The 57671-nt window shown below is 47.5% G+C and carries 51 protein-coding genes and 6 tRNA genes; 24 read left to right on the forward strand and 33 right to left on the reverse strand.

Annotated features, from left to right (window positions below):
- Positions 1 to 146: 146 nt before the first annotated feature.
- The 7 genes from nadB to LEUMU_RS0110765 all read left to right on the forward strand — a co-directional run bounded on the left by nadB (position 147) and on the right by LEUMU_RS0110765 (position 8010).
- Complete coding sequence (gene nadB / locus LEUMU_RS0110735) at positions 147 to 1760, forward strand: L-aspartate oxidase (RefSeq protein ID WP_022952290.1); 1614 nt, start codon at positions 147 to 149, stop codon at positions 1758 to 1760.
- Between the two features lie 95 nt (positions 1761 to 1855).
- Positions 1856 to 3223, forward strand: a complete 1368-nt coding sequence (gene purB / locus LEUMU_RS0110740; RefSeq protein ID WP_022952291.1) for an adenylosuccinate lyase — start codon at positions 1856 to 1858, stop codon at positions 3221 to 3223.
- 8 nt (positions 3224 to 3231) lie between these two features.
- On the forward strand, positions 3232 to 4422 hold the full coding sequence (locus LEUMU_RS25645) for a cupin domain-containing protein (protein WP_022952292.1): 1191 nt from the start codon (positions 3232 to 3234) through the stop codon (positions 4420 to 4422).
- 41 nt (positions 4423 to 4463) lie between these two features.
- Positions 4464 to 4994, forward strand: a complete 531-nt coding sequence (locus LEUMU_RS0110750; protein WP_157474309.1) for a DUF1287 domain-containing protein — start codon at positions 4464 to 4466, stop codon at positions 4992 to 4994.
- Between the two features lie 352 nt (positions 4995 to 5346).
- Positions 5347 to 5643 (forward strand): hypothetical protein, encoded by a 297-nt coding sequence (locus tag LEUMU_RS0110755; RefSeq protein WP_022952294.1) that lies wholly within the window; start codon positions 5347 to 5349, stop codon positions 5641 to 5643.
- Between the two features lie 150 nt (positions 5644 to 5793).
- Positions 5794 to 6477, forward strand: coding sequence for a response regulator transcription factor (locus LEUMU_RS0110760; RefSeq protein WP_022952295.1), 684 nt, complete (start codon positions 5794 to 5796; stop codon positions 6475 to 6477).
- Positions 6478 to 6489: 12 nt separating this feature from the next.
- Positions 6490 to 8010, forward strand: coding sequence for an ATP-binding protein (locus LEUMU_RS0110765; RefSeq protein WP_051156018.1), 1521 nt, complete (start codon positions 6490 to 6492; stop codon positions 8008 to 8010).
- A 202-nt stretch (positions 8011 to 8212) separates the two neighbouring features.
- Here LEUMU_RS0110765 and LEUMU_RS0110770 read toward each other — a convergent pair.
- The 5 genes from LEUMU_RS0110770 to LEUMU_RS0110795 all read right to left on the reverse strand — a co-directional run bounded on the left by LEUMU_RS0110770 (position 8213) and on the right by LEUMU_RS0110795 (position 8950).
- Positions 8213 to 8287 (reverse strand) — tRNA-Glu (locus LEUMU_RS0110770).
- Between the two features lie 30 nt (positions 8288 to 8317).
- Positions 8318 to 8392: transfer RNA gene (locus LEUMU_RS0110775), tRNA-Glu, on the reverse strand.
- Positions 8393 to 8421: 29 nt separating this feature from the next.
- A tRNA-Glu gene (locus LEUMU_RS0110780) sits at positions 8422 to 8497 on the reverse strand.
- Positions 8498 to 8542: 45 nt separating this feature from the next.
- Positions 8543 to 8617 (reverse strand) — tRNA-Glu (locus tag LEUMU_RS0110785).
- A gap of 257 nt (positions 8618 to 8874) precedes the next feature.
- A tRNA-Ala gene (locus LEUMU_RS0110795) sits at positions 8875 to 8950 on the reverse strand.
- A 340-nt stretch (positions 8951 to 9290) separates the two neighbouring features.
- Here LEUMU_RS0110795 and LEUMU_RS29305 point away from each other — a divergent pair.
- Together LEUMU_RS29305 and LEUMU_RS25650 are read left to right on the forward strand one after the other, a co-directional pair.
- On the forward strand, positions 9291 to 11888 hold the full coding sequence (locus tag LEUMU_RS29305; RefSeq protein ID WP_084708084.1) for a sugar-binding protein: 2598 nt from the start codon (positions 9291 to 9293) through the stop codon (positions 11886 to 11888).
- A gap of 109 nt (positions 11889 to 11997) precedes the next feature.
- The gene (locus LEUMU_RS25650; protein WP_157474311.1) at positions 11998 to 13692 is read left to right on the forward strand and encodes a hypothetical protein; all 1695 of its coding nucleotides are present in this window, start codon (positions 11998 to 12000) and stop codon (positions 13690 to 13692) included.
- Positions 13693 to 13713: 21 nt separating this feature from the next.
- On the opposite strand, the gene aroE is transcribed toward LEUMU_RS25650, so the two are convergent.
- The 7 genes from aroE to LEUMU_RS25660 all read right to left on the reverse strand — a co-directional run bounded on the left by aroE (position 13714) and on the right by LEUMU_RS25660 (position 23100).
- Entirely contained in the window at positions 13714 to 14550 is an 837-nt protein-coding gene (gene aroE, locus LEUMU_RS0110810) for a shikimate dehydrogenase (RefSeq protein WP_022952299.1), read from the reverse strand.
- 3 nt (positions 14551 to 14553) lie between these two features.
- A complete protein-coding gene (hemB, locus tag LEUMU_RS0110815) occupies positions 14554 to 15561 on the reverse strand; it encodes a porphobilinogen synthase (protein WP_022952300.1) in 1008 nt (335 codons plus the stop codon).
- Between the two features lie 83 nt (positions 15562 to 15644).
- The gene (locus tag LEUMU_RS0110820; RefSeq protein ID WP_022952301.1) at positions 15645 to 16775 is read right to left on the reverse strand and encodes a glycosyltransferase; all 1131 of its coding nucleotides are present in this window, start codon (positions 16773 to 16775) and stop codon (positions 15645 to 15647) included.
- 5 nt (positions 16776 to 16780) lie between these two features.
- The gene (locus tag LEUMU_RS0110825) at positions 16781 to 17959 is read right to left on the reverse strand and encodes a GNAT family N-acetyltransferase (RefSeq protein WP_022952302.1); all 1179 of its coding nucleotides are present in this window, start codon (positions 17957 to 17959) and stop codon (positions 16781 to 16783) included.
- Positions 17956 to 19611, reverse strand: a complete 1656-nt coding sequence (locus LEUMU_RS28010; protein WP_022952303.1) for a glucosamine inositolphosphorylceramide transferase family protein — start codon at positions 19609 to 19611, stop codon at positions 17956 to 17958. The genes LEUMU_RS0110825 and LEUMU_RS28010 overlap by 4 nt, the downstream gene beginning before the upstream one ends.
- An 82-nt stretch (positions 19612 to 19693) precedes the next feature.
- A complete protein-coding gene (locus tag LEUMU_RS0110835; protein WP_022952304.1) occupies positions 19694 to 21337 on the reverse strand; it encodes an EAL domain-containing protein in 1644 nt (547 codons plus the stop codon).
- Positions 21338 to 21417: 80 nt separating this feature from the next.
- Positions 21418 to 23100, reverse strand: a complete 1683-nt coding sequence (locus LEUMU_RS25660; protein ID WP_022952305.1) for a hypothetical protein — start codon at positions 23098 to 23100, stop codon at positions 21418 to 21420.
- Positions 23101 to 23283: 183 nt separating this feature from the next.
- Here LEUMU_RS25660 and efp point away from each other — a divergent pair, with 183 nt between their 5' ends.
- The 5 genes from efp (at position 23284) to secF (ending at position 28130) form a co-directional block, all read left to right on the forward strand.
- On the forward strand, positions 23284 to 23853 hold the full coding sequence (efp, locus tag LEUMU_RS0110845; protein WP_022952306.1) for an elongation factor P: 570 nt from the start codon (positions 23284 to 23286) through the stop codon (positions 23851 to 23853).
- A gap of 8 nt (positions 23854 to 23861) precedes the next feature.
- On the forward strand, positions 23862 to 24818 hold the full coding sequence (gene epmA / locus LEUMU_RS0110850; protein ID WP_022952307.1) for an EF-P lysine aminoacylase EpmA: 957 nt from the start codon (positions 23862 to 23864) through the stop codon (positions 24816 to 24818).
- Between the two features lie 100 nt (positions 24819 to 24918).
- Positions 24919 to 25248: a preprotein translocase subunit YajC gene (gene yajC / locus LEUMU_RS0110855; protein WP_022952308.1), complete on the forward strand. Its 330-nt coding sequence runs from the start codon at positions 24919 to 24921 to the stop codon at positions 25246 to 25248.
- A 66-nt stretch (positions 25249 to 25314) separates the two neighbouring features.
- Positions 25315 to 27189 carry a protein translocase subunit SecD gene (gene secD, locus LEUMU_RS0110860; RefSeq protein WP_022952309.1) on the forward strand — a complete coding sequence of 625 codons (1875 nt, stop codon included), beginning with the start codon at positions 25315 to 25317 and terminating at the stop codon, positions 27187 to 27189.
- Positions 27190 to 27191: 2 nt separating this feature from the next.
- The gene (gene secF / locus LEUMU_RS0110865; protein WP_022952310.1) at positions 27192 to 28130 is read left to right on the forward strand and encodes a protein translocase subunit SecF; all 939 of its coding nucleotides are present in this window, start codon (positions 27192 to 27194) and stop codon (positions 28128 to 28130) included.
- 92 nt (positions 28131 to 28222) lie between these two features.
- Here the strand turns inward: secF and LEUMU_RS0110870 are convergent, their stop codons facing one another.
- The 13 genes from LEUMU_RS0110870 to LEUMU_RS0110930 all read right to left on the reverse strand — a co-directional run bounded on the left by LEUMU_RS0110870 (position 28223) and on the right by LEUMU_RS0110930 (position 38378).
- A complete protein-coding gene (locus LEUMU_RS0110870; protein WP_022952311.1) occupies positions 28223 to 28873 on the reverse strand; it encodes a response regulator in 651 nt (216 codons plus the stop codon).
- Between the two features lie 4 nt (positions 28874 to 28877).
- The gene (locus LEUMU_RS25665) at positions 28878 to 30461 is read right to left on the reverse strand and encodes a GAF domain-containing sensor histidine kinase (protein WP_022952312.1); all 1584 of its coding nucleotides are present in this window, start codon (positions 30459 to 30461) and stop codon (positions 28878 to 28880) included.
- 3 nt (positions 30462 to 30464) lie between these two features.
- Positions 30465 to 30800, reverse strand: a complete 336-nt coding sequence (locus LEUMU_RS25670; protein ID WP_022952313.1) for an iron-sulfur cluster biosynthesis family protein — start codon at positions 30798 to 30800, stop codon at positions 30465 to 30467.
- A gap of 186 nt (positions 30801 to 30986) precedes the next feature.
- Positions 30987 to 32192, reverse strand: a complete 1206-nt coding sequence (nrfD, locus tag LEUMU_RS0110885) for an NrfD/PsrC family molybdoenzyme membrane anchor subunit (protein ID WP_022952314.1) — start codon at positions 32190 to 32192, stop codon at positions 30987 to 30989.
- 1 nt (position 32193) lies between these two features.
- Positions 32194 to 33021, reverse strand: a complete 828-nt coding sequence (gene dsrO, locus LEUMU_RS0110890) for a sulfate reduction electron transfer complex DsrMKJOP subunit DsrO (protein ID WP_022952315.1) — start codon at positions 33019 to 33021, stop codon at positions 32194 to 32196.
- Positions 33018 to 33425 carry a sulfur reduction protein DsrJ gene (locus tag LEUMU_RS25675; RefSeq protein ID WP_157474313.1) on the reverse strand — a complete coding sequence of 136 codons (408 nt, stop codon included), beginning with the start codon at positions 33423 to 33425 and terminating at the stop codon, positions 33018 to 33020. The genes dsrO and LEUMU_RS25675 overlap by 4 nt, the downstream gene beginning before the upstream one ends.
- Before the next feature lie 40 nt (positions 33426 to 33465).
- On the reverse strand, positions 33466 to 35016 hold the full coding sequence (gene dsrK, locus LEUMU_RS0110900) for a sulfate reduction electron transfer complex DsrMKJOP subunit DsrK (protein ID WP_022952317.1): 1551 nt from the start codon (positions 35014 to 35016) through the stop codon (positions 33466 to 33468).
- 83 nt (positions 35017 to 35099) lie between these two features.
- Positions 35100 to 35840, reverse strand: coding sequence for a respiratory nitrate reductase subunit gamma (locus LEUMU_RS0110905; RefSeq protein ID WP_022952318.1), 741 nt, complete (start codon positions 35838 to 35840; stop codon positions 35100 to 35102).
- A 22-nt stretch (positions 35841 to 35862) separates the two neighbouring features.
- Entirely contained in the window at positions 35863 to 36195 is a 333-nt protein-coding gene (locus LEUMU_RS0110910) for a TusE/DsrC/DsvC family sulfur relay protein (RefSeq protein WP_022952319.1), read from the reverse strand.
- Positions 36196 to 36242: 47 nt separating this feature from the next.
- Positions 36243 to 36551, reverse strand: a complete 309-nt coding sequence (gene tusB, locus LEUMU_RS0110915; RefSeq protein WP_022952320.1) for a sulfurtransferase complex subunit TusB — start codon at positions 36549 to 36551, stop codon at positions 36243 to 36245.
- A gap of 9 nt (positions 36552 to 36560) precedes the next feature.
- On the reverse strand, positions 36561 to 36965 hold the full coding sequence (gene tusC / locus LEUMU_RS0110920; RefSeq protein WP_022952321.1) for a sulfurtransferase complex subunit TusC: 405 nt from the start codon (positions 36963 to 36965) through the stop codon (positions 36561 to 36563).
- Between the two features lie 10 nt (positions 36966 to 36975).
- Complete coding sequence (gene tusD, locus LEUMU_RS0110925; protein ID WP_022952322.1) at positions 36976 to 37368, reverse strand: sulfurtransferase complex subunit TusD; 393 nt, start codon at positions 37366 to 37368, stop codon at positions 36976 to 36978.
- 104 nt (positions 37369 to 37472) lie between these two features.
- Positions 37473 to 38378 (reverse strand): LysR family transcriptional regulator, encoded by a 906-nt coding sequence (locus LEUMU_RS0110930; RefSeq protein ID WP_022952323.1) that lies wholly within the window; start codon positions 38376 to 38378, stop codon positions 37473 to 37475.
- A 116-nt stretch (positions 38379 to 38494) separates the two neighbouring features.
- Here LEUMU_RS0110930 and LEUMU_RS0110935 point away from each other — a divergent pair, with 116 nt between their 5' ends.
- The 3 genes from LEUMU_RS0110935 to LEUMU_RS0110945 all read left to right on the forward strand — a co-directional run bounded on the left by LEUMU_RS0110935 (position 38495) and on the right by LEUMU_RS0110945 (position 40509).
- Positions 38495 to 38797, forward strand: coding sequence for a DUF1330 domain-containing protein (locus LEUMU_RS0110935; RefSeq protein WP_022952324.1), 303 nt, complete (start codon positions 38495 to 38497; stop codon positions 38795 to 38797).
- A 47-nt stretch (positions 38798 to 38844) separates the two neighbouring features.
- Entirely contained in the window at positions 38845 to 39645 is an 801-nt protein-coding gene (locus LEUMU_RS0110940; protein ID WP_022952325.1) for an SDR family NAD(P)-dependent oxidoreductase, read from the forward strand.
- Positions 39646 to 39858: 213 nt separating this feature from the next.
- The gene (locus LEUMU_RS0110945) at positions 39859 to 40509 is read left to right on the forward strand and encodes a class I SAM-dependent methyltransferase (RefSeq protein ID WP_022952326.1); all 651 of its coding nucleotides are present in this window, start codon (positions 39859 to 39861) and stop codon (positions 40507 to 40509) included.
- Positions 40510 to 40589: 80 nt separating this feature from the next.
- Here the strand turns inward: LEUMU_RS0110945 and LEUMU_RS0110950 are convergent, their stop codons facing one another.
- Positions 40590 to 41240, reverse strand: coding sequence for an HAD family hydrolase (locus LEUMU_RS0110950; RefSeq protein ID WP_022952327.1), 651 nt, complete (start codon positions 41238 to 41240; stop codon positions 40590 to 40592).
- A gap of 115 nt (positions 41241 to 41355) precedes the next feature.
- A complete protein-coding gene (locus tag LEUMU_RS25680; protein ID WP_022952328.1) occupies positions 41356 to 41877 on the reverse strand; it encodes an META domain-containing protein in 522 nt (173 codons plus the stop codon).
- 357 nt (positions 41878 to 42234) lie between these two features.
- Here LEUMU_RS25680 and LEUMU_RS0110960 point away from each other — a divergent pair, with 357 nt between their 5' ends.
- Entirely contained in the window at positions 42235 to 42720 is a 486-nt protein-coding gene (locus LEUMU_RS0110960; protein WP_022952329.1) for a TlpA family protein disulfide reductase, read from the forward strand.
- A 126-nt stretch (positions 42721 to 42846) separates the two neighbouring features.
- Here LEUMU_RS0110960 and LEUMU_RS0110965 read toward each other — a convergent pair whose 3' ends face one another.
- Positions 42847 to 43959 (reverse strand): anthranilate phosphoribosyltransferase, encoded by a 1113-nt coding sequence (locus LEUMU_RS0110965; protein WP_022952330.1) that lies wholly within the window; start codon positions 43957 to 43959, stop codon positions 42847 to 42849.
- A gap of 391 nt (positions 43960 to 44350) precedes the next feature.
- Between LEUMU_RS0110965 and LEUMU_RS0110970 the strand changes: the two genes are divergently transcribed.
- The 3 genes from LEUMU_RS0110970 to LEUMU_RS0110980 all read left to right on the forward strand — a co-directional run bounded on the left by LEUMU_RS0110970 (position 44351) and on the right by LEUMU_RS0110980 (position 48724).
- Positions 44351 to 44426, forward strand: a tRNA-Thr gene (locus tag LEUMU_RS0110970).
- Between the two features lie 201 nt (positions 44427 to 44627).
- The gene (locus tag LEUMU_RS0110975) at positions 44628 to 45134 is read left to right on the forward strand and encodes a hypothetical protein (protein WP_022952331.1); all 507 of its coding nucleotides are present in this window, start codon (positions 44628 to 44630) and stop codon (positions 45132 to 45134) included.
- Positions 45135 to 45271: 137 nt separating this feature from the next.
- The gene (locus LEUMU_RS0110980) at positions 45272 to 48724 is read left to right on the forward strand and encodes an acyl-[ACP]--phospholipid O-acyltransferase (RefSeq protein ID WP_026744677.1); all 3453 of its coding nucleotides are present in this window, start codon (positions 45272 to 45274) and stop codon (positions 48722 to 48724) included.
- 116 nt (positions 48725 to 48840) lie between these two features.
- On the opposite strand, the gene LEUMU_RS0110985 is transcribed toward LEUMU_RS0110980, so the two are convergent.
- Positions 48841 to 50256: an L-serine ammonia-lyase gene (locus tag LEUMU_RS0110985; RefSeq protein WP_022952332.1), complete on the reverse strand. Its 1416-nt coding sequence runs from the start codon at positions 50254 to 50256 to the stop codon at positions 48841 to 48843.
- Positions 50257 to 50394: 138 nt separating this feature from the next.
- Here LEUMU_RS0110985 and LEUMU_RS0110990 point away from each other — a divergent pair, with 138 nt between their 5' ends.
- Complete coding sequence (locus tag LEUMU_RS0110990) at positions 50395 to 51267, forward strand: LysR substrate-binding domain-containing protein (RefSeq protein WP_022952333.1); 873 nt, start codon at positions 50395 to 50397, stop codon at positions 51265 to 51267.
- 10 nt (positions 51268 to 51277) lie between these two features.
- On the opposite strand, the gene LEUMU_RS0110995 is transcribed toward LEUMU_RS0110990, so the two are convergent.
- The 4 genes from LEUMU_RS0110995 to guaB are packed head-to-tail and all read right to left on the reverse strand — an operon-like array spanning position 51278 to position 55805.
- Positions 51278 to 52255: a DMT family transporter gene (locus LEUMU_RS0110995; protein WP_022952334.1), complete on the reverse strand. Its 978-nt coding sequence runs from the start codon at positions 52253 to 52255 to the stop codon at positions 51278 to 51280.
- Between the two features lie 15 nt (positions 52256 to 52270).
- Positions 52271 to 52756 (reverse strand): tRNA adenosine(34) deaminase TadA, encoded by a 486-nt coding sequence (tadA, locus tag LEUMU_RS0111000; RefSeq protein WP_022952335.1) that lies wholly within the window; start codon positions 52754 to 52756, stop codon positions 52271 to 52273.
- Positions 52753 to 54330: a glutamine-hydrolyzing GMP synthase gene (gene guaA, locus LEUMU_RS0111005; RefSeq protein WP_022952336.1), complete on the reverse strand. Its 1578-nt coding sequence runs from the start codon at positions 54328 to 54330 to the stop codon at positions 52753 to 52755. The genes tadA and guaA overlap by 4 nt, the downstream gene beginning before the upstream one ends.
- Before the next feature lie 14 nt (positions 54331 to 54344).
- Positions 54345 to 55805, reverse strand: a complete 1461-nt coding sequence (gene guaB / locus LEUMU_RS0111010; protein ID WP_022952337.1) for an IMP dehydrogenase — start codon at positions 55803 to 55805, stop codon at positions 54345 to 54347.
- 133 nt (positions 55806 to 55938) lie between these two features.
- Here guaB and LEUMU_RS0111015 point away from each other — a divergent pair, with 133 nt between their 5' ends.
- Positions 55939 to 56214, forward strand: coding sequence for a hypothetical protein (locus tag LEUMU_RS0111015; RefSeq protein ID WP_022952338.1), 276 nt, complete (start codon positions 55939 to 55941; stop codon positions 56212 to 56214).
- A 111-nt stretch (positions 56215 to 56325) separates the two neighbouring features.
- Positions 56326 to 57645, forward strand: a complete 1320-nt coding sequence (gene xseA / locus LEUMU_RS0111020; RefSeq protein ID WP_245570698.1) for an exodeoxyribonuclease VII large subunit — start codon at positions 56326 to 56328, stop codon at positions 57643 to 57645.
- Positions 57646 to 57671: the final 26 nt, after the last annotated feature.

Here is a 57671-nt window from a genome sequence, read left to right on the forward strand (position 1 = left end):
CATACTACAATCCGATCGACAAATGAACTCCCGAAACCGCATCCTGACCAGACCACCGTAGCCATTAGGCTGACTGATACTGCTTTTACTTAAACTTTAAGTTTCCCTATAATGACCAATCGACCTTTCGGACAGGCACAAACCCTATGCAACATGACGTATTGATTATCGGTAGTGGCGCTGCAGGACTCAGTCTGGCACTGAGCCTCCCTTCACACATTAGTGTCGCTGTACTTAGTAAGGACGTGCTATCAGAAGGCAGCACATTCTATGCGCAAGGTGGCATCTCTGCCGTGCTGGACCAGTCTGACAGCATTGAATCACATGTTTCTGATACCTTAATTGCAGGCGCTGGCTTGTGCGATGTTGATGCCGTGCGGCACGTCGTGAGCAATGGCAGCAACGCCATCCAGTGGCTACTAGACAAGGGTGTGCCATTTACCCGCCAACATGAAGGCCCGGATGCGCCAACTATTGGCAACTTACACCTAACACGGGAAGGTGGTCACTCCAGCCGTCGAGTTGCGCATGCTGATGATGCCAGTGGAAAAGCCATTGAAACCACCCTGCTCGACCGAGTCAGAAGCTGTGGCAATATTTCGCTTTTTGAGCATCACATCGCCATCGATGTAGTGACCACCAGACGACTCGGGCGTACCCGTGAAAATCGCTGCCTCGGCGCGTATGTGTTAGACAGAGAAAGCGGCGACATCAAAACATTTGAGGCTCGCTTTACAGTTTTAGCTACTGGTGGTGCCAGCAAAGTTTATTTGTATACCAGTAACCCAGATGGCGCGAGCGGTGATGGTATTGCCATGGGTTGGCGTGCAGGCTGCCGTGTCGCCAATATGGAATTTATGCAGTTCCACCCGACCTGCCTGTACCACCCCCACGCAAAGTCTAATCTGATCACTGAAGCAGTACGCGGCGAAGGTGGAAGATTATTACTGCCAGATGGCACTCGCTTTATGCAGAACTTCGACCCGCGCGGGGAGTTAGCACCACGTGATATCGTCGCTCGCACTATCGACCACGAAATGAAGCGGCTCGGTATTGACTCTGTCTTCTTAGACATTAGTCATAAACCGAAAGACTTCATCCTAAAACACTTCCCGAATGTGTTCGCAACCTGTGAAAACTTTGGTTACGACATGAGCAAGGAACCCGTTCCAGTGGTTCCGGCGGCGCATTACACCTGCGGCGGCTTAATGGTCGATCAGGATGGTCATACCGATATCCATAGCTTGTATGCAATTGGCGAAACCAGCTACACCGGCTTACACGGCGCAAATCGGCTGGCCAGCAACTCATTGCTGGAGTGCATTGTTTACGGAAAATCCTGCGCGGAAGACATTGTTCGTAACTACGATACCCACCACCCAAGGATCAAAATTCCGGAATGGGATGAAAGCCGGGTCATTGACTCTGATGAGCGCGTTGTTATCAACCATAACTGGCATGAAGTACGCCGCTTTATGTGGGACTATGTCGGCATTGTAAGAACCTCCAAGCGATTAGCCCGCGCTCGCAACCGAATTGAGTTGTTACTTAAAGAGATTGACGAGTACTACACCAACTTCAAAGTGACTGGCGACTTGATCGAACTGAGAAATCTGGCCGAGGTTGCCAGACTTATTATTCGTTCAGCACAAAGTCGCAGTGAAAGTCGAGGCCTGCACTACACCCTAGACTTCCCCGAGAGCAATCCGGAAATGGAACAAGTGAGCACTATACTTGACCCAATTCGTCGCTCTCCCTAGACAAAAATCAAGGACCTTTACTTTGTCAGACTTGCTGAAATCAGCGTATACTATGCGCCTTCTATTTTCTGTTTAGCCCAATCACGGAATTCCGTATGAATTTTTCAAGCCTTACTGCCCTCTCTCCAGTTGACGGACGCTACGCGCGCCAGACACAAGGACTTCGCCCTTTTTTCAGTGAATATGGCCTGATTCGTCATCGCGTACTGGTTGAGGTTCGCTGGCTTCAAGCACTGGCGAAGCACCCTCAAATCGAAGAAGTACCTGCATTTTCTGATGCTGCCAATGCATTGTTAGACTCGCTGATTAACGATTTTTCTGAAGCCGATGCTGAGCGCGTAAAAGAGATTGAGCGCACCACCAATCACGACGTAAAGGCGGTTGAGTATTTTCTAAAAGAAAAAGTAGAGAGCAATGCTGAAATTCTGAAAGTGAGTGAGTTCATTCACTTTGCTTGCACCTCTGAAGATATTAACAATCTGGCTTACGGATTAATGTTAAAAGGTGGTCGAGATGAAGTACTGATTCCTCAGCTACAGCAAATCAATACCGCGATTACTGAACTGGCTCACCAATATGCTGATGATGCATTACTGAGCCGTACCCACGGCCAACCCGCGTCACCAACCACCGTTGGTAAAGAAATGGCTAACGTGGCACAACGCCTGAATCGCCAGCTAAGCCAAATTCAAGCTGTCGAAGTACTGGGCAAAATTAATGGTGCTGTTGGTAACTATAACGCGCACTACGCAAGCTACCCTGAAATTGACTGGCCGTTATTTGCGAAAGAGTTTGTGGAGTCTCTAGGCTTACAGTGGAACCCTTATACCACTCAAATCGAACCACATGACTACATCGCTGAGATGTTTGATGCTTGCAGCCGCTATAACATCATTATGATCGACTTCTGTCGTGACATCTGGAGTTACATCTCACTAGGTCACTTTAAGCAGAAAGTCATTGCTGGCGAAGTAGGCTCATCCACCATGCCACACAAAGTTAACCCAATTGACTTTGAAAATGCGGAAGGTAACTTAGGTATTGCTAATGCGTTAATGACACATTTAGCACAAAAGCTACCCGCCTCAAGATTGCAGCGCGACCTGACAGATTCAACGGTATTGCGCTCACTGGGCTTAGGTCTTGGCCATGGCATGATTGCATATCAATCTGCACTAAAAGGTATCGGCAAGCTTGAGCTAAACGAAGCGAGCATTGCAAATGAGCTGGATAGCAACTGGGAAGTGCTTGGTGAAGCTGTACAGACGGTGATGCGTCGCCATGGCATTGAAAAGCCGTATGAAAAACTGAAAGCCTTAACTCGTGGTCGTCGCATCACTGCAGAAGACATGGCTGAGTTTATTAATACTCTGGAGCTACCGGAAGAAGTTCGCCAGCAATTACGCGAGCTAACACCGGCCAGCTACATCGGTAACGCAGCCGCTCAAGCTAAAGCGATTTAAGGACGACTATGTCACAGGGTGTATTCGGCGAACTCAGCACTGAAGATTTTCTAAGTCAGTATTGGCAACAAAAGCCATTATTGGTGCGTTCAGCATTTGAAGTGCCTGAACTTAGCTTTGATGCAGGAGAACTAGCGGGACTGGCTTGCGATACGGAAGCCCCATCCCGCATTGTGCTTGAGCATGGCGAACAACCCTGGCAACTTAAGCAAGGTCCTTTTGAGGAGGCAGACTTCACTAGCCTGCCACAAACTCATTGGACCTTGCTGATTAATGACATTGAGAATTACTTTCCGGAACTTCGGGATTTCATAACGCCATTCCGGTTTATTCCGGACTGGCGCATTGATGACCTCATGATTAGCTATGCAGCTGATCAAGGCTCGGTTGGCCCTCATGTTGATCAATATGATGTATTTTTGATCCAACTGGAAGGTAAACGGGTTTGGTCTATTGATGACCGTCCGGACTATGATACAACCCCGGTTTCGGGACCAGCCCTTAAAATTCTACAGAATTTCTCTGATAACCACAGCTGGACACTTGAGCCCGGCGACATGCTTTACCTGCCACCGAACGTGCCACACCATGGCGTCGCAGATGGCGAGTGCATGACCTTATCGGTTGGCTTCAGAGCACCCTCACGCAATGACTTAGTGCAAGCATGGCTGGACCAACTATCTGCTGCACCCTCATTCAAAAAACGCTTCAGTGATCCAATGCGTGCGATGCAAAGCAATCCGGGTGAAATTAGCGCGACTGACACGCAAGCATTACGCCAGCTCATACTGGAAGGCATTGAAGAAGAATCTGCCTCACTGGATAGTTGGCTGGGGAAATATTTAACCGAGAGCAAGCTGCCGGACCCTGCATTAACCGAAGATTTGTCAGAGCCCCCTGAAGATTATGATGCGGCCTGCGATTTTGAACGCTACCCAGGCTTGCGTATCGCTTACACTCTAAAACAGGATGCAATTCTACTGTTCGTCGGAGGAAATGAGCTTTTACTCGACTTAAACTTGCTTTCACTTGTACAATATTTATGTAAAGAGCACTACTACAGTGCTAATGAACTCGCCGCAGCGTGTACCGATCCGGAAGCCTGCGAGCTAGTTAATACACTAATAAAAAATAATAACATCGTATTAACGGAACCAGAATCATGCATATCTCAGCAGGAATTCGATCAGCACTCGTAGCACTTACCCTTTTATCAGGCCCGGCATCCGCTAACAATTACATGGCACAGCTGCTAACCGATGCGGCTAGCGAGCGGACTCAGCACTCTGTCACCTATGACGGTCGCTACCAGAAGATCGGCTTCCCGTGGGGCGATGTATCAAATGATATTGGCGTTTGTACTGATGTCGTTGTTCGCGCCTATCGACGCCTTGGTATTGATCTACAGCAACTTGTCAATCACGACATGTCACTTAATTTTTACGCCTACCCAAGTTTCAGTAACTGGCGACTCGTTAAGCCTGACCCAAATATCGATCACCGCAGAGTTCCCAACCTTCAGGTGTTTTTCGCCCGAGCAGGACAAAGCCTTCCAATTAGTTACAATCCAAGATCCTACTCACCTGGCGATATAGTGACTTGGGATATTAGGCCAAACCTTCCACATATTGGCATTGTTTCCGACAAAGTTGCATCAGACGGCATTACACCACTGATCGTACACAATATCGGAAAAGGCCCCGTTCACGAGAATATCCTCTTCAAAATGAATATAACTGGCCACTTTAAGTACTTCCCAGAAATAATCTGATAAAAAAACCTGCATGGGCGCCTACTTCTTAGGCAATTCATTCAGCTTATATTCAGAATTAAAACTCCATAATTGCCTCATCATAAACGGGTGGCATATTGCTTTGCGCGTGCCCGTAAATATCAAGGACAGTTAATCAAAAATTATTGATAAGCATCCTTTAGAATCCGGCTTTTTAGGTAATGGGCTTTACCTAAACACCGACAAAATACGCCGATCGGATGTTGATTGATCGCTCAGCCGTGACCGAGGAGACTTGGCCGCGCCCTTAGCATATTCGGCATTTGTATTAATTCCATACAAACCACCGTTAGCGACTGGTTTGCGGCAATGCATTTTTTGGGGAGATACGATGCCAGGCAAAGAACACGCTACACTCAAGACATGTCTGCTGACACTGTTGACGACATTAACACTACTTATTGCGAGCGACGCATCGGCGCGCGAGATTCACTACAAAGTCGATAGAGCGGGATCAGACAGACCAGTTAGCCCGCTTCAAGTAATGGACTACATCAATAAGCGCCACCACGGTGATGCGATCGGCTTTAAGAAAACACCTCAAGAAGGTTACCCGGATTGCTATGTTGTGCGTTTCATGACCATTGCCAGCGAATTACACATCATTAGAGTAAACTGCAAAAAGTAATCACTTTTTACCTATATCCTTATAAAGTTGCCCATTGAAAATACTTTTTACACATATAACTCTGGCAATCCGTCGATATTGATTTTATATTAAACCTTCTTGTGGGACGGCGCGACTAGACACTAATAATCAAACAACTCAGGGGTGGCAATGAGAGCACTAATAGTCGAAGATAATACCGAAATACGGGAAGATCTTACGCGAATTTTGAAAAAAGCAGGCTTTGTAGTAGATGCAGCAGCAGATGGCTCACAAGGCTTGTATTATGCCCTTGAGTACCCGATAGACATCGCCATTATTGACTTAGGCTTGCCGGAAGTCAGCGGTATGGATATAATCAAAAATATACGCACCAAGAACCTGGATTACCCCGTGTTAATTCTTACCGCCCGCAACCGCTGGCAGGATAGAGTTGAAGGTCTGGAAGCTGGTGCAGATGACTACCTAGATAAACCTTGCCACCATGAAGAACTACTAGCGAGATTGCGTGCACTACTTCGTCGCACAGGACGCTGGGCACAAACAGAGTTCGCTTGCGGCCCGATCCGCCTAAACACTTCAGAGCAGCGCGTTTATTTACATGATGAAGAAGTATCTCTCACCGCTTATGAGTACAAAGTCCTTCAGCACCTGATGCTACACGCTGGCGAGGTTATCTCTAAAACAGACCTAACCGAAAGCATGTATGATGATGACTCCGACCGCGATAGCAATGTTATCGAAGTATTTATCCGTCGCTTACGGATGAAGCTTGATAAAGACAATAACTTGGGGCCGATTGAAACCTTACGTGGCCGCGGCTACCGCTTCACGCTCCCAAGGAACAATCAATAAATGTAGGTAACTATGCATCCGGAAGGCAAGGCGTCAGCAGCAACAAAGACACACAATAGTTTACTTGGGCTGACGAACTCCCTCCGATGGCGGCAGTTGGTTAGCTCACTTGCAATCATTACTGCTGGCCTTGCAGGCATTGGCACCGCGTACTACCACTTTCAAAATCAGTCCCTGATTAACGAACAGATTGCCCTCTTTGAAAAAGATGGCGTGAGCTTGTTGCTATATGTTGAACCCCATCCGACACTTAACTTCCTACTGACTGCTGATAACGCAGTAGACGAGCTTAGGGCTTTTTTAAAGGAACGAAATTTTTCGGAAGTTGGCGACAACCCAGCCAGTGAATACTATGCGTACATTCAAGATACCGGCCCAGAAGGCAGTATTGTTTGGTCCACTAAGTACGCTTTTGAGACAGCTCTAAATGGAGAGTCTCCCTACAAAACCCTGAAGCGTGGCTTTTTAACATTTGATATCAATGTAACGCCCAACAATCCATTTAGCGGCATTCTTAACCCCATTATCCCCCAAGGTCGAAACTTTAATAACAAAGAACGGGAAAAGCAGAATAGCGATGGTTTTTTGGTCTACGCAAAAGCTTTTAGCTATGCCGACAAAAACTACCAAATGGTACTGGCCAAATCCGCCAAAAAAATCAATGAAAGCAAGCAAACCCTTGCTCGCGACCTGCCCAGAGTCGTCATACTTACCACCCTGCTCGTACTAATCGCCCAACTAGTTGGAAGCTACTTGGTGCTCTCCCCTATCCGCCGCATTGAGAATGAAATCAAGCTGATAGAAGCTGGGGAAAAAGACCTAATCGAACACACCTACCCTTACGAATTAACACCCGTCAAAAGCGCGATCAACACGCTTATTCATGCGGAGAAGGGCCAGAAAAAACGCTATCGCGATGCACTTGATAACCTCGCTCACGCACTCAAAACACCGCTTGCTGCACTGCAAGGCGCCTCCATGCGCTCAACAGATGGCAAGCAAGTGAATCAAGAGTATGTGGATGATCAAATTCAGCGCATGAATGATATCGTTGCTTACCACTTACGACGCGCCGTTGTCAGCGACCACAATGCTATCGTCAAACTTGAAAGCTTACGCCCAATCTTATTCCGCCTTCGTGAATCATTGCGCAAAGTCTATTTTGATAAAAATTTCGAGATAGAGATCAATGTGGACGAATACGCACGCTGCCGGGTCGACTACGACGATCTAATGGAAGTATTCGGAAACCTTCTGAACAACGCTTGCCGCTTCTGCGAATCCAAAGTAACCGTTAGCGCGAATAAAGACGTTGATTTTCTGGTCGTCGATATTGATGACGACGGAATGGGCTTTCCTGACAGCAACCCTTCCACCCTACTCACCCGAGGCATGCGTGCCGACAGCAAAACAGAGGGCCAAGGAATTGGCTTAGCCGTCAGCGCGGAAATCGTGGAAAATGCTGGCGGCAAGATATCGCTAATGATGTCACCCTATGTTGGCGCACGCGTCAGATTACATCTTCCAGCATAAAACAACCGGATAGCGGATAGCGGATAGCGGATAGCGGATAGCGGATAGCGGATAGCGGATAGCGGATAGCGGATATTATCCACTGAGACTTAAGTAAATGCAGAAATAAAACCCAGTCTTTGAGGTTTTTTAAGAATTACTTACTGTGGGGGGGGGTAACTTAGACTAACTAGAAAGGTAAGAGCGAAGAGAAAATTTAAAATGGTGTCCCCACGGGGATTCGAACCCCGATTACCGCCGTGAAAGGGCGATGTCCTAACCGTTAGACGATGGGGACAATTTTAAATACTTCGTTACTGCAATGACATGGTGTCCCCACGGGGATTCGAACCCCGATTACCGCCGTGAAAGGGCGATGTCCTAACCGTTAGACGATGGGGACTAAATATCATTTCAAACACGTTGCCTATTTGGCGTCCCCACGGGGACTCGAACCCCGGTTACCGCCGTGAAAGGGCGATGTCCTAGGCCACTAGACGATGGGGACTCGGAACGTATTCAAATTTTAAATGTAGAAAACCACTGTACAACATGGTGTCCCCACGGGGATTCGAACCCCGATTACCGCCGTGAAAGGGCGATGTCCTAACCGTTAGACGATGGGGACATGGGTACAGCTATTACAACGACGAATCGTCGAATCTGTCTCTACTATCAGGCGAATTCATTAATGTTGTTGTAAGGCCAGCAAAACCAACCATAAACCCTATCGGGACAATCATCAAAAAAAACTTCGCCCATTCGCTACTACCGAAAAACATCAAACCAAAACCAGCAACGAGGCCTATTAAGGTTATAACGAATCCAATAATTAACAAATATCGGCCTATCTTTAAAGCCATAATGCACCTTAAACAATAGCGTTGGTGGAGCTAAGCGGGATCGAACCGCTGACCTCTGCAATGCCATTGCAGCGCTCTCCCAGCTGAGCTATAGCCCCAACGCCGAAGAAGCGCGAATTTTGCGTTATCCTTGGAATTCTGTCAAGCCGATTTTTAAAAAAAATTATCTTTATTCATCTACATGAACAATTTCTGAACCCAAGCTGTATAAATTACAATAACTTAGCCAACTCAACCACTAATCCGAAAGCACAAGAAACCTAAATCAATGTTGCTATACTCAAGACTGAATAACAATAACCAAGGGGAAAGCGCTGGTTACGGGGACAAACACAACAAATTAGAGCGGGGCTTCAATCAACCTATCTCTAAAAACCCTTAAAGCTGTGTTTCGTTTATAACTAGTCTGCATCGCCCCAAAATCGTCTGGTAATAAAAATGAGAATAATAAAAAAGCCGCTAGGTACAGTGGGCATGCTTGGCTTAGCCTGCTTGCTGCTTCTACCATCCTCCCCCAGCGTAGCTGGCTATAATAACTCTCTCTCTCCACTTGGGATTAACACTAACGAAGTACTTGATGACGATGCCAGCGCACCATTCGTCGACGTGTTTCGCGACAGCACACCATTTGAAGAAGCACGCCCCTGGCTTACCAAGGGCAACATCGCTTACGATAAGAACGGCTGGCCGATTCGCCTAAATGGTGGACAGGTTGGTGCACGCTTTATTAACAAGCTACCTGCCGGAACAATTCCGGATGGCAAATATACCGTTTTATATGACGGCAAAGGCACACTGCAGTACGGAAATGACGCCAAGCTAGTTTCAAAGACGCCTGGCCGCGAAGTAATCTCGATTATCGCTGGCAAGGATCGTGAAATCAGAGCGACCCTGCTAATTATGAAAACGGATGTTAAAGACCCTATCCGTAATATTCGCATCCTAATGCCGGGCGGAATCTGCAGTAACAACCCCTATAAGCGAGTGAATGATGCAAGAACGTGTCGTGGCTCAGCATATTTAGCGTTTGAGAAACACTACAAGCGGGTGATTTTCAACCCTGACTACCTCAGCTACATGAAAGAATTCAAAGTGATTCGCTTCATGAATATGGCAGGTATTACCCGCAACCCGATTAAGGAATGGCATAAACGCCCAATGCTGAATAAGTCTACTTGGGGTGGAAAGCCAACCGTTCGTGGTGCACCGCTTGAGATTATGATTGAGCTGGCCAACCAAAGTAATGCTGATCCATGGTTCTCATTGCCGCATGCTGCTGATGATAACTACATGCGCCAGTTTGCACGCTATGTCCGCAAACACCTGAAGCCAAACCTGAAAGCGTACGTTGAATATACCAATGAAGCTTGGAACACCATCTTTGACCAAGCGCATTACATGAAAGACATGGGCATGAAATTGAAGCTTGATCCAGATCGCGATAAGGCAGGCTACAAGTATTATTCTATGCGCTCAGTACAAGTGTTCAATATGTTTGAGCAAGAGTTTGGCGGTACGCAACGTTTAGTCCGTGTTATGGGCGGCTGGACCGGCTACACCCGACTAACAGAAATGCTGCTTGGCTACCGTGATGCATATAAAAAGACTGATGCATTTGCGATTGGCCCTTACTTTTACGGTAGCAGCAAGGCCATGATGAAGGTCCGTTCAGTTAACGACATCTTCAAAATGATCTATGACAAGTCACTGCCGTTTTCAATTCCAGGCGTCAGTAAGTTGATTGGTAAGCACGCTAAGCTCGCTAAAGGCTTTGGTGTTGATCTAATCGCTTATGAAGGTGGCCAGCATTTGGTTGACTGGAAAAACCGAGACATCAAAAAAGCACCGACCAAATACTTCATCGCAGCTAATCGTGACTGGCGCATGGCTAAAGCCTACAAGGACTTCTTGGATGGCTGGAAAAAAGCAGGCGGACAATTGTTTGTGAGCTTCTCAGCTCCGCGTACTTACCAATGGTTTGGTAGCTGGGGAACTCGCGAGTATCTGACGCAATCTGACAATAAAGCACCTAAGCATCGCGCTCTGATGAGCTTTATCAAGAGCAACCGCTGCTGGTGGAGAAACTGCAGTAATGCACAGATCGCAAGACTTCCAAAGCCGGCAGTGAACCCTTCCGCAGGTGTGTTTGCCTTAGTGCCTAATAACCCTAACTTCAAACCTGCTGCGAAAACAACGACGCTAGCAAAGGCTAAACCAGCAGCAAAACCAGCTCCACGTGCCCCGGTTAAAGCAAAGCCAGCACCGGTTGCTAAAACGGCAGTGGCTACAAGCAGACCCGTACAAGCGGTCAGAGCACCGGCTCCAAGACAACAAGTTGCGAAAGCGGCACCTCCACCACGGGTTGTTGTTATTCCACCGGCACCTCCTGCTCGCCGGGCACCGGTACAGCAACAACGTCGCCAAGTCGCCGCAGCACCTGCTCGCGTTATTAACCGACATGATGGCGTGATTAGACAGCGTCGTGGTGGCAATGACTGGAACCGACAGCCAAGTAATCAGCTACGTAATATTGTTGGTGGACACATCAGCAGTGGCGCTGACCTAGCTGCAATCTGGCAGACTAGCTGGGACCGCGACTTCCTACACGTTCGGGTAGATACCACTGATGATCGCTTTGTCAGAGATTCTGCTGCGCCGTGGGGAGATGATTCCATTGAGTTGTTCGTAGACGCTGATGGCTCCAGAAACTCGCGCTTTGACGGTCGTAATGATTTCCACTTCATCTTCCGCTGGCGTGACCATAAGGTGAACCTGAGCCAGAGCTCACCTCGCCGTTCGGACTTGGGCATTCAGCAGTCAATGACTCGTCATGCTAATGGCTATACATTGGAAGCCTCAATCCCATGGAAAACGCTGGGTGTAATTCCACAGACTGGCTCCATTATCGGCCTGGAAGTTCAAGTGAACGATGATGACACTGGCGCGGATCGTGATGGCAAGCTGGCGTGGTTTTCTAAAAACGACAACGCTTGGAATAATCCACAAAACTTTGGTCGGATGCTCCTTTCCAACTAAACGCAACATTCAGTCTGCCGGTATTCTCGCCGGCAGACTGATCAGCGCTTGAAATCTCATACCCCGCCGTCAATAATGCCCTTCCCTACTCCCTAAGATACTGCCTGCTTTGAGACTACTGTTTAAACTCATCACTCTAATCGTGATCTTGTGCCTACCCGCTGCCGCTGGCTATGTGTTTTATAAACGGGTTTTAAAGCCTAATCCAATCCCACACGCACCTCCCACAGCTTCAGAGCGCGCCACACTCATTCTGCAAAAGCAACATAGCCGCTATTTACTGGGCACCAACACCAATGAATTGCGTGAAGACAATGCCAGCATCCCATTTATTGATTTGTTTAAATCATCCATCCCGTTTCCGGATACACACCCTTGGCTAAGCTCGAAAGGTGTTGTTTATGATAAAGATGGCTGGCCAGTCGATCTAAAAGGCGGCGTTGCAGGGACTAAATTCTTAAATCGACTGCCTGCGGGTACGGTTCCGGATGGCTTGTATACCGTGCTCTATGAGGGTGCTGGTGAGCTGCAATATGGCAATGATGCTCGCTTAGTTTCCCGACAGCCCGACAAAGACATCATTGAGATTAAAGCCGGAAAAGATCAGATTTTAAATGCATCACTGATCATAAAATCGATTAATGCCAGCAATCCACTACGTAATATCAAAGTGTTATTACCCGGCGGAATCTGTGAGGGAAACCCTTATCGCAGAGTGGACTCCAATACAGCCTGCGGCAAACAGCGCTACTTGTCATTTGATCAGCATCACGCACAGCTTCTGTTTAACCCTGACTACCTAAACTTTATGAAGGACTTTCGGGTAATACGGTTTATGAATATGGCCGGCATGACTCGCAACCCTGTTGAGCAATGGTCCGCACGCAATACGCTGGATAAATCGACCTGGGCAGGCAAAGAAGGCACTCGCGGTGCACCGCTTGAGGTGATGGTCGCTCTCGCTAATCGCTTGCAGGCTGATGCTTGGTTTTCAATGCCGCACCGAGCCAGTGATGATTATATTCGTGAGTTTTCAAGCTACGCAGCAAAGCACCTTAATCCTTCACTGAAAGTCTATGTCGAATACAGTAATGAAGTTTGGAACAATATCTTCATCCATAAAAAATACGCAATAGAGCAAGGTTTAATACGAAATCTAGATACCGACCCTCAAACGGCAGGAATCAAGTTTTACGCTAAACGCAGCGTCGAGGTATTTAAATTATGGGAAAACACGTTTGGCGGGACTCAGCGCTTACTCAGAACCCTATCAGGATGGTCTGCGAATGAACGACTGACCAGTCAACTGCTCTCCTACGAGCAAACCCATCGCTACACCGATGTATTTGCGATTGCACCCTACTTCTACGCTTTGCCTAAAGAGCTTCGAAAAGCGAGCACTGTAGACGACATTTTTGAGTTGATGCTAGATAAAGGCTCAAACTACGGATTAAGTGCTAGCATTGAGCAAATGCAAACGCAGGTCGAACTAGCGAATGAGTTTGGTGTGGAGTTAGTCGCTTATGAAGGTGGACAGCACTTGGTCGACTGGGAAACCCGCACCGTTGAGGCACATCCAAACCCACTACTCTATGCTGCAAATCGTGATCCGCGAATGGGAGAGCTCTATGGTCGCTATCTAAGTGCTTGGAAAGCGAGCGGAGCTAAAGTGTTTGTGCATTTTAGCGCCCCACGCATCTATAGCTGGTACGGAAGCTGGGGAGCTAAGGAATATATTTCTCAGCCTCGTGAGCAAGCACCTAAATACGATGCATTGCTCAACTATTTAGAGGCTAATCGTTAGAGTAATTACTTCAGCATGAAATTAAGCAGTGGCTTTTAAACTAGCGGTTAGCGCATTGAGGACAGCCGCCGTTTCCGGCCTTTTATGACGCCATATCCAGAATGACTCAGCGGCTTGCTCAACCAGCATCCCTAAGCCATTACTAATGGATGAGACCTGATTATCCGTACACCAGCGCTCGAAAATAGTTGGTTCCGCAGCATACATCATGTCATAAGCATGACAACCTGACGCAACGATAGAAGCCGGCAATGGCGGTAATTCACCACCCAAGCTGGATGAAGAGCCATTGATAATTACATCAAATGCACCTTTTTCGGGAAGGTCAGCGTAACTACCTGCAGATACATTGCCAAACTCGGCAAACAAGCCAGCCAAATTCTCAGCTCGCTCTACCGTGCGGTTAACAATGTAAATTTCAGTGGGTGATTGCTCAAGCAGCGGCTGTAAAACACCTCGCACCGCACCACCGGCACCCATGATCAAAATGCGTCGGCCTTCCAACGTCACCGACTGGTTTTGAATCAAATCCCGAACCAAGCCAACACCGTCGGTATTATCACCTCGCACCCGACCATCTTCCAGAAAGCTTAAGGTATTCACTGCACCTGCTTTACGGGCATGATCAGAGAGCTCATCAGCTGCTGCCCAAGCTTCCTGCTTAAATGGCACCGTAACATTAAGGCCCTTGCCACCTTTAGCCGAAAAGTCTCGAATCGCGGCCGCGAAAGCATCGGTATCCGCCGTCAATAAGCTGTATTCAAGGCTCTCACCCAACTGTTCAGCGAAGCTTGAATGAATCCAAGGCGACTTACTGTGAGCAATCGGATTACCAATGACTGCATACTGATCACTCATTTGTTACTTCTCCTGCAGCCAACGGGCTACATCCATCGCAAAATACGTCAAAATGCCATCAGCACCAGCACGCTTCATACTCACTAAGGCCTCTAACACACAAGCGCGCTCATCTAGCCAACCATTAATGCTAGCGGCTTTTAGCATGGCATATTCACCACTCACCTGATAAACATAAGTTGGTGCTTTAAATTCATCTTTGATACGACGAACGATATCGAGATAAGGCATACCAGGCTTGATCATCACCATATCAGCGCCTTCTTCAAGGTCCATGGCAACTTCGTAGAGGGCCTCATTACTATTGGCGGGGTCCATTTGATAGCTGTATTTATTACCACCACCAATATTGCCAGAGGAGCCAACAGCATCACGAAACGGCCCGTAAAAGCTAGAGGCATATTTAGCGGAATACGCGAGGATTTTGGTGTTTTGATAACCTTCAGTTTCCAGATTATCGCGAATATGACCAATACGGCCGTCCATCATATCGGATGGAGCAACAATATCTGCGCCGGCTTCGGCGTGAGATAACGCCTGCCTAACCAATACACTGACCGTTTCATCATTCAGAATATAATCGTCTGGCCCCATTAGGCCATCTTGACCATGAGACGTGTAAGGGTCTAAAGCAACATCCGTAATAATACCCAACTCAGGGCAAGCTGCCTTTAGTGCTCGCACACAGCGCTGAACTAAACCATCCGGGTTATAGGCTTCTTCAGCACCATCTGACTTTCCATCGCTTTCAACCACCGGAAAGATTGCCATTGCCGGAATACCCAGAGCAACAGCTTCTTCGGCTTGTTTCACCAGTAAATCAATACTTAAACGCTCAACACCAGGCATCGATGGAATCGCTTGACGCTGATTTTCGCCTTCGAGTACAAATACGGGATAAATTAAGTCGTTGGTCGTCAGCACATTTTCCCGCATCAAACGACGCGAGAAATTGTCTTTGCGCATACGACGCATACGAGAAAACGGAAAATTACCGGTAACAATAGCCATTGTTTCACCTAAAAGCCTGCGATTAACAAGCTCCGAATTAAGCCACAGCGATGCACTGATGTCACCCGTAATTTCTGTAATGCTTAGCGGCTTGTCGCCACCGGTGCTGTTGGATAATTTTCTGATATTTCCTGATATAAGGCCTTATACTGATCACCCATGGCATCAAACGAGAACTGTTTATTGACGTACTCACGAGCTCCAAGCCCTAATTGCTGACGTAATGCTGAGGAGTCAATTAAACGCTCTAAATAAGTCGTCAATTCCGCTTCATCATTACCAACAAAGCCGCACAAATCATGCTGCACTACTTCGTCATTACCCGGAATATTAGTGACTACGGCTGGAATTCCGGCGGCTTGTGCCTCAAGTAGTGCCAGCGACAAACCTTCGTACAGAGATGTCTGCAAGAAAATATCCAATGAAGACAGCACTTTAACTGCATCAGCGCGCGACAAAAAGCCGGTTACTGTAACGCCCACTTCAGCCAGCATCGCTTCATCTTCTGGTTCACCATTGCCTACCCAATAAAACTCAACATCCTGGCGATGACTCAGCACAGTCGCTGCAATAGCCGCAAACACATGCGGTGCTTTTTGGGTAGAAATACGTCCCAGTACGCCAACCTTCACCTTGTCATTCAACACGGAATAATCTTTCATGGTGATCTGGCTTAAATCAATACCATTACTAATACAGGCTAATCGCGTGGTATTACCCTTGGTAATTTCCTTCAGAATAATTTCATATTCACGTTTGGAGCAGGCAATAATTGTGCCGCCCATCCAATACGCAACTAGCTCCAATGCCTTATAGATAGCACGCTTTACGGGGTGTTCAATCAAAGGATAATGAATCGCATGCGAAGTATATAGAGTGCGTTTATTACGACCTAACAGAAAACCTGCCGTCCTTGCCAACACCCCACTCTTGGATGAGTGACCATGTATTACATCCGGATTAATTCGTTTAATCTCACGCGTAATCCGATACAAGGCTTTCAAGTCAGTCATTGGATTGATAGCACGCCCCATCTGCACATGAATCAACTCAACTTTGGGATCAAATAGCTCTCGCCAATTCTTCGGCGTATCTTCACGTAAAGAGTGAATCACAGTGACCTCGTAACCGTTTCTGACCAAATTATTGGCCATATCGATTACCCAAATAAATACACCATGTGCCATAGGCTCAATGACGTGTACGATCTTCATTGTTATCATCCTGTTGTTGGTAGGCTATTTTTTAGATTAGCTCGCAGCTTTTGCTTGCCTGCTGAGTTTATTTTTTTAAATGCCTTGTAGAAATTAAACGCGCTAAGACGATACTGGCTTGGTGTCCATACTAGCCGGTACATCGGTGTTGCCTTAGCGGCATATTGTTGTTTTTTATATGATTGCTCATTGTCATCAAACATAAAGTCGAAGCAGTTACCCTGCTCCATCGCCAAACCGATCTCATTGCAGACCTGGTAAAACAGCGGCATATAACGATTAGCGTTCTCACGATAAAATGCACTTTGGTAGTAGTGCACCTGATGCTTATCGGTAAATGCGTAATAACTACTAAGCGGCTTATCATTTAGCGTTAACACTTTGATATAGGCTTTGCCTTGCGGAATTAATCGCGCCAGAATGCGCTGATGAAATGCCATAAAGCGAGTCGATTCAAAAATCAGAAAATCGGCTCGATTCTCCCAACGATCACGATGCATCGCGCGCAACTCTTCTAAGGACTCCTTCACATTACCCGCATTGGAAACCACCACATTGACGTTTCCATCCCGATCAAAGAGACGATTCTTTTTACGGTAATCCTTCTGCCAGCGATTCGGAATTGTCTCAAGATACTCAGACTGAGTGGCAACCTGTGGCACCTGATAACGGTAACCGTAGGGATAAACTTGGCTTTTAATGCCCTGCTCTGATCGCTTAAAGCATCGGAAAATTAAAGAGTTTTCTTGTAAGAAGTCGAATTCTGCAAAATCCCAACGGCGCTGATAACGATTAACCGTCGCTTCAACACTTTTAACAACCGCATCCTCATAGCCTGGCCTTACCAGCAAATCGACAAAGGGCGTAGCAATACTGTCTTCAATGTGTTCGCCAGAAGCCAGAAACCGTAAGGTCCGGCCTTGAATATAGGCATGTGGATACTTGCGCTCAACCTGAAACGGCGCGATACCAACCAGCAAGTTATTATCGTAATAACTGAGAATGAATAGATCCCGACGATCTGTATCCGAAAACGTCTCCCACCAGGTGTACATCCAATCCCAACTGGAAAAAATCGTCGAGCGCTCAGCAACTTCATACAGTGCATTCCATTCACTCTGCAACGCTGCAAAGGCAAAGGTACAGCTAATTAGGTTGAGCTGGAGTGATTGATTTGAGTTCATTTTTGACGATACCGCGAGTGCTTCCGCAAAGCATCTGCTACTGCAATCTGTGGGTTGAAATTCAAAGTATGGAGTGCAATTAAATCTTGGTCCCAATCAGGTCGGCAAACCTGCTCTGTCACTTCTTGGTAAGTATCAGGGTCAAGCTGGCAAATCCGATTGATATTTAGACCTGCGCCATAGCTGCCAGCACAGTCCTGAGAAGGTCGGTAAACCTGATCATTCCAGTTGAAAAATTGACCTGCAGGTCGAGCCTTCGAGGCATCACTGATCACTGGGTTCTGCGTATGTGCCTGCCAAGACTGGCTTAGTGGTGAGTCGGCATAGAACAAGTGCAATTCTTCGCAACCAGAAAGGCCCACTTCGATTGCCACCGTCACAAATAACCACCAACTCCCTTCATATTCCAGCAACGTAGAGTCATAAGCCGCTAAATCACTAATCAGTGTATGAGCAAACTCCCACTGATAAGGAAATGAGGTGCAGCGATAAAGATCAATCGTGCCATTATCGCCAGACTCCGGAATCATATAAAACGCAGATTCGTACTCGAAAACGTTCGGATAAGACAGGTGATAGTCTTTCTTTAAGATGGTGGCTGGAGCGCTATGAGTTCCATCCTCAAATACTTCCATACACGACAAGTGCCCACGCTCTGTGGCAAATGGTAACTCCTCAAAAAAGACAAAATGCTGCCCTTCCCGACTCACGACAAAAGGGTCTGCCCAAAAGCAATCAGCAGACGGGACTAATTCCTGGTACTCACCAAAAGCCAGCGGCAAACTCTGCCCTGACTTATCTGAATGATTAAATCGAATCAGTATTCGCCACTGCTCTTGGGTTAAAAATTTCTGCTGTAGTTTGGCAAGCAAATGAGAGCCGAATTGGTAGTAAGCACTTACTTGATCCATGGCCGGCACAGGAGACTTAGCTGAAGAAACTGACAGTGAGTTATAATCTGATGCTGAACTAAGTTCGTTTTCTAAGCTTGATTTGGAGCTCGCTTCTAGCAAAGAAGCTGATAAGGCTGCTGAATCATTATTCTGAAGTGTTTTATTAAGCGCCCGTGCCCACAGGTGATTCATCAACACCCAATAATAATTAAGGTTTCGGGCATATGAACCACTATCCAGACTAGGAAGCGCCTCGCTTAAAACAAACTGCTGATCAGGGTTTGCTATCAGTGAAACCGCTAAACGAGTCTGTACAGCGTTTTTGCTGTATTCACTCAACCCCAAGCACCAAGAAGAGAGGGAGTCCGAATCGGAAAAACTTGCCCGCAACACGCCTAGCTTGGCTAGAGGTATCAACTTCTGAGCAATATCAAACTCAGTGAAATCAATAACTACATCGCAATCTGCCAACTCAAACTCGGCTAATTGAGATTCTGAAACGGTAACAACCTCACCAAAAACACTAAGCTCAGCAGACTCAAATGCAGGCATTGGTGAACGAAATACTAAAGCATCCAAACGATGCAAAGATTTTATCGCCAATGGCACATGAGCCGCTGACTTCCCTAGACTAATCACTTGAGAAATTCTGATTAACTGCTGATCTAGCAGCAACTGAACCACATTTAACTGCCAACGCCACAGTACGCTGGAGCGTGCAATTATGCTGACAGATAAGCCGTGAGGATGATGGTTCATAGAGTGAAGCTTGCCTTGGCTGTCTGGCCCGGAAAGTTTTGATTATTTTTTCTTATGATGCGATCGAATTACATTGTACGATCTACGCCCAACCCTGAGTAGGATTTTCCTGACAGAAGGAGCTTCCCGGCAGTACGAGCAGTCGGTTTTGGTGCTTCTGCTGGGCGAACGGTAGCACTACTGAAACGTCTCTTCGCTTCAATTGCTGAATAAATCTCGATAGGAAAAGATTGCCTTGTGGCTTCTGTTTTAAGCTTTCCAGCCACTGTCTATCGAAGATCAAGCGCTCCGGCTGTATTTTTCTATATAAAAATAGCGGCGTCGTATCCACCGAGAAATTATTCAGCGCAATCGAACAGCCCGAGCTTCTTAGTAGACTAATCACTTTTTGAGTCTGAGGAATCCAGCTCATCGGTATGTTGGCATCCACCATCAATGTTAACTGGCGAGCTTTATCACCCAAATTACTTAGCAATTTAAACAGCCAAATAATCGCATCCGCATTAGCGATCACATGCTTATTTAACTCCACCAGATACATCGTTGTGCTGCTGGCAGTGTGCGTGACTTCAGAGAATAACAAGCGGTATTTCAGTTGCTCCCAAAAGCCAGTGTAATCCAGCCCTGAACTGTCTTTAACCGGCAATCGGCTGAGCAGCATATTGACCTTTTTAAACTGATCCGGCGGCACATCAAGATCCACCCACGTCATATTCAACGGAATACGCCCTGGCGCATGCAGCTCTCTCATGCGTAAGCCAACTTGCTCATCCTGCTCAAGTTCATCCAATAAAATATCAGTACTCTGCTTCTGATTGAGCGATGACTTGCTTTGCGACTCGGACAAACCCAACACATCATCGAATGGGTTAACCTCGACCACATCCCCTTGGTCTAATGGTAAATCCCAGATATTTAAAGGTTTGGCAACCGGAATCACCTCATCCTTATCACTGTTTTTGGTAATTTGATCAACCCAGATCTGATAGCAACGCTGCCCTTTTAAGACAACCGGTGATATATGAACTCTGGCATTAAACGGAGCGCCAGAAGTACGTCGCATGGTGAGCGCTAAGCTGGTGGAAATTCCCGGCGTTCTTTTGATTCCCACCAAGTATTTAGCAAAAAGAGCATGCTCATCTTTGGAAATTAATCGCAGTAATGAAAACCGTTGCATCTCCTCCATTGAGCTGGCGGCAAAGAGCACTAAAAAGGGAATATTGGCGTGCAAGATACGACCATTCGCAATATAGGCAATCGCTCTGGAGCTGCTATCAACTAAACGGTGAGCCCGCGTTTCTGAGAGCAATAGCAAGGATTTGCAATGCCTGAACTCTTTTTTCAACACGGTATATTGCAGCACAAACTGAAGTGCTAGCAGAAATTCTTTACGCGCGGGATCATACACAACCTTGCAGGCTTGCAAGAGATGACTAAATGAGGGAGGTGCAAGACTAGCATTCGGATGAATCAACTCTACCAAAATGCAGTCACGGTTGTTTTTACTTAATAAACGAGCCAGCTGCTCACGGTTGCTAATCGTTTTCTGCAGTATAAAGACGACATCGACCGGCCCAGACACTAACCGCTGCTTGAGTTGCTGCGGTTGCAGTGAGACTGTATTGAGATTTAAGCCAATACTAAAGCTACGCAGCGTCTGAGACAGGGCTGCGTGCTGTGTCGGTGGACATCCCAGAATCAGGCTATGTAAGGTCGGTTTTTGCATAAGCCGAAGCTAGCTGCAAAACCCAAAAACTGCATTATCCAGTCTGACTATCGAACCAAGTTATTAGACCAGCTGCAAAATCAGATAAGATCCCAGACCTCACTAAAGTCATTCTCAGTCTCGACGGGCTCTTCCTTTTCCATACCGACATAGTCACAATAAGCAAAGCTACCCGTGCACTCATCAATGGCGATAATCTGGATTTGCTCTTCGCGTCCGCCCAATACAATATTTAAGATATCTTCCAGTATAAACATATGCCCTGGCAGAATAAGTCTTGGCTTTTCATGAACGCCCTCAATCTTTGGCAAAAACAAACCATTGATAGGCAAACGCTGTGGCGCTTCACGGTTTTTGATCGCAGTGACCACAAGCCCCATGGCTTTAGGCGATAATAATTCCGCACCAAAACACAAGCCTTTATCCCGATAAAAGTCCATCCAACGAATAACGCCGATTTGCCAATTATCCGTTTCATCTGAAGGGTCACGAATGGCAACTACTTCACCAACTCGCGCCGCCGATGGCTCAATCACTTTCTGGCGTAAGCCGTAGCCTTTAGCACTGCTATTATCGATATGCCAAGGTTGTACCTCAACACTGCTATCTTCTAAAGAGGCTGCCACATCAAGCTCGACCCAAGGGCTAGAAACCGGATCACCCTGCGCCATTCGTTCGTAGAGGTTATCCTCAACAACCGCAGCGTCATCTTCCTCCAAATCAAAGGTACTTTCACGCACCACTGAGAACACATCACTCAGGCGCATAACCACACCCGCCACTTCATCGCGAGGGAAACGCTTGTTCTTGCGATTACTGGAGGTTGTCAGCTTCGTCAGCAGTCGCTTAGCCAAACCGCGATTTAGCATTGGTTGATCCTGATGCAGGCCGAAATTAGAGTCTGTGGTTAAATCAATAAAATCTCGCAAGATTTTCTCAACTTTAGACACATCAAAAATACGACTTGTCGCCGAATTAAGCACTTCACTGACCGGCATCAACGCCGCAGACTCGTCACTATTTAACAAAGCGATATGCGCGTATTCACCCTGAATATGATCCGCATCAGGCAAAATCGAAACGCTATTTACCACGCTGGCAAAAAACTTTTCCAAACGTTCCACCTCGCCCTGTCGAAGGCTATTAGGAACACCCAAGGCTACTAAGTTGAACAATTTGTAATAGGCTTCAATACTGAGTAGCTCACCTTGGCCATCCTGCATTTTAGGAATGGGTTTACTCTCGATTTTGTTTTCACAAGCGAGCAAGTACAAATGATGCACGTCATGCCAAATATTGCGTTTCACTTTGATATAGACGCTATTGCTGTTCATCAGCGAGCGCCCCATATAACGAATCGCCCGACCAATTGCGATAATCAGGCGCTTCTGGCTAATACTGCCACGCGTCAACATATCCAGCGCCGCCAGCTGATAAGAGCCTGCCAACTCCAGTTGTAGCGCTTGTTTTAAATCAAAGACTTTTTGACTGCGCTCCGGCAACGGGAACGACCGAGTTGAGAAATGGCGGTCCAAATTCTCTAGTGCAATATTCACATAAGGAAGTAACACTTCGGTGATATCGATGCGTAACACCGGCGTGATGGGGTGCTGATTAATCGCCACCAAACTCTGGTACAGCAAACGAGTGACTTCACCCATATTTGTTAGCGGTAGTGCTGCTACCCAATTATTGGCCTGTGAAACGGTGGTCAATAATGCCGCTTCTACTTTTTTCTTTTCTGGGGTTGAAAGCTGGCTCATTGGCCACCTCCGCTAAATTTTTATTATTCGTTATCCCAAACTATACCACCGTTGTGCGATTTAAGAACAACCGTCCGACGGAAACCCCACTCAACTATATCCCTCTCCCCTCGTTGAAAAGCTTATGTTCCAAGGCAATTCCGGTTATTATACGGCGATTCATTTTTATCAGGAGTAGCCTCAATGGCCAGTTACAATACCAGCGAATTCAAAAGTGGTCTGAAGTTCATGATGGACGGAGATCCATACAATATTGTCGAAAATGAATTCGTAAAACCCGGTAAAGGACAAGCCTTCAGCCGTGTGAAAATCCGTAATCTGAAAACAGGCCGCGTTCTGGATAAGACCTTTAAATCGGGTGATAAAGTTGAAGCGGCTGATGTAGTCGAAGTGGATGCAGAATACTTATATACCGATGGTGAATACTGGCACTTTATGGAGCCAACTTCATTTGAGCAATATCAAGCGTCAGAAACCGCCGTTGCCGATGTTAAAAACTGGCTGAAAGAACAAGAAAAATACATCATCACTTTATGGAATGGTGAGCCGCTGGTTATTACGCCACCAAATTTTGTAGAGCTTAAAATCACAGAATGTGATCCAGGCATCCAAGGCAATACAGCACAAGGCGCAACCAAACCTGCCACCGTTGATACTGGCGCAACCATCAAAGTACCCTTATTTGTTGAACTGGGCGAAGTGGTCAAAATCGACACTCGTACTGGTGAATACCTGTCTCGCGTCAGAGACTAACTAGCAACATGCGATGGCAACCTGATGGGGATCAACAAAGCCGCTTAGCACGAGCGGCTTTGTTGCGGGCTACCCGTGAGTTTTTTTATGCGCGTCAGGTTTTGGAAGTTGAAACACCGGCGCTATCGCAGGCTGCCAATACTGACCCATACATAGATTCATTCAGCACGCAGGGCTCAGAGCAACGCTATCTGCACACCTCGCCAGAATACCCAATGAAGCGCTTATTGGCCGCTGGCAGTGGTGATATCTATCAGATCTGTAAAGTCTGGCGACATGAGCCCATGTCACGGCAGCATAACGCCGAATTCAGTATGCTGGAGTATTACCGCTTAGGATTTGATCTGAAGCAACTCATGCAAGAAGTAGAATCTTTATTGCTGAGCTTGGTGCCGGCTTTGTTAAAAGACAGTAACTATCAAACTTATGCATCGCTATTTCTTGATAAGTTGGGATTTAACCCCCATACCATACCGGATGACGATTTACAGCGTTATGTGAGCGAACAGGTTCCCTCTTTTGATGGCCGCCTTTCACGGCAAGGGGCTTTGGATTTGCTGCTCACGCATTGCATCGAAGGGGATTTTCCGCAAGACCGATTAACCTTTGTATCCGACTACCCTGCGACTCAAAGTGCGCTGGCTCAAACTGGCCCGCTGACTGAGCAACCAGAGATCATGGTTGCCAAGCGTTTTGAAGTTTATGTCGGCACCTTGGAACTTGGTAACGGTTATCAGGAACTAACCTCCGCCGATGCGAATCGCACCGTGCTTGAGCAGGAACTGGCAAGCCGTGAAGCCTTAGGATTAGATAAGGTGCCAATCGATCAGCGTTTCTTAGCCGCAATGGCCTCCGGGTTACCAGAGTGTGCTGGAGTCGCCATTGGCTTAGATCGCGTATTAATGCTCGCGACCGGTGCAACGGAATTGCGCCAGATACTGAATTTTAGTTGGGATAATGCGTGAATATTACACGCATAAATATGGCATACTATGCCGCAAATTAAGTTGCCCGTGGTAACGGGTAATCAAACGAATACATTAATTTTATATTTTGGAGAATAACATGAGCTTTTTCATTTCAGACGCAATGGCAGAAGGTGCAGCAGCACCACAAGGCGGCGGTTTACAGTTGATCATTATGATGGCGATCTTCTTCGGTATCATGTACTTCATGATCATCCGCCCACAGCAGAAGCGCGCTAAAGAGCACAGAGAGCTAATCAGCTCTATCAGCAAAGGCGATGAAATCGTTGCTGGTGGCGGAATCTTAGGCAAAGTCGTTAACTTGGGTGATAACTTCATCGAGATGAGCGTTGCTGAAGGTTCAACCATCAAAGTACAACGTCAGGCGGTATCAGCGGTTATGCCAAAAGGCACCATGAAAAGCCTGTAATTCTCATCCATCGATCGAAAAAAGCCCTGCTTAGTTCAGGGCTTATTGCATAACCGGATTATAACAATGAATCAAAATCCAACCTGGAAGTATCTGCTACTGCTTGCCGTTCTGCTGTTCGGCTTAGTGTATGCAGTACCTAATCTGTACCCATCCAACCCCGCCTTACAAATTACCCTGACCAGCGATACTGCAACGTTCAAAGGTACTGAGACTGAGGCAATTACCAAATCACTGACCGAATCCGGCATCGCCATCAAAAAGGTGGAAACGCAGGATAATCAGCTGATGGTTCACTTTGACGACACCACTGCCCAGTTTGCAGCGGTTGATCCGGTCAAAGCGGCATTGGGTAATGAGTACAAGGTTGCTCTGAACTTAGCACCAACCACACCAAGCTGGTTAAGTGCTTTGGGTGCCGAGCCTATGTACCTTGGCCTGGACTTACGTGGTGGTGTTCACTTCCTGATGGAAGTCGACATGGCAGCGGCGATCGATAAAGCCACTGAGCGCTACAAAGATGAATTAGGTAGCTTCCTGCGCGAAAAAGACATTCGCTATCTTGGCGTAGTACGTGAAGCTGATGACTCTCTGACGGTCAAATTCAAAGACCAGGAAACACTGGATGAGGCTTACAAAGTCTTTATTCGTGAATACAATGATCAGCTGGAATTGAGTGAGATTGACGTTGCTAAAGGCACCGCCTTAAAAGCCAGCATCACCGAAACCAATCTAAGCAATATCAAAAAATTGGCGCTACAGCAAAACATCACCACCCTACGTAACCGGGTGAATGAGATTGGTGTTGCTGAGCCGATTATCCAACAGCAAGGCCTTGAGCGTATCGTGGTGCAATTGCCTGGTGTTCAGGACCCGACTGCGGCCAAAGATATTCTGGGCGCAACAGCGACACTAGAATTCCGCATGGTGGATGAGGATAACAACGCTTTTGATGCTGAGGCGAACAGACGTGTTCCAGTTGGCGATGTGCTGTACAAAGAGCGTAACGGCAACCCTATTTTGCTGAAACGCCAAGTCATGCTAACGGGTGACTTCATTACCGATGCATCAGCTACCTTTGACCAAAACCAACAGCCTGCGGTAAGCATTACGCTGGATGGCAAAGGCGCGCGTATGTTTGAACGTGCTACCGGTGCCAATGTTCAGAAGCTAATGGGTGTGGTATTCATTGAGAATAAAACCGACATTAGCCGTGATGCTGAAGGCAACATTGTTAAGAATACGGTTAAGAAGCAGGAAGTCATCAACGTTGCGCGGATTCAAGAGCAACTAAGCTCTAACTTCCAGATCACCGGATTGGATTCACCTAAAGAAGCGCATGACTTAGCCTTGTTACTGCGTGCTGGTGCACTGGCCGCTCCGGTATACATCGTTGAAGAACGTACTATTGGTCCGAGCTTGGGTGCTGAAAACATCAATGCTGGCTTCCAGTCTGTAGTCTACGGATTTGTTGCTGTATTGATCTTCATGCTGTTCTACTACCGCACCTTCGGTATCGTAGCCAACTTGGCACTAAGCTTGAACCTGATCATGATTGTTGCGGTGTTATCACTATTACAAGCAACACTGACTCTGCCTGGTATTGCCGGTGTGGTACTGACTGTTGGTATGGCGGTTGATGCAAACGTACTAATCTACGAGCGTATTAAAGAAGAAATCAGAGCCGGAACGAGCCCTCAAAGCGCGATCCACGCCGGTTACGAAAAAGCCTTCTCAACCATTACCGATGCCAATATCACAACCTTTATCGCAGCGATCGTGCTGTTTGGTATGGGTACAGGTCCGATTAAGGGCTTCGCAATTACCCTATCTATCGGTATTTTGTCTTCCATGTTTACAGCGATTTTTGGTACTCGTGTACTGATCAATCTGATTTACGGTAACCGTCGCGTTAAAACTATCAACATAGGGAATACCTAATCATGTTTGAGAAAGCACATATTAGATTTATGAAGGTGAGTAAACTCGCCCTCATTTTCTCTGTCTCACTCTTGTTAATCTCGGTGATCTCACTATTTACCCGTGGATTAAATCTGGGTGTTGATTTCACCGGTGGTAGCGTGATTCAGGTGAGCTATCCTGGCAATGCCAACATCAGCGAGATTCGCGATACGCTAACCAATGCTGGCTACGATGCGGCGGTACAACCCTTTGGTACGGCTCAGGATGTCTTGATTCGTCTACCAGAGCAGACGACTGGCACCGGCGCAGAACGTAACGCAGTAAGCGATAACGTACTGAAGACACTGTCTGACGTGACTCCGGGTGTAACCCTGCAACGGGTTGAGTTTGTTGGCCCGCAGATTGGTGACGAGCTTCGCGATCAGGGTGGTATTGCCATGCTGCTGGCACTGGCTGGTATCCTGATCTATGTTGCACTGCGCTTTGAGTTCCGCTTCTCAGTGAGTGCGATTGCAGCCTTGGTACACGATGTCACCATTACCGTTGGTTTCTTCTCAATCACCGGTATGGAGTTTGATTTGACCACGCTGGCGGCGATTCTGGCCATCATCGGTTACTCACTGAACGATACCATCGTTGTATTTGACCGGATTCGTGAGAACTTCCTGAAGCTGCGTAAAGCAGAAACAGCAGACTCTATCGACCTGTCGATTAATGAGACGCTATCCAGAACATTGATGACCTCTTTCACAACCGTGATTGTGGTCCTGTCTTTGTTCATATTTGGTGGTGAGATCATCCACAGCTTCTCGGTTGCGATGCTGGTCGGTATCACTATCGGTACTTATTCATCGATTTATGTTGCCAGCACCTCGCTGATCGCAATGGGTGTTACCCGCGATTCGCTGTTGCCACCGGCTAAAGATGAAGCAGATGAAGATCTGGATGCTATTCCATAAGTGGATAACATAATCACTACTAGTCGGCGTTGGTAATTACTGGCGTCAATTCGGCAATACAAACGGGGCGCTCATTTGAGCGCCTCGTTTTGTTATCCATCCCCATATTTTAGCCCGTACTCAACCGCCATTACGGCTGCGGTAATTCGAGAACTAATTCCCAGTTTTCGTAAAATTGATTTCACGTGTAATTTCACCGTGCCATCTGAAATTCCCAAACTGCGGGCTATCGCTTTATTACTTTGCCCTTCGGAAAGGTGTAATAAAATTTCATGCTCACGAGGAGTTAAGCACCCGAAAGGATTTTTCGTTGTGGTCACTTTGCCATCTTTGATCGCACTAGCCAGTATTGGCCTTAAGTCCGGTGCGACAATGATTTTTCCCTGAATCACTTCACCGATTGCAACCACCAGTTCATCTGGCTCCATATCCTTCAGCAGATAGCCCTGTGCACCGGCACGCAACGCTTCAAGAAAGTCCTCTTTCATACAACTGGTCGTTAGCATAACAACTGGTAAATCCGGCTTAATCGATTTAATTCGCCTCAGTGCACACATGCCAGTCATCTCAGGCATTCTCACATCCAGCAATACAATATCTATTAGCTGCTCAGAGACCAAACGAATGCCATCTATGCCGTTAGCAACCGACGCGACTACATCAATGCCACGTCGCGTTAACAGGTCCTCAAGACCTGCCCGAAACAAAGTATGATCATCAATTAATAATACGCGCTGTTTCATCACATTAATTTCCTGAGAATCGCGAGAGGCTTAACTTCGGCGCAGAGGCTTTAAAATTTAACTGCAATAACACCCCTCCCCCATCAGAATCCAGCTGTAACTCACCACCCAAGCGCGCTGCACGTTCCTGCATAATAGTTAAGCCAATGTGCTCACCGGTTTCTGGATTGTACTTGGGGCGATCATTGGGCAAGCCAACGCCATCATCCTCCACCAAAATACTGCAGTCGCCCGCCTCGGAGCTATGCATTAAAATTCTCACCGTTTCCGAACCGCTGTGTTTACGAATATTGGTCAGCGCTTCTTGCACAATGCGCACCACTTCAAGCCCATCATCATAGCCCAAGCCTTTAAACTCCCAATTGTGATAGAAGAACACATCAAAGCCGGTTTCTTGCCGGAAACGCTCCACGACAAGCTCAACTGCACGCAATATGCCCTTGCCATCAATCGGTGCCCTAAATTGCGTAATCAAGCACCGCAACTCTCGGGAAGCCTCATCGATTCCGGAGGCTAGACCTTTCAGCTCTTGTTGCAGTTTCGGCTTATGTTCTTTCGGTAGAGATTCATCAAATAAACAGATCTTATAGCGCAGGCTAGCCAAGGTTTGTGCCAGTGAATCATGAAGCTCATGCGCCATGCGGGTGCGCTCCTGAACAATCGACAGTAACCGAGTATTTTCTTCAACATCAGCCTGTTCAATGGCCATACCTAAGTGCTTACCAATACTTTGCAGCAACTCATCTTCGCTGGTTAAACTGATTTCCTGATTAATCGCCCGAGGCACTAACAGGTTAAGCACTCCAATTGATTCGCCTCGGTATCGCAATGGAATTGACAACATTTCTAAATCGTTACTGCCACTAAACTCGCTTCGATAAGTCAGTTTGCAACGAGATAAATCTGTTTTACGAATGACTTTGTTCTCAACCACACTTCTAGCACAGGCACATTCCTGATCCGGTATGCTTTGGCACGGTTCTCCAGCACAACTATCCAGGCCGATACCAGCGACTAACTTGAGCTGATTATTTTCATCCAGTAAGCGCACACCCAAAGCCTTTGCCTTGGACACCCCTTGCATAGTCTGTAGAAAACACTTTAGTAAGTCATCCAGATTAGATGAGCTGTTAATGCAGTCCGCAACCTCATAAAGCACATTTAAGTGATATTTTTTTTGGGCAAGATAGTTCTCTTGCTGAACCAGATATAACTGCTGTTGAGCAGCCATAGTTTCATAGCTGGAAGCAATACGGTTGATATGCTGACGAATATCTTTTGACGCACAATACTCGCCATGAAACGGCATTCGCGCAGATAAGTCGCTATGCAAAATACTGCTGGCCCAGTTCGATAAATCACCGGATAAACGACAGAATTCACGCCAGAGTAGATACAGCAATAGCAGTACGCCACCACCCGATAACAGCCAGATCACCGTCATTAACGGCCCCAACCAATCCGGTCTATCGCTGAACCATAACGCCCAAAAGCAACAAGCTCCGATAGTGATAAACATCAGCAGCAGGAAGCTCAAAATGGCGATAGCCTGTCTTGGTAAATACACTCCGCGCTTTGCAAAAACCATGATTTACTGGCGAGCCGCAGCGGCAATCGGGGCTAAGGTTGGCTCGTAACGGGCGTCATTCGGGTTTAAAAAGATAAATTCCATTCGTCCTTCAATCTCCACAAAATCCAACATCATTCCCTGTGCCAACGGCACGGAATCGGAGTCCAGTACGACCTGAACGCCTTGCACCTGAAATTGCTGATCACCTACGTGCGACTGTTTATCAAAACCCATCTGATAATACAGCGCACCATTTGGCTGGCGCTTGATCGCAATCCGCAATGGTAAACCCACTGCGCCGGACTCCTCGATAGACCGCATGACCTGCTGAGCGGCGGGCTTGCTTATTTCGATCATAAAACTCCTCCTGCGGTACGCTTTTACAACGGTTTAGACTGTTCGCGTTTTTCTATAGCTTAGCATACGATCTACACTTCGGCTTGATGTGTATCATTGAATCGGCTGAAATGACTTTCTCATCGGCCATGAAAAAACCGGCATCAATGGCCGGCTAAATACATTTTTAGATAATCTGGATTTCAGCTATTGGGAGGTATCAGCATCGGACAGGCTGACGGGTACTATGCGTAGCACTTTGACTGCAATAAATACCAACATTAATGAAAGCGCTACACCACCAGCACCTAAAGCCAGCTCAGGCAAGGAAGCACTGTATTGCGTGATAACCCCATCAAAATAAGTACTACTCACCTCCGCATTGGGAAACAGCACCAATGGATATAGTTGCCCACCGATAATAATCACGTAGAGTTGCGTCAAACCACCAAGAATAGCCAAAGCCGCCGCGATCAGTAATGCTTTTAGCGAATGGCGCAAGGCAGGAAGCCATAACAAAGCCAAAGGCAGCAAACTACCCAATACAATTTGCACTAACCAAAATAGCCAAGTGATTTTGCTACCGCCCGCTAAGATGAACATCTCAACGCCATGATGCTCGGTCGCGTACAGGTTTGTTAAATGACGTATCAGTTCAAAAAACAGCACCAATACAATAAAAATAGCCAAGGTGTAGCGCAGGCGACTCTGGATTTCAGCACCCAGTTCGCGTTGGCTGATCTTACATAAAAAGGCCAATACCAAACTGAAGCAGGCCGTACCAAACACATAGGAAGCCGCTATAAATAAGGGGGCTAAAATGGCCGCATCATAAAACTGACGCGCCACCAAAAATCCGAAAATTGACCCTGTGCCGGTAGTTAAAATAAAGCGCCAGACAAAAGCGATATATCCCATGGGTTTGTAAAACTTGGCAGCTTGCTGACTGCGATCCATCATTGACCAAAGATAGATCGCCATAATCACTAAAAAGCCGTTATACAGCAGAATATTCCAGGCAAAGATGGATTTGAAATTGTAGTAAATCATAGCCACGATTAAGCGGTCGGCATGCCCTAAATCTAATACGAGTATGACTAAGCCACCCAGCAGTAAAGCCATGGCTAACAACAGCGATAAGCGCCCAAGCGGCTGGTAAACCGTTTTATTAAAGACCGTGCCCAGAGAGCCAATATTAGCGGCGCCCGAGGCCGCAACAATTAGGAAGATGGCGAACACATGCGGCATGCCCCATACCACCTGATTATTCATTCCCGTGACATAATGGCCATGATGCTCTACATAAAAAAAGGCAATTAATCCTGCCAGAACTAACGTGGCCATAGCTCCCATCACACCATAAAAAATCTGGCCATCGGTATTTATTTCACGAAAAATGGGTTTAGTAGCCACCTTAAATCCCCCAATACCGAACGCCAGTATTTAACTCAAAGTCCGCTCGGATTTGTTGAGCGCCATACTTAAATAAGGCTTTACTAATCGCACTATCAGGGTCATTCAAATCACCAAAGATTGCGGCACCGGGGGTAGCTTCAATACACGCGGGTTGCTCTCCTTTATCGATACGGTGTACGCAGAGATTGCAGGATTCCACAGTACCAATGCCTCGTGGTGAATTCGGCTTTTGATTTTCCAGATTTTCATGCACAAAACTGCGTGCTTTGTAAGGGCAGGCCATCATGCAATAGCGACAACCAATACAAATATGCTTATCCACCAGCACAATGCCATCTGCCCGCTTGAACGATGCACCTGTGGGGCATACATCGACGCAAGGCGCTGTTTCGCAGTGCTGGCACATGACCGGTAGGGATGTTTGTTTGTGAGTGAGCTTTTCAGTAAAGGTGACTTTACGCACCCATTGCGACTGTTGGGCGGGTGAAGCTTTAGGATCATCACCCCAGCCTTGTTCTTTTTTACAGGCGGCAATCATGGCATCGCCACCATCGCTGAGCTTATTGGTATCGATCAACACTCCCCAGCGCACGGTACTACTGGCAGGCTGATCATTTGGCTTAGCTTTCACTTCTCGCAGCATGATACCCGGCGCTAGTGTCACTGCTGCGGCTGCTGTTAAACCACCTAAAAAGCGGCGGCGATAGCGGTTAATCTGGTTACCTGGATCTGCAGGTGATTGCTGAGACTCGGTCGAATCAATGACAGCTGATTTGGACTTGGTCAGCCTGGATCTAACTTGAACAGTCTTGACGTGATTATTCATGGCTTAGCCTCCTCTGCGACTTTCATGGTCGGCCGATCAGCATGGCATTGAAAGCAATCCAACTTAACCGCCACATCAATATGGCAAGTAGCGCAGAAATGCTCGGGATCGGCATGCTTAACCACTTTCGTCGCCGTTGGCGCTGGCACATGGCAGTCAATACAGCCATTCAAGCTGTATTTTGGCGTTCGGACGCCTTCGTGCACCGTGCGGTCGCGTTTATGCATCAATAAGTGCATGTGATTACTGCGCATCTCGACAATATGCAAATCGCGCTGCTCCGATGACTCAAATTGGCGTTGCGCTTTCGTCAGCTCTGGCGGATTGCTATCGCAAGCGGTCAAACCAAACAGGCTAAGCATCAGCAGTATTCCAAAGGATAGTTGGCGACAATTATTCATCACCCAGCACTCCGAGCAAGAGGCAATTCGCTAACGCCATGGCTTACTCTCCATCCTCATCAACATCTACCTGCCCAGTCAAAATCAACGCATTGCTAACCAGCTGATGGACACTCACAATTTGATCCATGGAAAAGCCGTAATACGGAATGACTTTGGTAAATTGAGATTTACAGATCGCACAGATTGCCGCCATATGCGTGACGCCGTGATTCTCAGTGACATATTGCAGCGCCTGCATCCTAGGCAATGCACCTTTAATTCTGACATCCATCAGATCATCCGTGAGAATGCCGCCACCTGCTCCACAACAGAATGTGGCATCTTTAGTCGTGTCATCCGGCATTTCAACGAAGTTATTACAAACCGCTTTAATCACACTTCGCGGATAGTCAAACTGCCCACCTTGTTGATCACCCATGCGTGAGCCACGCGCCACATTGCAGGAGTCGTGAAAGGTCAAGGTCATATCATCATTGCGGGATTTATCGATATTCAACTTGCCATCACGCAAAGCTGGCCAAGTAATTTCCAGAACATGCTGCGGCACTGGATAGCGCTGATCTAAGAAATCAAAAGGCCCGGCCAGTGTATTTAGAAAACTGTACGCCACCCTCCAAGCATGACCACATTCGCCAAACACAATGCGCTTAACACCAAGGTCTAACGCGGCTTTTCGAATGCGCAATGCAACCTTACGCATATTTTCATAGCTGCCAACAAACATGCCGAAATTAGCACCTTCAGAAGCGTAGGAGCTAAGCGTCCAGCTATAACCAAGTTCGTGAAATACTTTGGCGTAGCCAATCAAGCCATCAACATGCGGTTCGGCAAAGAAATCAGCTGATGGTGTAACCAGTAGAATATCCGCGCCATATTGATCTAATGGCAGCTTAACCGGTACGCCGGTTTCATCTTCGATATCTTCTTCTAAGCCTTCCAGCGTATCAGCTAAAGCAGCTTGCGGCAGGCCGAGGTTATTCCCTATTTTATAAACCTTACCGATGATTTCATTGCTGTATTTTTGCCCGCGACCGATATGATTTAGAATCTCACGCGCTGCCATGGACACTTCAGCGGTATCAATGCCATAGGGGCAATACACAGAACAACGTCGGCACTGCGAGCACTGGTGATAATAGTTATACCAGTCATCAACCACTTCCTCAGTCAGATCCGTCGCGCCGACCAGTTTTGGAAAGTGTTTCCCCGCAAAAGTGAAGTAGCGCTGATACACTTTACGCAGCAAATCCTGACGCGCCACTGGCATATTTTTAGGATCGCCGGAACCAAGGTAATAATGGCATTTATCGGAGCAAGCGCCACATTTCACACAGATATCTAAATACAACTGCAGTGAGCGATACCGCCCCCGCAGATCATCCAGCTTTTCCAGCGCCGCTTCTTTCCAGTCTGGAATAAGCGACCACTTACCTTCTTCATCTTGGGAAAAGTCAGAGGGAAACCCCATTGCCTTTTGAAACTCAGGCTTGGCAATAAACGGGCCTTTACCCTGCATGGAGTCAGGCTTGATTTTCGGTGTATCCACCAAACCATCAGCCGATGATAATTTAGGTATTTCATAATCAGCCATGATCATAGCCTCCTGCGCTTAATTGCCAGTGGGTTAATGGATACCTAGAACGTTTGATATTTGCAGAGTGAAGCGCTAAGCCACTAATCAACCCGATCATTGTTTTCCAGCTCAGCTGCCCATGGCGCGATATGCCGCTGCTCACGAGAATTATCCACTTGATTACGAGTTGGGCTAAAGAACACGCCCGGCGCATGCAACAACTTACTAATCGGGAAGACAATCATCAGCAAAACCACCGCACTTAGGTGCAGCAATAACGTGAAATCAGCCGGTAATGGTTGCCAGCTAAAATACTTCAGTCCCTGAAAAAACACCTTCACCATCACGATATCGGTTGGATTGACATATTTCATCATCAAGCCGCTGCCACCAATCACTAGCAGCAATACCAACATCAAAAAATCCGATGGCGCAGAGATATAGCGCACCCGATCAACCCAAATTCGACGCGCCAGTAATCCCAATAAACCCAGCATCAAACCAAAGCCTGCATATAAACCAAATGGCTGGATAAAGGCAATCACGCTCCATACAGGGTCTAAAAAATAACGCAGGTGGCGCAGCACAACCAGCAATAGCGAATAGTGAAACACCATACTGATCGCCCACAATAATTTGTCAGCACGAAACAGGCTCTGAAACAACAATACTTCCCGTGCCATCCGCCAGACTACGCCACGCTGGGTAGTTGGTGCTGGCATAGTTGGGATTTTTAGCGGTGCGGGGATATTCCAGTACAGGTGCAGCTTACGGGCAACACCGATCACTAAAATCAGTGTGGCTGCCCAAAACAAGAGGCCAAATACAATCCCCAAAAACACGCTAAATAATCCCTGTAATCACTTAAACGCAGCCCGTTGGCTTTGGCAGACCAGCATATTTACAGGCTTGCTTACCCGGGCCATAAGGGAACAGCGAATACAAATACTTGGAGTTACCTTTTTCTTTGCCTAAACGCTTGCCCACTGACTTAGTAAGTACCCGAACCGCTGGTGCGATTTGGTATTCTTCATAGTACTCGCGCAAGAAATTAATGATATCCCAGTGCTCTTCTGTCAGCGTCATATCATCTTCGCCCGCCAGTATGGTTGCAATCTCTGGGGTCCAGCTTTCCAGGTCCATTAGGTAGCCTTCTTCATCCTGCTCAATCACCGAGCCATTTATTTCGAGTGCCATTAGCGCTCTCCTTCTTATCTCAAACTAACATTTAAAGTGACCGGCTTTTATAGCCAGCTTTGTGTTTTATCATGTTCTACGGTTAGGTCAACAAAGCCCGCATAATCCACCAGCCTAACCCCCGGAATAATACGATCCTGACTTAGCCCGCGGGCCGCTAAATCACCGGATAATACATACACCGACTTATCCTTCAAGGCAGCGATTATCTGCTCTGCAAAGCGCGTATTTTGAATCGCTCCTACCGCCGCATCTTCAATCATCAGAACCGCATCACCCGGCAATGCATGCTGTAGACAAGACTCGAAGGCAACTCGTTCAAATGGTGACTTATTTACAATGTGTAACATGCTCATCGCTACCCCCTAGAAACTAATCACGACTTCTTGCTCAGCCATAATCCCCGCCATTTCAGCGCGGTCGATGACAAATACTGATGGCTTTTCTGCGTAGTCATCATCCTCATCTTCCCAAGTCAGCGGCATGAGGTCATCAGCGCTCAAGCCACGCCCTACCAACGATTCACGCTCCACATACAGCTTCTTGATATCGTAATCGCCCAAGGCTTTGTACGCGGCCGAGAAGTTTTTTTGACCAATCCCAGAGGTGTCTTGCCCTTTAGTGAGCTGATACACCCCATCATCAATAAAGGCCAATGCTACATCCTGATCAAACGCCGCTGAAATCAACACCACTTCCAGTGATTCCAGAGCATAGGCTGAGCCATAAGGCGCTTTGCGATTTACAAACATAAATTTCTTAGTGGCCATTTCGCGCTCCTTAGTCGCCAAACACGAGGGTTCGATCAGACTGAATACCGCCTTCAATCAGCTGCCCCAGCCCTGAAATACGGAAACCTTCAAGGATATTGTCGCCATCCAAACCTTGGCGCTTGGATTCTGCAGCATCCATTAAGCCACGGCGCTGCGCTGCGGCAATACAAATCACTAAATCCAAATTATGCTCTTTCGCCAGATCAGACCATGCTTGCTGCACTTGTCGATCATCGCGAGGCGGCACACTTAGCCGCGTGCCGTTATTCACTCCATCGTGATAAAAGAATACCCGAAAAATCTCATGCCCTTTGGCCAAAGCCGCCCGCGCAAACTGTAGCGCCGTATCAGACGATTGATGCTGATACGGCCCTTCATTAATCATTAATGTGTATTTCATCCGACAACTCTCTTGCTCAGAAACGAATAGGCGATGCGGAGTTTAAGCGATTTATCGCAGCGCGCCAGTGATCAATCGGAAATTTTGTAAATGCCGCCGTTGAATTAGCGTTTAGCGGCAACATCCCAATACGGCGTCTCGCCATAGTAAGCCACGAAGTAATCGATAAATGCCCTTACTTTTGGTGCTAATAAGCGCGAACTTGGGTACACCGCCCAAATCGCTGTCTCTTCAAGCAGAGGATAATCCTTCAGGATCTGCACCAACTCACCACGCTCCAAATGTTTATACACACTCCAGCGCGCGCCCATGGCAATCCCCAAGCCATCCACGCAAGCATCACGCACCGACTCACCATGATCGGTTTTAAAATGCCCTTTGCTTTTAACACTCAGTGGCCCATCGGGCGTATTAAATACCAGAGTCTCCAATCCAATCAAATGGATACACTGATGTTGTAGTAATTCCTTAGGCGACGTGGGTTCACCATACTTTTCCAAGTATTCAGGTGACGCACAGATAATACGCTCATCGGAGGCCAACTTGCGGGCAATCAAGGTGGAATCTTTAAGGTCGGAATTCCGAATGGCGATATCAAAGCCACCTTCCACCAAGTCCACAATACTATCAGTCAGGCGAAAGTCGACCGTCAACTCAGGATAGCGCGCTAAAAACCCTTTCAATGCCGGCACCATGTGCATACGCCCAAATGAGGAGGATGCCGTCACTCGTAAAGTACCACTGGGTACCGCATCGCCTGCCCCCACGGAGGCACGCGCTGCATCCACACTCGCCAGCACATCTTCGACATGCGGTAAAAATGCCAACCCCTCTTCGGTTAGCGAGACCTTGCGCGTAGTCCGGTGCACTAAGCGCACCCCTAAGCCCTCTTCCAACTTATTGATATGTGAGCTAGCCACCGCCGGTGATATACCCAGCTCATGGCCTGCTTGGCTAATATTATGCGTGGAGGCTAAGCGCATAAAGAGCTTAAGGTGGTCTATATTCATATTGATTTTCAAAAAAAACTATAAAGTAATTATTTATTGAGATGTATTATCAATATTTAAAATGACAATTACAATACAAACCACTGACCCACTAATCCCTTTTGAGGAATCCCACCATGACTTTTTACTCTGTATTAGCTGTTACCCCTACCGCTGAAGATTGGATTCCGGTTTACACCGCCTCAGCTGGCGAGATCGTTAGTCGCCACGGTGGTAAATACATTGCGCGCACGCCAAATCACCAGCAACTTGAAGGTGCCGATGCACCAGCGGCCTTACGTATTATTATTGAGTGGCCCTCAAAAGAAGCGGCACTTGCCTTTATGAGCGACCCAGAATATCAACCATTACTTGAAGGCCGTACCGCAGGCTCTATTAGTCAGCATTTTTTGATTGAAGGCGCTGACGCACTAAGTTGATACCCAATCGCTCTATTGAAGCAACCGTTGAATAAGGAAAAACACTCATGCAAAAAACCATTCTAATCACTGGCGCAACCGACGGTATCGGTCTGGTAACGGCCAAGATATTGGTTGAACAAGGCCATCATGTATTACTGCATGGACGTAGCCCTGCAAAGCTAGAGGCCGTGGTCGACAGCCTTTCAAAGCTAGTCACCACTGGCAGCATTGAAAGCTATATCGCCGACCTTTCAGATATTCAGCAAGTTGAAGCACTGGCTAAAGCCGTAGCCGCTCAGCACAGCTCATTGGATATTCTGATTAATAACGCCGGTATATTTAAAACTAATAGCCCTACCACAGCCGCTGGCTTGGATACGCGCTTTGTGGTTAACACACTGGCACCTTACGTGCTGACGCGACGCCTATTAACGCTAATGAATGCTGAGTCACGCGTGGTGAATTTATCCTCTGCCGCTCAAGCGCCGGTGAACCTTGACGCACTGCGCGGCAAAGCAAAGCTGGAACCAATGGAAGCTTATGCGCAAAGCAAATTGGCGATTACCAGCTGGTCTCACCACATGGCGCTTGAGCTAGGCGATACGCTGGTGATTGTGGCGGTAAACCCTGCGTCCATGCTGGGTAGTAAAATGGTGAAAGAAGGCTTTGGCGTTGATGGTGGCGATCTAAGTATTGGTGCGGATATCCTAATACGCGCTGCGCTATCGGATGAGTTTGCAGATGCTACCGGCAAGTATTTTGACAATGATGCCCGTAAATTTGCAGCCCCACATCCTGATGCATTTAATGCTCAAAAGTCAGCTGAGTTAATACAGGTGATGGAAGCGGTTTTAGCCGAGCTTTAAACGCCTTTAGCGTCTTTTTTACTGGGGCCTTGAAGCTAGGCTCCAGCATTAAGCCTGCACGACATTGACAGCGAAATAAAGCAACCTGAATGAATAAGGCGTCTACTGAAATACATTGCCTTTAAACCCAAAAGGTATATTCTGGAAGTCTAAAATCGTTTCGTCATTTATCACCGATAAGCTGGCTGAGCGCTCAATGATTGAGGCAGCTCTATGACCACGTTACGTTTAAGCTACCAAACGGTCGAGTTTGGTAAGATTGACATCCACTTGTGTACCCTACGCAATAATCAGGAATTTCATGACCCTGAAGGCGTTGCCGAAAAGCTGGGAATCTCCTCCGCTAGCTGGCCGCTATTTGGCGTGGTTTGGCCATCCGGCTTGGTACTCGCTCATCACATGCTTGATTATGACACCAGCTCTAAGCGAATTTTGGAAGTTGGCTGTGGCATGGCGCTTTCTAGCTTGTTACTTAACAAAAAAATGGCCGACATTACCGCAACCGATTATCATCCAGAAGCGCAGGCCTTTTTAGAGCGCAATACGCTATTAAATCATGATCGGAATATTGCTTTCGAGATGGCAGATTGGGCCGCTAAAAGCGATAAGCTTGGATTATTTGATCTCATTATTGGAAGCGACTTGCTGTATGAAGATGAGCATATTGAGTTATTGGCAGAGTTTATTCATAACCATGCCAATCCTAGTTGTGAAGTGATATTGGTCGATCCCGGCCGTGGTAGAAAAAACAAGCTGAGTACCCTAATGACAGCTTTTGGCTTTACTGCTTCTCAATTAAAGCCAGATCATACCGAATACCTTAGCAAAGCCTTTAAGGGTCATATTCTGAAGTTTGTACGCTGAGATTTAGCTGGCTATATTCCTAACCAGCTAAACTGAAAACTAAGCAACTAAACACTCAGCAGCTAAATACCAACCAGCTGCTAAGCAAAGGCCTCTTCCAGCCATGCTCCCAAGTCGCCATCGGGTAGTTGCAATATAGCACCTTCAGGGCAATGCTCAACAAGCGCTTCTGTTTCTGGATGAAATAACGTCATCATCCCTGCGGCTAAACCGGCCTTAGCGCCGGTCACACTATCCTCAATAACCAAGCACTCATTAGCAGCTAGTGAGAGAGCTTTGGCTGCAGCCAAATAGCAGTCGGGAGCGGGCTTACCCTGCTCAACATCATTACGACTTACTGTGATTTGAAAATAGTCCGCCAGCTGTGTCACTTCCAGATTTAAATTCACTTCATCACGGCTGGAATTAGACACCAGCGCCATTGGCACACCTTTGGCAGTAAACGCATCCAAAATGGCCTGACTGTTTTTCAGCGGCTTAATACCGGCCGAGCAAGCCTGATAATATTTCCATTTAAGCTGCTTCCACTCATCAAGTGTTAAATCCAATCCGGTAACCCTCACCACCGCTTGGTGTACTTCGACAAAGCTTGAGCCGAGCAAAGCATCATGAGTACCCGGCGGAACCGTCACACCGAGTGAGGCCATGGACTCATCAAAGGCTTGTTCGTGAGCAGGCTCACTATCGATCAAGGTGCCGTCCATATCCCATAAAATGGCTTTCAATGTCATCGTATTTCCAATATTTGCTTCGTTAGTTATACTCACTCTACCTAAGCATTCGCTAAATCAAAAACAAAAAATGCCCGAACAAGTCGGGCACTTCGGTAGTCAATACAAAAGGAAATTACTCCTTAGTCATGACCAGACCTTCTTTTCCGTTTCTATCGTAGAATACCAACTTGCCGTCATCCATCTGCTGCACACTACCCATGCGGCGCATGATACGTAGGTAAGCACCTTCAAGGTTACCAAGGTGAACGGTAGGCTTACCCTCTCCCTGACTCACTAAAGGACAAGGTGTACGCGTACGATCCATTTGAGTAATGGTAAAACCGGTGTAACCAACCTGCTTAAACTTAGCGGCATACTTATTACAGCCAGTATCGCCAGTCATAGTGTCAAGATTAACCGTCATACTCATATCAACGACTGCAGGAACTGGATTTCCATAAGTCGACGATACACGCCATTTAGTACCTAATAATGATGGACCACCACTATTCAAAGGGCACGATTGCGTCGCACGACTAGTGATACCTTCCGGCTCATCTAAATCTGCTGCAATCACTGGTGAAGCAAAAATAGTCGCAGAAAATGCGCTAATTAAGCAAAAATTTAGTGTCGAACTTCTTCCGTTGGTTCTCACAAAGGACCTCCCTGATTATTCATCCTTTTAGACTAAAACAAAACAATGCCTGTGTCTTATATACCACAATTACATATCATATAGGAAAAAAGATTGCCATTCTGACAAAAATTCGATCATATTCATTTTATGAACATCATCATTGAATTTAATAAGAAAAAACAACACCTTCCGTGTGTCGTAAATCCATCTTCGGTTGGCTTGTATGCTATTGCATAAAGCTTAGTGCTGTGTTAAAAATCCCCAACACTTTAGAGAAGGGCTCCAATCGCCCCCAAAAGTGTTCGATGATAACAACAATAAAAATGAAAAGAATTTGCAGTAAAAACTTATTATTGATTCCCCGGAGTACATTCTATGAACCTCAAACCCCTCGCGCTGATGGCGAATGCCTGTGCGCTCGTCTTTATGATGCTCAGCACTTCCGTATTTGCCATGTCTGACCTGTATGGCAATCCAAGCGAACTACAAAACCTGGTTGGCAAAGGGAAATGGATCGTTGTTAAAGTGTGGCGCTCTGACTGCGGTATTTGCATGAAGACCATGCCTGAAACCGACTCAGCTCGCTACAGCATTCCAAACACTAACATTATCGGCGTATCGCTTGACGGTGACACCAACGTCGCCAAGAACTCGCTAAGCCGCTTCAATGTTCATTTCAAAAATTTAGTCTCTAACCGCAGCGACTTCAATCGCTACCTGAGTAAAAGTACAAGAAAGAGTATTAAAGGCTACCCGACTTATATGATTTACTCTCCGGATGGCAAGCTTAAAGCGATGCAAACCGGCGATGTAAAGCCTCGTGAACTCAGACAGTACATTAGTCAGCAAGGCTCGCTGTAAAGTTCACCAAATTATAGTAGATTAGAATATAAAAACCGGCTTTTTAGCCGGTTTTTTGTTATACGCACCAAACACTCTAGTGGATTGAATAATTATCGCCTGTAATGTCTATTGTCTTTGAACAGTTCAGGCCTTCGCTGCCGCCTTAAATCGCTCTAACGCCGCACCACTATCCAACACGCCACGCACCGCCTCTGCGGCCTCAGACATTGTCTTAAAACGCTGTAAATGCGTCAGCGCTATTGCCCCAGCATAAACCAGCGAATCATACATCATCCCCTGCTCTCCACCCAAAGCCGCCAGCCCTTGGTTTGCTGAGGCTGCTGCTAGCGCATTGCCATCAACCGATAACATAACCCCCTCTTCAACCGGAGGCTCCGGTAGATCCGCAGGCAGTGGCACGGCTCGCGAAGTCGCCTGAGTTGATACCTCATCAGGTGATAAATCCCGCTGCTCTAATTCACCCTCTCCATGATAAGAGAATAGCCGCCCAGTCTGTTGCAGTGATGGAATCGTGCCACCCTCCACACCACGCATAAACATTGCCGAGTCAAATCCTGCCTGACGCGCCAAAGCCGCATAGATTGGCGGATAGGCTTTATGCACATAACCACTCATAAAATGCGTCTTGTGACGCGCGCGGATTGGCCCTAACAGAGACTCTACGGTATTGAGTACCTGACGCTTCACCATGCGCTTACGTAATGGCATCAGCGCATGAAGTGCTGGCGCGAACTGCTGCTGGTCAACATAGGCCCAGCCGATATCAGTGATTTGCTTAGCGGCCGCTTCAACACTTAAATTCACATCCAGACCTGCCGCACGTAGTACCCGATGATGAGTCGCACCAAACTTAGGGCCTACCACTTCCAATCCATGCGATACCGCATTAACGCCTAAAGCAGCTAACACAGCCGGTAAAAATGGCGAGGCAGGCACGCCCCGTGCATAGCCATCATAAGGATCGGAAAGATCAACCAACTCATCCACCTCAGCCGTCGCATGCTGCGAACCTTCAATTAAGGCCTGCAATATTCCACGGTTCTCTTCATCAGTTTCACGCTTCATACGCAAGGCGATAAAGAATATGGATGTTTGTACCGGGTCGGTTTCAGGTAACAGTATGGCGCGCATCGCATCGCGAGCGTCTTCAAACGATAAGTCTTTACTGTAGTCCGGACCCGTCGCTACTTTCTGAATACATTGGCGCAGGTGCAGCTGAGGATTAAAGTCATTCATAGATTTACCGATTGCAGGAGTTTAGGAGTCGTTCGTTATCACAGAAGAAATCTTCATGGGCTGAGTTTATTGTGCGGCCTTAAAATTGCAAACACAACCACCGGCAGCTATACGCTAACTCACCCTGTCAGCACTGAAATTTATCGCTAGTCATACACTTTTTAAATTGATTAATCTTAGTTCAGTAACCATTCATCGCCCAACTGTAGAATGGCCGACAGCTTCCAGGGGCTAACAACACGACGACAAGAATAATAAGAATAACGAATAAAAACAATAATATACGTCGATGTTGATTTAAAGTTGGATGACGGGATAACAAAAAATAATAAAAACCCGTAAAAAAGGCTTGCAGGACTATAGAGTGATCTATAAAATGCGCAGCTTCTTCGCCGCAATAGCTCAGTTGGTAGAGCAACTGACTTGTAATCAGTAGGTCCCGCGTTCGATTCGTGGTTGCGGCACCAAGATATCAAAAGGTCATAATGTTTACATTATGGCCTTTTTTTATGCCTGTTTTCTATATCTTAAAAAACGTGTACAGTAATCCCCGCAACACCTCCGGCTGGCAATAAATTCTCCCCCCTATTGAACTACTGACGAAATCCGGAAACTAACTACCTGCTTAATTATCTTCAACAGGATTAAAACCCTACAGGACGTTTTCTATGTTAAAACAATTATCCACCGTATTACTAAGTGCGGTAATCAGCGTCAACGCTTTTGCAGCGGCAGATCTAAATCCTGCGAAACAAGCTTTTTACAAAACACTAAACTCTGTTTCACAGGACTTCAAAAAATCCGTTCAAGCCATGCAGCAAAACGAACAGAAGCTGCAAAAGTCCCGAGCGGCGCTTCAGAAGAAGCAACACGACAACACACTGACACAACCAGAAAAGCAATGTGTCGTTGCCCTATTGGATCGTGCGACTCGCTCTTACTCTTTAGTCAGAAGCACAATCAACAACGTAAAACAGTACGACAATCAACTGACAGCCCTACGTGGCTTTGTTCAGCGCGCGACTGTTGAACAGCAAATGAAACAAGCTGCCGACAAAGGCAACCAGATCATTAAGCAAATGGATACGATGTTTGCTAAGAACCGCACCATGTCACAGCAATGGTCTAAGAATGTGAAAACAATCTGCGATCGAGTGCCTGCACCGGCTAAATAAGCTGCGCTGATCTGCTTCATCGACCTTGGGCTAATCCATCTGCGATTACCCAAGGTCGCATTCTCTTTGAACCCATGCCACTCCTGACGTAACATGCTTCATTCACTGATGACGCATTACAATAATAGGAATTAATAATGGGAAAACTCTTCAGAATTGCGGGCGCACTGCCCTTTCTAATGGCCGTGTTTCTCAACACAGTGGTCGATCTCGGTCACAAAATCGTCATTCAGAACACCATTTTTAAAGTCTACGATGGCAGCGAGCAGATTTACCTGACTGCAATCGTTAACGGCTTAATCCTGCTTCCCTTTATTTTGATGTTTGGCGCGGCGGGCTATCTCTCCGATAAATACCCCAAAAATAGCGTCATGCGCTTAGCGGCCTGGGCGGCTGTCGGCCTAACCGTTGCCATTACGCTCAGCTATGCCATGGGCTGGTTCTGGCTGGCATTTGGGATGACCTTTTTACTGGCCGTGCAATCTGCCATTTACTCGCCTGCTAAGTATGGCTATATCAAATCACTCTTCGGCAAAGAGCATCTGGCAGAAGGTAATGGCTTAGTCCAAGCGATTTCGATTATCGGCATTCTGGCTGGCACGCTAATCTTCTCGGTATTGTTTGAGCTTAAGTACCCACAAGACGCGACCGAAAAAAGTGACATCTTACTTAACTTGGTTCCACTAGGTTTCATTCTGATCATCAGCAGCGTGCTGGAACTGATTATGATGTATCGCTTGCCGCAACTGGAAACCGCACCCGTTGATGAGCGCTTTGACTTTCAGGCACTAAAACGTGGTGCACTGACCACCGGTAACCTGAAACCCATTATCCAAAACAAGGTTATTTTTCTGTCGATTGTCGGCTTGGCTGTATTCTGGTCTATCGGACAAGTCATGCTGGCGGCCTTTCCCGCCTTTGCCAAAGCGCAAACCGGCGAAACCAATACCATTATTATCCAAGCGATCTTGGCGTCATCCGGAATTGGTATTGCGCTTGGCTCAGTGATTGCAGCTCGCTTCTCGCGTAATTATATCGAAACTGGATTAGTACCCATTGGTGCCGCAGGTGTGGCGATTGGTTTATTTGTACTGCCAAGCCTCAGCAATCAAGCCCTCATGGCGCTCGACTTTATGTTTATTGGACTAATGGGCGGCCTGTTTATAGTGCCCCTCAATTCATTAATCCAATACCATGCGGGCGAGCATGAGCTGGGTAAAGTACTGGCGGCTAATAACCTGATCCAGAACATTGCCATGCTCAAATTCTTGGTGATTACCGTGATGTTTGCGGTCATTGGCATCGACAGCTTACATTTACTGTTTTTGATTGCAGTAGTCGCGGTCATTGGTTTTGGCTACACCGTTTACCAACTACCACAAAGCTTGGTGCGCTTTATTCTGTCTTACCTCATGAACCTGAAATACAAGGTGAATGTTGAAGGCATGAAAAATATTCCACCCAACGGCGGCGTGTTGCTGCTTGGAAATCATATCAGCTGGATTGACTGGGCGATTGTACAACTCGCCTCTCCACGTCCGGTACGCTTCGTAATGCTGCGTAATATTTACGAGCGTTGGTACCTGAGCTGGTTCTTCAAGCTGTTCGGGTCCATTCCGATTGAGTCCGGCCCTGGCAGTACTGAGTCGCTTAAAGCCGTCGCTGACTTATTGGATGATGGCGAAGTCGTCTGCCTATTTCCAGAAGGCACCATCAGCCGCACCGGACACTTAGGTATCTTCAAACGTGGCTATGAAAAATCTGCCGCCATGGCACACGATGATGTAGTGATTGTACCGTTCTATCTGCATGGACTATGGGGCAGTCAATTTTCTCGCTCATCTGAACGCCTCAAACACGCGCCAAAAACACAGCGCCGCCGTGAGTTACTGGTTACCTTTGGCGTACCGATCGATAAAACCACCGAAGCCACCGTACTTAAACGACGCGTATTTGATCTCTCGATTATTGCTTGGCAGCGCTTTAGCACAGAGCTGCAAACCCTGCCTAATGCCTGGATTGATAGCGTTAAGCAGATTGATTCTGAAATGGCCTTGGCCGATACGCTGAGTGAGCCACTTTCTGCGCGTCGCGCACTGACAGGCGCCATTGCTTTTTCACGACGCATTAATAATATCAGTCCTGAGCAAAATATCGGCTTATTACTCCCCACTAGTAGCGGTGGCGTGATTGCCAATATGGCGGGATTACTCAGCGGTAAAACGCTGGTTAATCTTAATTACACCGCCAGCACTCATGCCTTTAGCCGTGCCTTGCAGCAGGCCGAAATTAACACGGTGTATACATCATCACGCTTTTTAAAGAAGTTGCAGCAGCGCGGAATTGATCTTTCCGAGCCACTTTCCAAGGTCACTGTGGTCGAGCTGGAAACGCTCCGTGAATCCATTTCAAAACTGGAAATGTTCACCATTCTCGCTAGCATTAAATTGCTACCAGCTTCCGCACTAAAAGCAATCTACAGCCGCAGTTATGATGCACAGGCTAATGCCGCTATTTTATTCTCCAGTGGCAGCGAAGGTGATCCGAAAGGCGTCGTGCTTAGCCATCAGAATATTATGGCGAATCTAAAACAAATTAGTCAGATTCTGAATGCAGAAGGCGATGATGTGGTAATGGCTTCTCTGCCCTTATTCCATGCCTTTGGTTTGACCGCCACGCAGTTTTTGCCATTGATTGAAGGCTTACCTATGATCTGCCATGCCGACCCAACGGATGGCTTAGGTGTGGCTAAAGCTGTCGCTAAATACCGCGCCACGATTTTGTTTGGCACCTCAACCTTCTTCCGCCTCTACACTCGTGACCGGAAGATTAATCCGCTAATGTTTAATAGTTTACGGATTGCGGTCTCAGGCGCTGAAAAGCTTAATCCGGATGTACGCGATGCCTTTAAACTGAAATATTCACGGGATATTTACGAAGGCTATGGCACGACTGAAACCTCACCCGTGGCCAGCGTTAATTTGCCCGACGTGCTGGATACCAGTTACTGGAAAGTTCAAGTAGGCGGCAAGCAAGGCACCGTCGGCATGCCACTACCGGGTTCCAGCTTTAAAATCGTTGATCCCGTATCCTTTGAAGAATTACCCGGCGGTGATGATGGCATGATTCTGATTGGTGGCCCGCAAGTCATGCAGGGCTACTTAAACGACCCTGAGCGCACCGAGAAGACCATTATCGAGCGTGATGGCATTCGCTGGTATGTCAGCGGTGATAAGGGCCATTTAGATGAAGACGGCTTCTTAGTGATTGTCAACCGCTATTCGCGCTTTGCCAAACTCGGCGGTGAAATGATTAGTTTGACTGCGATAGAAAGCGCGGTACGCACCAGCTTGAATGATGCTGATATTGGGATTGTTGCGGTTAATATTCCAGATGAGAAGAAAGGCGAAAGAGTCATCCTGATCACTAGTGGCGATATTGCTTTGCAGGAGTTACGGCAAGCCATGCTAGCGGCAGAAATCAATCCATTGTTGATACCCGCAGCGGTGATGCAAGTTGAGAAACTGCCATTACTAGGTTCGGGCAAAGTGGACTTTTCGCAAGCCAAGCAATTGGCGGCTGGTAATTAGTCGCGAACTAACCCAGCTGATCAAAAACAGGTAGATCGCTGGCGACAGCTCACTTAGGCACAACAAAGCCCGCACAGACTAACAATCTATGCGGGCTTTTTGTTTAGATCAAACCATTAACACTCAGTGATGTTTACTGGCAACTCCAGCACATTGATCGCTAGACCACCGCGAGCGGTTTCTTTGTATTTATTCCGCATATCCCGGCCAGTATCACGCATCGTCTTGATGACTTTATCCAGTGAGACAAAGTGCGTGCCATCGCCGCGTAGAGCCATTCTTGAGGCGGTAATTGCTTTCATTGAGGCCATGGCATTGCGCTCAATGCAAGGTACTTGCACCAAGCCACCAATCGGATCACAGGTGAGCCCCAGATTATGCTCCATACCAATCTCAGCGGCATTCTCAACTTGTGCCGGCGTACCACCTAGCACTTCGGTCAGTGCACCTGCTGCCATTGAACAAGCTGAACCAACCTCGCCCTGACAACCGACTTCCGCGCCACTAATCGAGGCATTGATCTTAAACAAAATACCGATCGCACCCGCCGTTAGCAGGAAGCGAACCACTTTGTCGTCACTCCAGCCCGGATTATTATGATCCATATGGAAACGCGTATAGTAATGTAATACCGCTGGAATAATGCCTGCCGCGCCATTGGTTGGTGCCGTCACCACACGACCACCGGCCGCATTTTCCTCATTCACTGCCAGTGCGTATAAGGTCACCCAGTCGGTGGCGGCCAACGGATCAATCATTACTCGTTCACGACGATCTTGCAGTTGCTTGTACAGAGCCGCCGCACGACGTTTAACCTTTAAGCCACCCGGCAAAATACCATCGTTTTTACAACCAGCTACTACGCAATCCTGCATCACTTGCCAAATTGATAATAGCCCTTCGCGCACTTCCGCCTCAGTACGCGTAACACACTCATTTGCCATCATGACATCGCTGATGTTCATATTATTGGCTTCGCAGATCTCCAGCAGCATTTCACCACTGGTAAATGGGTACGACACGACGGTTGGGTTTTCAATGATATGCGCACTGCCTGCGGCATCCTGATCGACAATAAAGCCGCCGCCGACTGAGTAATAACAGCGCTTTAGCACGCTATCCCCCGCCGCATCAAAGGCTTCAAAACACAGGCCGTTCGGGTGAAATGGCAGACTCTTTTTGCGATGCATAATCAAGTCAGTCTCTTCATCAAAACCAACTTGTTGCTTTCCGGCTAGGTTCAGGGTTTTATGCTCACGCATATCAGCCAGCCGCTGGGGCATACTTTCAATATCAACACTTTCTGGAGACTCACCCTCCAAGCCCAAGAGCACGGCTTTAATCGAGCCATGGCCCTTACCGGTGGCTCCCAGCGAGCCAAATAACTCGGACTTCACCCGAGTCACTTTTGGCAGTAAATCAGCATCGATCAAGGCTTGGGTAAAATACTGCGCCGCGCGCATCGGTCCAACAGTGTGGGAACTGGAAGGACCGATTCCGATGGAGAATAAATCAAAAACACTAATAGACATTGGGATTTCCTGAAACTTGCAATTAACTGGCATTTTGTAAGGATTAATTCACTCGATCTTATGCCCGTCTATAGAATTTGTTAAATGAATAGTTAAAATAGAATTATTAATTTTATAAATGAATCTGAGTGCACCGCCATGAGTGTTCGCTATAAAAACCTATCCATTGATTTATTACGCACGTTTACGACTGTCACCGAACTTGCCAGCATGAGTCGGGCGGGTGAGTTATTGGGACGGTCTCAGCCTGCGATCAGCCTGCAAATTCAGCGACTGGAAACACTGGTTAATGAGCACTTATTTAAGCGTACCGCGGGGCAGCGCTTTGAGTTAACCGTCTCTGGGCAAGTGCTGTTTGATTATGCGCAGCGCATTTTGATGTTAAACGATGAGGCAATGAATTATTTTGCCGCGCCAACCATGCGCGACAGCATTCATTTAGGTATTCCCAATGAGTTTGCCTCGACCTTACTACCTCGCATTATTGGGCGCTTTGCACAGATTTATCCGGGGGTGCGACTGGAGGTCACTTGCGATCTGAGCAATGTGTTGATGCCGCAATTTATGGCTAAGAAATTCGACTTATTACTAGTGTTGAGTGATAACACAATCCCTGCCACTCAACACACGAGCTTTGTGAAAGTCGATAGCTTGGTCTGGGTGACCAATAAGAACAAAGAAAGCCATTTGCGCAGCACCATCCCATTGGTGGTAGCGCCAGAAGGCTGTTTGTACCGTCGCCGCATGCTGCAACGCTTGAGCCGCATTAGCCAGCCTTGGAACATTGTGTACACCATTCCGGGGCTTACGGGGATTCAGGCAGCAATTGCCGAAGGGCTTGGAGTGACAGCACTGGCGAAAAGCACGGTGCCACCCTCTTTAGATATTGTTCGGGAGTCTGAGCGATTTCCTGAACTGGGCGATATTTCAATCAGCCTACTCCGGCAAGCTGATAGCACCGGAGAGGCGATTGATGTATTAGCGGAATATATTAAAACCAGCCTCGCTTAGCTAAACCCACTTATCTTGCTGGTTCAGGCTCCCCAAGTTCCGCATTGTCGCTTTCAATGATTGGCGCAGGCGCTGCACTCACCATACGAGAATTTCGGGTTTGCAGGTTGGCTTGTACCTTAGAAACCATCGCTTCACGCCAGACAATCAAAATACCGGAGGCAATCGTAATGGCCGCTCCTAACACAACATAGCGGTCCGCGGACTCATTAAAGAATAGCGCGCCGAAAATCACCGCCCAGACAATCTGACTGTATTGCATTGGCGCAATAAAGGCGGCATTGGCTGCCCGGTATGCCAGAAATACCATCAACTGTCCGATCTGACCGAAGATGCCAATCAGGAACATAACCCCCAACGCAGATAACTCCATTGGCTTGTACACAAATGGCAGCATACAGCCGGTGATGAGAATACTTGCCAATAACGGGAATAGAATCATGGTCGCAGGGCTTTCAGTGCTACCAATTTTACGCGAGATTATGGCTGCGCCAGCACTGCTTAATGCGGCAATCAAACCGAATAGATGCCCAAGGCTAACGCTTTCAACCGAAGGCCTCAGCACAATCAAAACACCGAGCAAGCCAATCAAAATGGCCGCCCAACGAGTGATATGCACCTGCTCGCCAAGAAAGTAGATTGCCATCACTGTGATCAACAACGGGGCAGTAAACAACAAGACGTAGACCTGCACCATTGGCAGCATCTTAAATGCCATAAACGCACAACAGAGGCTGCTCACCATCAACACGGCTCGCAACACCACCATCTTTAAATTATTCGCTTTGATACTGCCGGGGTTCGGGTCCATCAGGCGCACAATGGAAAAGGGAACGTAGCCAAATAGCATGGCAAAAAAGATGATTTGAAATACCGAGTAATCACTCAAGGATTTCAATAAGGCATCGTGAGTGGAGAACGAAGCAAAACCAATTAATGCCAGCAGCGGCCCTTTGACAGCCGAGTGGCTGGCCAGTGATTGAGACATGACAACCCCGTAGATTTAAGTTTTACGACGACGCTCTCTGAAAAATGCCCGTAATTGTTCGCTGCATTGCTCGGCTAAAACGCCACCACTAATGGTTAAAGTATGCAGGTTATTTTCATCCTGCAAGGTGTTAAACACACTGCCTGCGGCACCGGTTTTAGGATCAAATGCACCAAATACAACCCGCCCGACCCGTGCATGCAACATGGCACCTGCGCACATAGTGCAAGGCTCCAAAGTGACATACAGCGTGGTACTGGGCAAGCGGTAATTTTGCAATGTTTGACCCGCCGCGCGCAGTGCCATTATTTCGGCATGCGCGCTGGGGTCATGATGAGTAATTGGTTGATTCCAACCCTCAGCAACGAGCGTATTATCTTTTACCAACACCGCGCCGACCGGGACTTCTCCCTGAGCTTGCGCGCGATCGGCCAGACGCTGCGCATGCAGCATCCAAACCTCATCTTGCGCAAGCTGATCGTCGCTGACTGTTTCGATCATTCCCACTCAATCGTCGCCGGCGGCTTGCCGGAAATATCATAAGTCACACGAGAAATACCATCGACTTCATTGATGATGCGCAGTGACATCAGCTCAAGGAACTCATAAGGCAAACGCGCCCAGCGAGCAGTCATAAAGTCAATGGTTTCAACGGCACGCAAAGCAATTACCCAGTCATAACGACGGCCATCACCCATAACGCCAACCGATTTCACCGGCAGGAATACCGCAAACGCTTGCGAAGTTTTGTCGTACAGGTCGTGACGGTTAAGCTCTTCCATGAAGATGTGATCAGCAAGGCGCAACAGGTCGGCATATTCACGTTTCACTTCACCCAAAATCCGCACACCTAAACCAGGCCCAGGGAATGGATGACGGTAAACCATCTGACGCGGCAGACCCAGCTCAACACCAATGGTGCGAACTTCGTCTTTAAACAACTCGCGTAATGGCTCAACCAAGCTCAACTTCATATTCTCTGGCAAACCACCCACATTGTGGTGTGATTTAATCACATGCGCTTTGCCGGTTTTGCTGCCTGCAGACTCGATTACATCAGGATAAATCGTGCCTTGTGCCAACCACTTTGCATTGCTCAATTTGGCAGACTCTTCATCGAAAATCTCAATGAACAAGTTACCAATGATCTTACGCTTGGCTTCAGGGTCAGTCACACCCGCTAAGGCATCAAAATAACGATCAGCGGCATTAACACGAATGACCTTAACGCCCATGTGCTCGGCAAAAGTCGCCATGACCTGATCGCCTTCATTTAGGCGTAGCAAGCCAGTATCTACGAAGACGCACGTTAGTTGCTCACCAATCGCTTCGTGCAATAAAGCCGCCACGACTGACGAATCAACACCGCCGGATAAGCCAAGAATCACCTCATCTTCACCCACCTGAGCGCGAACCCGGTCGATGCTGTCAGCGATAATATTCTTAGCATTCCACAAGCCTTCACAGCCACAAATGCCACGTACAAAGCGCGCCAGAATATTGCCACCCTGCTCGGTGTGCGTGACTTCAGGATGGAACTGAATGCCGTAAAAACGACGCTCTTCGTTGGCCATACCCGCAATCGGTGCATTCGGAGAGCTAGCCATCAGGCGGAAACCTTCTGGCATGCGCTCAACTTTATCACCATGCGACATCCAGACATCCAGCAAAGCATGACCTTCTTCAGTCACCACATCACAAATATCTTTCAGCAACTCAGTGTGGCCGCGCGCACGGACTTTGGCATGACCAAATTCGCGATGGCTGGAGCTAACCACTTCGCCGCCTAACTGCTGCGCCATGGTCTGCATGCCGTAGCAAATACCCAGCACTGGCACACCCAAATCAAACACCAACTGCGGCGCAACCGGTGCATCTTCCAGCATGGCCGACTCAGGGCCACCGGATAAAATCACACCCTTGGCTTTAAAATCGATAATGCTTTGATCATCGATATCCCACGGCAGGATTTCGGAGTAGACGCCCGTTTCACGAACCCGACGCGCAATCAATTGAGTGTATTGCGAGCCGAAATCCAGAATCAGGATACGATCATCATGAATATTATTTGACATTAACGGGGTCTCAATTAGCTGTGGTAGTTAGGGGCTTCTTTGGTGATCGTCACATCGTGCGTGTGAGATTCCTTCATACCCGCACCGGTGATACGAACAAACTTAGGCTTAACCCGCATCTCATCCAGCGTGGCACAACCGAGGTAACCCATACTTGAGCGTACGCCACCATTGATTTGGTGAATGATATTAGCCAATGGACCTTTGTGCCCCACCATGCCTTCAATCCCTTCAGGAACCAGCTTATCCACCGCATTTTCAGATTCCTGGAAATAACGGTCGCTAGAGCCTTTAGCCATTGCACCCAACGAGCCCATACCACGGTATGACTTGTAAGAGCGGCCTTGATACAGAATCACTTCACCCGGCGCTTCATCGGTTCCTGCCAGCATACTACCCAGCATGACTGAATGCGCACCAGCAGCAATGGCCTTAGCCACATCGCCAGAGTAACGAATACCACCATCGGCAATCAACGGAACGCCAGTGCCTTCTAAAGCCTTGGCTACGTTCATAATCGCCGTGATCTGTGGAACGCCAACCCCCGCAACAACACGAGTCGTACAGATTGATCCCGGACCGATACCGACTTTAACCGCATCAGCACCCGCTTCAACCAAGGCTAATGCGCCTTCGCCAGTCGCGATATTGCCGCCGATGACCTGTACTTGTGGATAATTCTCTTTCACCCAGCGAATACGATCTAACACACCTTGCGAGTGGCCATGCGCCGTATCAACAGTCAATACATCCACACCGGCTTCAACCAATGCAGCGACACGATCTTCTGTGCCATAACCCACACCCACTGCTGCGCCAACACGCAAGCTACCGCTGGCATCTTTACAAGCATTTGGATGGTCAGTCGATTTCTGAATGTCTTTTACCGTAATCAAACCACGTAATTTAAACGCGTCATCAACCACCAGAATTTTTTCAATGCGGTGCTGATGTAATAAACGCAGAATGTCCTCACGATCAGTACCTTCTTTCACCGTTACCAGCTTATCTTTTGCTGTCATGATCTCACTAACTGGCTGATCATGATTGGTTTCAAAACGTAAATCGCGGCTGGTCACGATGCCAACCAGATCATTATCACCCGCAATAACTGGTACACCAGAAATATGGCGCTTGGCTGTCAGCTCGATAACTTCACGAACCGTGGTATCAGCTTTTACGGTGTAAGGATCTTTAATGATGCCGCTTTCGAACTTCTTCACGGTGAGCACAGCACGAGCCTGAGCTTCAATAGTCATATTCTTATGAATAATGCCTAAGCCACCCTCCTGAGCTAATGCAATCGCGAGTTTAGCTTCGGTAACGGTGTCCATAGCGGCCGAAGCCATAGGGATATTCATGCGAATATCGCGCGTGAGAAGCGTGCCGAGATTTACCTCAGCAGGCAGCACGTTTGAATGTGCGGGGACGAGTAACACGTCGTCAAAAGTGAGTGCTTCTTCTAGAATTCGCATAAGACCTCCAAGGTACCTGGGAGCGAGTATTTTCCAAAATTAGCGCCTCATTATAAACCATTGACGCATCTGGGGTAAACTGCTATCAATAGATCACGACATAGAATGATAAGCTTCTAACGCGGAGTAATTGATGAAACTGAAACACATCGCCACAGGCTTGGTACTCGCCATGGCCGCAAGCAATGCCTCAGCAGCCACGCTGGAAGAGGCTACAACGGCGGTTGAAGCCGCAAAACAGTCCGGATTTTACTGGCTGAACACCGATAAATTATTGGAAAATGCCCAGCAAGCGCAGGTCAATAAAGACACTGAAAAAATGAATGAATTCATTGAACAGGTCATGACACAAACGGCCGGTGCACTGGCTCAGGCAGAAGCGGCTAAAACAGCAGGCCCGACTTTCTAAAGTTTGCCTGACAGAACCACCTGATAATTATGAATATGACCAAGCCGGGCTCTCCCCGGCTTTTTGCTGGGAGACGTTAACATCATTGATCAAAATCGCACGGTACTGACCGTGTCAGACCTGAACTCAGAAGTAGCACTGATGTTATCGAGAAGCTTCGGCCTGCTATGGCTGGAAGGTGAAATTTCCAATTTCTCGCGCCCGGCTTCCGGACACTTTTATTTCTCCTTAAAAGACAGCAAAGCCCAAGTACGCTGTGCCATGTTCCGTAACAAAAATATGGCGCTACGCCTGAAGCCACAAAACGGCATGCAGGTGATGGTACGGGCGCGGATTGGCTTGTATGAGCCTCGCGGTGAATTTCAGATCGTTGTCGAGCACATGGAGGAAGCCGGTGCCGGTGAGCTGCAGCGCCAATTTGAAGCGCTTAAAGCTAGTCTGGCTGCTGGCGGTTTATTTGATCAGGAGCATAAAAAGCCACTGCCTTTTTTGCCGGAAGCCATCGGCGTGATTACCTCTCCGAGTGGCGCGGCGATTCGCGATATCCTGCAAGTGCTGGAGCGTCGGGCTCCACAGGTCCCTATTTATATTTACCCCGTTGCCGTCCAAGGGCGCAGCGCGGCTACGCAAATTGAAACCGCTATTCGCCTGGCTAATAAACAAGCGCGTTGCGATGTATTGATTGTTGGGCGCGGTGGCGGCTCAATGGAAGATCTCTGGTCTTTCAATGAGCGCAATGTGGTCATGGCAATTCATGAATCCAAAATTCCGGTGATTAGTGCGGTCGGGCATGAAGTCGATGTTACGATTTCAGACTTCGTTGCAGATGTTCGCGCGGCTACGCCCTCAGTTGCTGCTGAATTAGCCGTTCCTGAAATGAAAGAGCTGCGGTTGCAAGCCACGCAGCGCCATGTGCGACTGATCAATGCCATGCGCCGCAACCTGCAAACGCGCCAACAAGCTTTACAGCTGCAAGAACAAAAACTGTCCCACCAACGCCCTGCTTACCGATTGCAACAGCAACAACAGAAACTGGATGAATTGGAGCAACGACTGAAGCGGAGTGTTAGTTTACGGCTGGAGCGTCAATCCGCCCGACTGAGCCAACTTGAGACCAAGCTACAATCAGTATCCCCGCAGCGTTTATTAGCGAATCGTCAACAAAAAACGACTCAGCTGGAGCAACGTTTGCAGCAATTGATGCAACGGCAATTCCAAGGACACCAATCCCAACTGGCTGTATTGGCTGCGCGCCTGAATAGCGTAAGCCCACTCAATACCTTGCAGCGCGGGTACAGTATTACTCAGGATGCTAAGACTGGTGCGGTTATTCAGCGAGTCAATCAGGCTCACCCAGGGCAAGCCCTGAATATTCGGGTTGAAGATGGGCAGCTGCAAGCGGTGGTTAGTGAGCAGAAATCCCTGCTATAACTCGCGACGCCTTCTTAGTACAGCCT

Source organism: Leucothrix mucor DSM 2157 (assembly GCF_000419525.1).
Classification (GTDB): domain Bacteria; phylum Pseudomonadota; class Gammaproteobacteria; order Thiotrichales; family Thiotrichaceae; genus Leucothrix; species Leucothrix mucor.

What these genes read in the sequence shown, in the direction of transcription:
- LEUMU_RS0110940 (WP_022952325.1), top strand. Translation starts at nt 38,845, where the DNA reads ATGCAAAAAACCATTCTAATCACTGGCGCAACCGACGGTATCGGTCTG.
- LEUMU_RS0110760 (WP_022952295.1), top strand. Translation starts at nt 5,794, where the DNA reads ATGAGAGCACTAATAGTCGAAGATAATACCGAAATACGGGAAGATCTT.
- secD (WP_022952309.1), top strand. Translation starts at nt 25,315, where the DNA reads ATGAATCAAAATCCAACCTGGAAGTATCTGCTACTGCTTGCCGTTCTG.
- LEUMU_RS0110765 (WP_051156018.1), top strand. Translation starts at nt 6,490, where the DNA reads ATGCATCCGGAAGGCAAGGCGTCAGCAGCAACAAAGACACACAATAGT.
- dsrO (WP_022952315.1), bottom strand. Translation starts at nt 33,021, where the DNA reads ATGAATAATCACGTCAAGACTGTTCAAGTTAGATCCAGGCTGACCAAG.
- tusB (WP_022952320.1), bottom strand. Translation starts at nt 36,551, where the DNA reads ATGAGCATGTTACACATTGTAAATAAGTCACCATTTGAACGAGTTGCC.
- LEUMU_RS0110910 (WP_022952319.1), bottom strand. Translation starts at nt 36,195, where the DNA reads ATGGCACTCGAAATAAATGGCTCGGTGATTGAGCAGGATGAAGAAGGC.
- LEUMU_RS0110980 (WP_026744677.1), top strand. Translation starts at nt 45,272, where the DNA reads ATGGGAAAACTCTTCAGAATTGCGGGCGCACTGCCCTTTCTAATGGCC.
- LEUMU_RS0110975 (WP_022952331.1), top strand. Translation starts at nt 44,628, where the DNA reads ATGTTAAAACAATTATCCACCGTATTACTAAGTGCGGTAATCAGCGTC.
- LEUMU_RS0110945 (WP_022952326.1), top strand. Translation starts at nt 39,859, where the DNA reads ATGACCACGTTACGTTTAAGCTACCAAACGGTCGAGTTTGGTAAGATT.
- LEUMU_RS25645 (WP_022952292.1), top strand. Translation starts at nt 3,232, where the DNA reads ATGTCACAGGGTGTATTCGGCGAACTCAGCACTGAAGATTTTCTAAGT.
- LEUMU_RS29305 (WP_084708084.1), top strand. Translation starts at nt 9,291, where the DNA reads ATGAGAATAATAAAAAAGCCGCTAGGTACAGTGGGCATGCTTGGCTTA.
- guaB (WP_022952337.1), bottom strand. Translation starts at nt 55,805, where the DNA reads ATGCGAATTCTAGAAGAAGCACTCACTTTTGACGACGTGTTACTCGTC.
- purB (WP_022952291.1), top strand. Translation starts at nt 1,856, where the DNA reads ATGAATTTTTCAAGCCTTACTGCCCTCTCTCCAGTTGACGGACGCTAC.
- LEUMU_RS0110950 (WP_022952327.1), bottom strand. Translation starts at nt 41,240, where the DNA reads ATGACATTGAAAGCCATTTTATGGGATATGGACGGCACCTTGATCGAT.
- secF (WP_022952310.1), top strand. Translation starts at nt 27,192, where the DNA reads ATGTTTGAGAAAGCACATATTAGATTTATGAAGGTGAGTAAACTCGCC.
- LEUMU_RS0110985 (WP_022952332.1), bottom strand. Translation starts at nt 50,256, where the DNA reads ATGTCTATTAGTGTTTTTGATTTATTCTCCATCGGAATCGGTCCTTCC.
- tusD (WP_022952322.1), bottom strand. Translation starts at nt 37,368, where the DNA reads ATGAAATACACATTAATGATTAATGAAGGGCCGTATCAGCATCAATCG.
- LEUMU_RS0110835 (WP_022952304.1), bottom strand. Translation starts at nt 21,337, where the DNA reads ATGCAAAAACCGACCTTACATAGCCTGATTCTGGGATGTCCACCGACA.
- guaA (WP_022952336.1), bottom strand. Translation starts at nt 54,330, where the DNA reads ATGTCAAATAATATTCATGATGATCGTATCCTGATTCTGGATTTCGGC.
- LEUMU_RS25660 (WP_022952305.1), bottom strand. Translation starts at nt 23,100, where the DNA reads ATGAGCCAGCTTTCAACCCCAGAAAAGAAAAAAGTAGAAGCGGCATTA.
- LEUMU_RS0111015 (WP_022952338.1), top strand. Translation starts at nt 55,939, where the DNA reads ATGAAACTGAAACACATCGCCACAGGCTTGGTACTCGCCATGGCCGCA.
- LEUMU_RS0110965 (WP_022952330.1), bottom strand. Translation starts at nt 43,959, where the DNA reads ATGAATGACTTTAATCCTCAGCTGCACCTGCGCCAATGTATTCAGAAA.
- aroE (WP_022952299.1), bottom strand. Translation starts at nt 14,550, where the DNA reads ATGAGTGATCAGTATGCAGTCATTGGTAATCCGATTGCTCACAGTAAG.
- LEUMU_RS25665 (WP_022952312.1), bottom strand. Translation starts at nt 30,461, where the DNA reads ATGGTTTTTGCAAAGCGCGGAGTGTATTTACCAAGACAGGCTATCGCC.
- yajC (WP_022952308.1), top strand. Translation starts at nt 24,919, where the DNA reads ATGAGCTTTTTCATTTCAGACGCAATGGCAGAAGGTGCAGCAGCACCA.
- LEUMU_RS0110995 (WP_022952334.1), bottom strand. Translation starts at nt 52,255, where the DNA reads ATGTCTCAATCACTGGCCAGCCACTCGGCTGTCAAAGGGCCGCTGCTG.
- LEUMU_RS25670 (WP_022952313.1), bottom strand. Translation starts at nt 30,800, where the DNA reads ATGATCGAAATAAGCAAGCCCGCCGCTCAGCAGGTCATGCGGTCTATC.
- nadB (WP_022952290.1), top strand. Translation starts at nt 147, where the DNA reads ATGCAACATGACGTATTGATTATCGGTAGTGGCGCTGCAGGACTCAGT.
- LEUMU_RS0110750 (WP_157474309.1), top strand. Translation starts at nt 4,464, where the DNA reads ATGGCACAGCTGCTAACCGATGCGGCTAGCGAGCGGACTCAGCACTCT.
- LEUMU_RS0110825 (WP_022952302.1), bottom strand. Translation starts at nt 17,959, where the DNA reads ATGAACTCAAATCAATCACTCCAGCTCAACCTAATTAGCTGTACCTTT.
- tusC (WP_022952321.1), bottom strand. Translation starts at nt 36,965, where the DNA reads ATGGCCACTAAGAAATTTATGTTTGTAAATCGCAAAGCGCCTTATGGC.
- dsrK (WP_022952317.1), bottom strand. Translation starts at nt 35,016, where the DNA reads ATGGCTGATTATGAAATACCTAAATTATCATCGGCTGATGGTTTGGTG.
- LEUMU_RS0110820 (WP_022952301.1), bottom strand. Translation starts at nt 16,775, where the DNA reads ATGAAGATCGTACACGTCATTGAGCCTATGGCACATGGTGTATTTATT.
- hemB (WP_022952300.1), bottom strand. Translation starts at nt 15,561, where the DNA reads ATGGCTATTGTTACCGGTAATTTTCCGTTTTCTCGTATGCGTCGTATG.
- LEUMU_RS0110870 (WP_022952311.1), bottom strand. Translation starts at nt 28,873, where the DNA reads ATGAAACAGCGCGTATTATTAATTGATGATCATACTTTGTTTCGGGCA.
- LEUMU_RS0110990 (WP_022952333.1), top strand. Translation starts at nt 50,395, where the DNA reads ATGAGTGTTCGCTATAAAAACCTATCCATTGATTTATTACGCACGTTT.
- epmA (WP_022952307.1), top strand. Translation starts at nt 23,862, where the DNA reads ATGCGATGGCAACCTGATGGGGATCAACAAAGCCGCTTAGCACGAGCG.
- tadA (WP_022952335.1), bottom strand. Translation starts at nt 52,756, where the DNA reads ATGATCGAAACAGTCAGCGACGATCAGCTTGCGCAAGATGAGGTTTGG.
- LEUMU_RS0110960 (WP_022952329.1), top strand. Translation starts at nt 42,235, where the DNA reads ATGAACCTCAAACCCCTCGCGCTGATGGCGAATGCCTGTGCGCTCGTC.
- LEUMU_RS0110755 (WP_022952294.1), top strand. Translation starts at nt 5,347, where the DNA reads ATGCCAGGCAAAGAACACGCTACACTCAAGACATGTCTGCTGACACTG.
- LEUMU_RS0110935 (WP_022952324.1), top strand. Translation starts at nt 38,495, where the DNA reads ATGACTTTTTACTCTGTATTAGCTGTTACCCCTACCGCTGAAGATTGG.
- LEUMU_RS28010 (WP_022952303.1), bottom strand. Translation starts at nt 19,611, where the DNA reads ATGAACCATCATCCTCACGGCTTATCTGTCAGCATAATTGCACGCTCC.
- LEUMU_RS0110930 (WP_022952323.1), bottom strand. Translation starts at nt 38,378, where the DNA reads ATGAATATAGACCACCTTAAGCTCTTTATGCGCTTAGCCTCCACGCAT.
- efp (WP_022952306.1), top strand. Translation starts at nt 23,284, where the DNA reads ATGGCCAGTTACAATACCAGCGAATTCAAAAGTGGTCTGAAGTTCATG.